The sequence below is a fragment of the Mycobacterium sp. RTGN5 genome, assembly GCF_033804465.1.
In the GTDB taxonomy this organism is placed as follows: Bacteria; Actinomycetota; Actinomycetes; order Mycobacteriales; family Mycobacteriaceae; genus Mycobacterium.
The window spans coordinates 228,007-285,677 of sequence record NZ_JAPZLA010000006.1 but is presented as its reverse complement, the minus strand read 5'-3'; the positions used below and the strand labels follow the sequence as shown (position 1 = coordinate 285,677).

The following is a 57,671-nucleotide window of genomic DNA, read 5'->3' as shown; positions in this document are numbered from 1 at the left end:
GTGGTCAACCGCTACAAGACCCGCGACGCGCGCTGGTTGCAATTGGTGTTCCTGCAACCCGACAAGTTTTGGGCCGGGTTCTGCCACCGCATCGGGCTGCCCGAGCTTGCGACCGATGAGCGGTTCGTCCCGTCGGCCAACCTCCTCGCCAACTGTGCCGAGGGCATCGACATCCTGAACAAGCGATTCGGCGAGGAAGACCTGCAGCACTGGCAAAAAGCCCTCGCCGATGAACCCGGTGTGTGGGCGAGCTACGCCACCTCGAGGGAAACCCTCAACGACCCGCAGGTCGAACCCAACGGCTACGTCGTCACCAATGTCGACGATCGCGGCAACGAATACCGCACCGTGGCAGCACCGGTGCAATTCAACGAGACTCCGCCTTCGCCGGCCCGTTCACCCGAACACGGCCAGCACACCGAGGAGATTCTGATGGAGCTCGGCATCGACTGGGACGACATCGAAAAGGCCAAAGAGGCCGGGGCGATCCTATGACCACCGTAATCTCAACGTCGAAAAGCGCAGCGCTGTAGGAGGATATGTTGACAACATCGAAGGTGGTCTTTGACCCGTTCTCGGATGACTTCTTCAACTCGCCCTATGCCACCTACCAGCGGCTGCGCGATGAAGCGCCGGTGTATTACAACGAGCAGTACGATTTCTACGCACTGACCCGCCATGCCGATGTGTCGGTGGCCATGAAGGATCACGTCACGTATTCGTCGGCGCGCGGTATCGACCTGCAGATGGTGCAATCCGATGATCCGGTACCGCCGCTGATGATCATGATGGATCCGCCCGACCACCGGCGGATGCGCAGCCTGGTCAACAAGGTGTTCACCCCGAGGGCCACCGAACGGCAACGCCAGACCGTCATCACCCAGATCGACCGGTTCCTCGATGCCGCCGACCCGGATAATTTCGATGTGGTGCAAGACTTCTCAGCGCTGTTCCCGGTGGAGGTGATCACCGCGATGCTGGGTGTCCCCGTCGAGCGGCGGCAGAAAGTCCGCCTGTTGTTGGACAAGCAGCTCGCACGGGAATATGGGAAAGTCGAGATGCCGGAAGAGGGCATCGCCGCTGGCATCGAGACCGGCATGATGTATTACGAGATCATTCAGGAACACCGCGCCAACCCGCAGGACGACATGATCACCGACCTGATCAACGTCGAGCTCGAACGTGATGGCGAGATGACCAAACTCGACGACATCGAGATCACCGGCTTCGCTTCGCTGCTCGGTGGCGCCGGTGCCGAGACGGTCACCAAGCTGGTGGGCAACGCCATTGTGACGTTCGACGATCACCCCGACCAATGGGAGATGATGCGCAATGACCGCAGCCTGATCCCCGGTGCGGTCGAGGAGTTGCTGCGGTGGGAGGCGCCGGCGCAATACCTGGTGCGGTACAGCACCCGCGACATCGAATTGCACGAAACCACCATTCCCGCCAACAACCCGGTGCTGCTGTGCCTGGGCTCGGCCAACCGTGACGAACGGGCGTTCACCAACGCCGGCACCTTTGACATCACCCGGGGCCGCGCCGAAGCCCAGAACTTCGGATTCGGCTATGGCGTGCACAGTTGTCTTGGCGCCGCCCTGGCCCGCATGGAGAGCGCGATCGCGCTGGACAAACTGCTGGACTTCATGCCGCGCTTCGAAGTTCACCGCGACCGTCTCAAGCGAGTGGCCATGACCAATGTCGTCGGCTGGCACCATGCCCCGGTGCGGGTGCTGCGCTAGACAGTCGCCGAATCAGCCAATCTGCTGCAGCGAGAACGGCATCCGAATGGCTAGCCATTGATTCTTCCCGCAGGCGCCGCTGGGGCCGACCGTCTTGTCTTCGCCGGCGAAGATCGGTGACTGGCCGGAGTAGTCCTGCATGCCGGCGGCGTTGACTCGCCAGAACCGGATTTTCTGGTGGCCGGCAACCGAGGTGCCATCGGCACACGTCTCCCAGTCGGGAAGATCGCGGTCGACGATCCAGGTGTCGTTCTGCTTGCGCAGCGGCGCTGTCCAGCCCAGGTCGCTGCTGACTTGTCCGGTGCATTCGTCGCCCTGGGTGCACGTTGAGCTGATCGTCCACGTGCTGCGGACGGTGGCCTCGTCATGATAGGAATCGTTGGTCTGGGCCCAGTCGCCGTTGGAGATCGCGATGAACCGGCCGTTGAGCGGTGCGCTGGACTGGACGTCGGCGGAAGCCAGGCCCTGGCCCATTGCCACGGCGACGGTCACCGCGATCGCCGCCGCACGGCCTATCACTGGGGCCCGCGAACGAGGTCGGCCCACGTCTTCGGCGCGGTATTCACCGCGTCCGCCGACCGGTAGAGGTGGCCGTCGGGAGCCATGTAGGCACCGGTATGGCTGTCGTAGTGGGCGATCGCCACCGACGGGGTGATGGTGGCGGAGTCATGGAAGGCACTTGGCGCGGCCGACGGTGCCGGGTCCGGGGCAGGCGCGGCCAGCGGCGGAGTGCCCTGCAGCGGTCCAAAGATGTTGTCATCGGGGTTGACTCGGGTATCGGGCGGGACGCCCTGTGCGATCAGATTCGGGTCGAGCGGATAGGGACCGACCACGTGTTGGCGCATCGCCAGCGGCTCGTAGGGCTTGTCGCTGTCGCAGATCTGCACGGTGGGTGCGCGTTTACCGGGATGGCCCATGCACGGGTAGTTGCGCGCGCCGCGAACGGCCAGGGGCGAATCCTGGGGCAACTTGCAGTACAGACCATCCGGGGTGTCGATCGTGGTGAGATCGGCGGGGGAACGCCATTGCGCGGGCGGCAGGAAGCCCACCGTGCAGGCCGGCGGATCCGCGATCGAGATGCCGAAATCACCCAGGGGAAGCCCGCTGGCGTTATTGCTCGGAGTGATGGATAGGTAGTTGGCCGCCGTCGGCGGGAGCAGGACCAGCAGCTGTTCGATGGACGCGTGGTAGGTGACGGCGACCTGCCCGACCGTCGTGAGGCTGGCCAGCAGCACCGGAAGGGTCGGCTTGACGTCGGCGAGCAGCCGGGACACCTCATCGGCGAATCCAGGGCCGGTATCAAGCACGGTGCGAATCTGCGGATCATTCTGCGCCAGTTGGCCTGTGAGGCCCGCGATGCTGTGCGCCCAGGTCCGGATGGCATCGACGCTGTCGGTCTGGGAGCGCAGCAGCGGAGCGCTGTCGTCGACCAGCGTGCGGTTGCGGTCGGCGATACCGCTGAGGTCATGGGTCAACGTGGTGCCTGAGTCGATCAGCGATCCGAAATCGTATCCGGCACCATTGAACGCCTTGAAGGATTCGTCGAGCAGATCCTGCATTCGTTCTTTGGGAATGCTGGTCACCAGGTTGCTGAGCTGATCGAGCATCGGACCGACTTGTTGTGGGACAGAACTTTTGCTCATCGGGATCACCGATCCGTCGGACAGGTAGGGTGCCCCCAGGGTGTTCGGCTGCAGGTCGACGAACTGTTCGCCGACCGCGGAGATGCTGCGCACGCGTGCGACCATATCAACGGGCACCCGGGGCGAATCATCCAGTGAGAGTGTGGCTTCGACGCGCCGTCCGTCGACAACTTTGACCTCGGTGACCTTGCCGATCTGAACACCGCGGTAGGTGACGTTGCTGAACCGATAGAGTCCGCCGCTCGCGGGCAGTTGCAGGGTCACGGTGAGCCGGCCCACCCCCAGCAGCGTTGCGGCCTGCAGGTACTTGACGCCGATCACGGTCAGCCCGACGACCGAGGCAATCGTGAAGATGATCAGCTGTATGCGGACGAAACGGGTGAGCATCTAGTGACCGCCTTCGTCGGTCGGTGCGATCGCGGACGGTGTCGCCGATGGCACCGGGCTCGGCGGCTGAGGTGCCTGCGGAGGCGCGTCCGGCGGCAGCACACCGACACCGAGTGGGTTGTAGGTGTAGTTCAAATACATGGGATCACCGGGTGCCGCGACGACTTGCGCATTGGCATCGCCCCAACGGGTGCCGAGGAACAGGGAGCGCTTCAGCCGGGGAATGGTGAGGTCGATGATGGTGAACAGGTTCATGTAGTCACCCTTGACTCCCCGGTCGATGAGGTCCTGTCCGAAGGGGAAGACGGTCGCGAACGCCAGCGCCCGGTCCAGGCCGGGGCCGACATCGGCGAGGGCGGCGATGGTGGGCCCGAGGTTGGTCAGGTTCCGCACCAGGTCGGCCTGCGTGTCGTTGACGAGAGTGGTTGTCGTGTCGCTGAACCCGCGCAGCTTGTCCAATGCATCGGTGATGCGGGGGCGCTCGCGGATGAGTACGTCGAGTGCCGGCGGAATCTTCTCCAACGCAGTGTCGATGTCGCCGACTTGACCGGCCAGGGTACCCGAGAGCCGGTCCAGCCCGTCGATGGTGGCGATGATGTTGTCTCGCTGCCGCGCCAGGGCGCCGATGAAGTCGTTCAGGCGGGACAACAGATCTCGAATCTGAGGTTCTCGGCCCGACAGTGCGGCATTGAAGTTGTGGATGATGTCACCGATTTGGCCGAGACCGCCCGCGTTGACCACAGCTGACAACGCCGACAGCGTCTGTTCGGTCGACGGATAGGTCGAGGACTGGTTCAACGTCAGGGTGCTGCCGGGCTGCAGGTGTCCCTGCGGCGCCTGACCCGCCGGCGGGTCGAGCGCCAGGTGCATCGATCCCAGCAGGCTGGTTTGACCGACGCGTGCTACCGCGTTGGCGGGCACCGCGACCCCGGGGCGCAGTGAAATCTCGACATTGGCATGCCAATTCGTGAAGATCATCTTCCCGACGCTGCCGACCACGACATCGTTGATCATCACCGGAGAATTGGATTCCAGCGTCCCTACGTTGGCGATTTCGACGTGATAGACCTCGGCGCCGCGGCCTTGCCCGACGGTACCGGGCAGCGGCAGCGAGTTCAGTCCGTGAAAGCCGCAGCCGCTGGTGACCAGCGCGGCGGTGGCGACGGCGACGAAGCGGCGTACCGGCCCGAATCCGGTCATGGTGTCGCTCCCTCGGCCGGCAGCAACATGGCTGGCAGGTTGGCCGGTCCGGGGCCGGGTGGCACTCCCTGCGGGACCGGCGCTCCCGGGAACAACGCCGGGGATGGTGCGGCCGGAAGGTGATTGGGCGCAGACGAGCCGGGGCCGACGGCCGGCGGTTGCCCCAGGCCCGGCGGCGCGGGCACGTCTCCATCGAGCCCGGTGTACGCCGACACCGCTGGTGGCTCTTCGGCGGGTCCGGGCTGCGGTCCGCTGCCGCCCGGGGCCAGCTTGGGGTCGGTGTAGATGAGCTTGTCTGGATCGGTTGACTTCATCAGATACGGATTCACCGGGAACGGGAGGTAGTCGAAGTTCAACAGGCGCAGCGCCGGACCGAGGTATTGCGAGCAGGCCTTGGCGGTCTCGGGTGCGGTGGTGTTCTGGACCGCACCGATCTGGGAGCAGATGAACTGGACCGGATTGGAGAAGTTGTTGAACACGAAGGCGCCGATCGGTGCGCCGTTGTCGGGGCCATAGATGTTGTACTGGTTGGCGAACGCATTGGGCGCGACGTGCAGAACGTTCTCCAGATCGATCTTGTGGTCGGCCAGATTCTGCGTGACGGCGGCCAGGCGGCGGATCTGCTCGGAGGTTTTGTCCCTGGTGTCGGCGATGAAGCTCTGGACATCGCCGACTGCCGCCGACAAATACGTCAGGGCTGCATCGAGGTCGCTGCGGCTGTTGTCGAGCACGCTGGTCAGCGTGGCCAGCCGGTCTTCGAACTGCACGATCTGGGTGTTGCTGTCATGCAGTGCGGTCACGAAGACCTGCAAATTGGTGATGATGTCGACGATGTTCCCACTGCCGCTTGCCAATACCCGCGCGATGGTCGACAGCTGGCCCAGGGTCGTGCGCAGCTTGTCGCCATTGCCATCGAGGGCACTGGCCGCGGAGTCGATGAACCGTGCCACCGAGGTGGTATCGGTTCCAGCCTTGGGGCCCAGGTCAGTCGCCAGGCGCATCAACTGTGCCTTGACCTCATCCCATTCGATGGGGACTGCCGTGCGATCACGCGGGATGACCGCTCCGTCGGTCATCGTCGGCCCGGTGGTGGTGTAGGCCGGCGTCAACTGCACGTAGCGCGCGGCAATCAGGTTCTGCGCGACGACAACCGCTTTGGCGTCGGCGGGGACGGCGACGCCGCGATCGACCTGCAGGGTCATCTTCGCTTGCGGACCCTCTGGGTCGATTGCGGTGATGGTGCCGACCTTCACCCCCGATACCCGCACGTCGTCACCGGGATAGATGGCGGTCGCACTGGCGAAATACGCGGTGATCGTTGTGGGCCCGAAGAAGGTGTTCCTTACGACGAGGGTTGCCCCGGCGGCAATCAACAACGCGAGTACGGCGACCAGGCCACGAACCAGCCACGTCGAGCGCATCATCGGCTGCCTCCAGGAATCCCGTTGTACGGGAACGGGAGTTCGGCGCGCGGCCCGGCATTGTCCGGCGGTTGGCCGGCGTCGATACCGCGCCGGAACCCGAGTGCGTAGTCCATGAACGGTTGGAGCATCTGAGCCGGGATCAGGTTAGGAATGAACGCGGTGTAGTAGAAGCCGCTGGACACGGTTTCACCCTGAGTGAGTTCGTATTTCGCCAGGCCCGGAAGCGCTTTGGCGATATTGTCGCTGTTCTTCTCGAGCATCGCGGTGACCGTGTTGAGCTTGTCCAGGGTGGGTGCCAGCTTGGATTTGTTGTCGGCGACCAGTCCGGACAGTTGTTTCGAAACGGCGGCGACGCTTTCGAGAAGACTGACCAAGGTCTGGCGCCGCTCGTCGAGGACACCGACCAGGTCGTTGGCATTGAGGATGAGGGTGTTGACGCGCTCGCTGCGCTGCGACAGCACGCCAGTCAAATCAGCTGCGTGCGTGAGCAGTTCGCCCAGAGTGTCGTTGCGCTCGTTGAGCGCTTGCGACAGCCGGGTCAACCCGTCGAAAGTCGGACCGACCTGCGGTGCGATCGCATCGATGGTGCTCGACAGGGTGTCGAGTGACTGGTTGAGGCTCTGTGTGTTGGTGCCCGCGGTCCTGGACGCGAGATCGCTCACCGCCTCGGTCAGCGAGTAGGGAGTAGACGTGCGGGCAACGGGGATGACGGTGTTGGGCCGCATGAGACCCGAACCGGCCGACTCCAGTGTGACAACCCGCTGACCCAGTAGGCTCCCGGTTCGGATGTGGGCGGTGGTCTGAGAGCCCAGTCGGTACTGGCCGTCGACGGTCACGGTCACCAGCGCCAGGCCCTGATGCAACGAAATATCGGATACCGAACCGATTTTGATGCCCGATCGGGTCACGTCGTTGCCGACCGCCAGTCCGCCGGCGTCGGCGAACAATGCCTGAAAGCGCACCGAGGTGGCCCAGGTGGTCAGCGTCTGGGAGTTGAGACCCGCGATGATGATCAGCACGACCAGGACCACGCCGATGAAGCCCGCCCGGATGATGTGAGGCCCGCGGTATTTCAGCATCATGATTCAGCGCACCTCCCGCCTTCCTGCTTGATCCACGGGAACACCGCGGTACGGCCCTGCAGATCCGTCACGCGCACCGCGATTCCGCAGAGGTAGTAGTTGATCCAGCTGCCGTAGGACCCGAGCCGCGACAGCTTTCGGTAGTTCTCCGGCGCCCGTTGCAGCGCCACGTCGACTAAGTCCTTGCGTTCGTCGAGCAGCGGAGCAACCCGGTGCAACTGGTCCACCATCGCCGCCAACGGTGGCCGGGCAGTGGTCAGCAGATCGGTGATCGACGCGGTGCCGGTACTCAGTGAGTCGATCGCCGATCCGATCGGGTCACGCTGCTGGGACAGCTCGGTGGTCAGGCGCTCGAGCCGGTCGAGGGCGCCCCCGAACCGATCGCCGTCCTTGGTCATCGTGGCCATCACCGTGTTGAGGTTGGTGATCAGCCGGTCGATGGTGGCGCCGTTGTCGGCGAGGCCGTTGGAAAACGACGATGTGTTGGACAGCAGTGACGCAAGGGTGTCGCCTTGTCCCTGCAAGACCTGCAGCAGTGACGCGGTCAACGCGTTGACGTCTTGCGGGTTGAGTCCCTGGATCACGGGTTTCAGCCCGCCGAGCAGGAGATCCAGATCGAGAGCCGGCGTGGTGTGATCGAGCGAGATCTGGGCGCCTGGCGGCAGGATCCGGCCCGATCCGGTGCCCTGGGTCAGATCGAGGTAGCGATCTCCGACCAGGTTCAGGTAGCGAACCGCGGCACGCGATCCCGCGGTGAGCGCGACGGTCGGGTGCGCGTCGAATGCGACCGCGACGTTGCCGTCGGGCTGCAGCGACACCTCACGTACCGTGCCGACCTGGATGCCGGCGGCCCGGACGGTGTCACCGGCCTTGAGCCTGGATGCGTCGGTGAACAAGGCGCTGTACGGGGTGGCCGCCCCGGTCCGGTACTGACCGAAGATAAAGAACAGCGATGCGGTGAGCAGCGCCATGATCGTCACGTAGATGCCGAATTTGACTCCTGCGCCCCGGGACGGGTTCATCCGGGCTGGCCGATCTGCGCGCTGTTGCGTGGTGGCCCATCCAGCGGGCCGAAGAGCAGCTGCTTGAGACCGTCGGAGTTCAACAGAATTCCCTGATTGCCGTACTGGGCGGGGTTCGCGCCGGTGTCGGAGACGACAAATGGGGGCGTGGCGCCGAACGGCACGTTCGGGAGGTCCGTGCATTGGGGCCCCCCGGTGGCCCCGACTTTCGGGAGGTTGGCCGGGTAGTGATAGCGCTCCCGGCCGAGCAGCAGACCGACCGAGTCCACGGCACCGGGTTCGGACAGCGGGGCATTGGTCGAGAGCTTCAACATTCCGGCCAGGGCGCAGTTCAACGCCGGGCTGTATTGGTTGGTCAGGTCGGTCGTCGGCGCCAGCAGATGCAACACCTTCGCCAGGGGCTGTTCGTTGGCGCCGAGGACGTCATTGCCGATGTCGGCTAATCCGATGGTGCTCGCCAACAATGCATCGAGGTTGCGTTGCTCATCGACGAGTGTCTGGCTGATTCGGGTGGAGTTGCGGGCGACGTCGAGCAGGTCCGGTGCGGCATCGGCATAGGAATCGACAACGGCAGGAGCGGTCGCAAGCTCATGTTCCAACGTCGGGAGGCTCGGGTCGAGCTTGGTCAGGATCGTGTCGAGATCCACCAGGCTTTGGCCGATCTTGTTTCCGCGGTCGTTGAACGCCGACGCGATCGCACCGAGAGTTTGGTTGAGCTTGGTCGGATCGATATGGGCGAGCACCGATGTCAGTTGTTGGAATACGGTGTTGATCTCGACGGTCACGTGGTCGCCGGTGAGCACTTGGCCGGGTTTCAGGCTGGTGGGGGAGGGGTCTTGTGGCGGAAGCAACTGGACGAACTTGGCCCCGAACACTGTCGTGGAGGCGATACTGGCCACGATGTTGGATGGAATCTGTTGTAGCTGAACTGGATCCATCTCAAGATGGAGAGCAGCCTGCCCGTTTGGCAAGGTCTCGATGGATTTGACGTTGCCGACCTGAACACCCAACAATTCGACCTTCGCGTCGGGGTTCATCACCAGCCCGGCCCGCGGCGACATGACAGTCAGTGGAACGGTTTTGGTGAAGTCTCCGCGGAACATTGCGGCGGCGCCGGCCACGATGGCCGCGATCACGAGGACGGTAATCAGTCCGGCTAGGGGTGGGCCAAAGAGGCGCCGCGTCGATGATGGCCCGATGATCACCACGGGTCGTTCTCATCGCCGCTAGCCCAGCCGGTACAGCATCCCATCCATAACTCCTTGTTTTTATAAAGATAGTAAAGTGCCATCTTTTGGTCAAGGGAATCGTCAAACTGGGGTGGACGATTTCGGGCGCATGGAAATATCAGCGAATCATCAAAGATGCTGACGCAACAAAACTTTCAGCTCCTCGATTGAGCTGTCTAAAACGCGGCATCGGCCGCTGATGCGCGCCCGGTGCCACCGGTGATCGAGGCGTGTTCTAGCGCCTGCGGGTCTTCTTTGCCCCGCCAGTGTCGGCCAAGACAGCTTCCGCTCGGCTGATCAGAGCCTCGAGCGTGAACTCGAATTCCAGGGTTTCGATCGAATGCCCCTGGTATTCCAGTTCATACAGGACTGGATGCTCGGTCGTGACGCCGGTGGCGCGCCGTCCGGGCTGCCGGCGTTGCACAGCATTGAGATGCTCGATCATCGATGTGCCGCGACTGAACGCCGACAGCGCCAGATACACGCTCAGCGCGTCATCGGGTTTGAAGCCGGCCTCGACCAGGGTGCCCACTGCCGCCTCGAGATTGTCCACCGAGGTGTGAGTGGCCTCCGGGCTCAGTTCGCCGGTGCGCATCAGGATGAGCTCACACAGCACCGGTCTCTCCTGGAACACGCGGCGGATTCCCCGAAAGTGGTTGCGGAGGCCGTCCTGCCAGGTTCCCCCGTCGATGAACGGGCTGCTGAAGTGATACTGGAGAATCGCGCGCTCGGTCATCGCGTCGAGCAGTTGTTCCTTCTTGCGGAAGTGCCAGTAGATGCTGGTGACGGGAGCATCCATGTGCTTGGCAAGCAGCGGCATGCTCAGCCCTGCGATCGAGACTTCTTCGGCTAGCTCGAAAGCGCCGGTGACGATGTCATCGAGGGCCAGTGAGCCGCGCGGGCGCCGTTTCGGCTTGACCGTGCGGGATTTCGCCGCGACAGGTTCTGGCATGGTCGCTCCCTGGGTCATCGCGGTAGCACTCACCGAATCCTCACCGTTCTCGCTGCAGTGTAATCGACGGTAAGCACCGAGCCGTACCTCCTGGATCGTTGGTTAATCAGAATGCGACATCGCCATTTTCAACAGGTCGGTCGCCTTCGTGGCATGCGAACCGTCATCGTCGGCGCGGCGCTGCGCACGAATCGTCACGTCGTGGCCTTCGACCTGTTTGCGGAGTGCGCCGACGGTGCAGTTCTGCCTGCCGCCCAGGACGGTGAAGGGGTCGAAATTGAAGTGCCGCATGGCATTCAGGTGAGTCACCTGATCGATCTCGGCATCGGACAACCCTGCCAGCGACTGCGTAAGGATCTCCGGTGACTCCGGCCAGTTGGAGTCGGAGTGCGGATAGTCGCATTCCCACATGACCTTGTCCATGGCGAGGTGCTCGCGGCTGGCGAGTCCGAACTTGTCGTCGATGAAACAGGTCAGGACGTGCTCGTTGAAGACCTCGCTTGGCAACTTGTCACCGAAATCCTGCCCGGTCCACGCGTGATGGCGGTCGTAGTTGTAGTCGATGCGCTCGAGGAAGTAGGGGATCCAGCCGATGCCGCCCTCGGAGAGCGCGACCTTCAGATCGGGGTAGTTGCGGAGCATGTTCGACCACACCAGATCCGCTGCGGCCTGCACGATATTCATCGGTTGCAGGGTGATCATGACGTCCATCGGTGCGTCGGGTGAGGTGATCGTCAGCTGCGAGGAGGAGCCGATGTGCATACAGACCACGACGGCTTCGTCACTGCACGCCTCCCAGACGGGGTTCCAGTGCGGATCGTGAATCGAGGGCCAACCCAGCTTGGAGGGATTCTCACTGAATGTCAGTGCGTGGCACCCTTTTTTGGCGACCCGCCGGATTTCGGTGGCCATGACCTCCGGATCCCAGATCGCAGGCAGGGCGCAGGGGATGAAGCGGCCAGGATTGCTGCCGCACCACTCGTCGATGTGCCAGTCGTTATAGGCCTGGACCATCGCCAACGCGACATCCTTGTCCGCGGTTCTGGCGAACAGCTGGCCGCAGAACTGGGGGAAGGACGGGAAACAGAGCGAGCCGAGAACGCCGTTGGCGCTCATATCCTTGACCCGTTCGGTGTGGTCGTAGGTGCCCTTCCGTAACTGGGAGAACGACGTCGGCTCGATGCCGTACTCCTCTTTGGGCCGGCCGGCGACGGCGTTGAGCGCGACGTTGGCGACGGTCTCACCGTTGTACTCCCAGGCATCCGTGCCATCGGCGCGGGTGATGAATTTCGGTGCCAGGTCGGCGTACTTGGCCGGCAGCCGTCCGTCGAACAGGTTCGGCGGCTCCACCACATGGTCGTCAACACTCACGAGCACCAAGTCGTTCACATCCATTAGCGACACCTTCGCTTTGCTATCGTTACGGTAATCACAACGATAGCAGTTACCGCAGTGATGGAGAAGTAGATGAGATTTCTGGGATCGGGTGGGCGCCCTGCCGCGGGACGCCGCCCGTGACAACCTCGATGCTGGCGATTACCGAGGAACACCACGACCTGGCTGACGCGGCCATCGGTGCGTTGAAGCGGGCCAAGAGCCGGGAACGCGCTCGCTCGGCGCAGGACGGGTCCAGCGCCGAGCACTCCGATGGAATCTTGCGCATCGCAGCTGAATTGGGTTGGACCGGATTGGCCGTCGCCGAGGAATATGGTGGCTCCGGGTTCGGCCTGCCCGAGCTCGCGATCGTTCTCGAAGCGTTCGGACGCGAAATCAGCCCGGGGCCGTTCCTGCCCACGGTCGTCGCAGGCACGGTCATCGACCGGATCGGCGGCGCCGAACTGCGATCGGTCGTGCTGCCCGGCCTGGCCGACGGCAGCAGCATCGGCGCTCTTGGCCTCGGGGGTGACGTGACGGTGAGCCCCGACCTGCGGGTCACCGGTACGAGCCCCGCGGTGCTGGGCGCACCCGACGCCGATGTTGTGCTCCTGATCAGCGGGGAGGCGGTTGTCATCGTCGACGCCCACGCCGACGGCGTCGAGATCACCAACCTGCCCGGGTTGGACCGCACCCGATCGGTGGGCGCGGTCGTCCTTCGCGAGGTGGCGCTGACCCCAGACCGGGTGCTACCAGGTGCTGCCCGTGCCGCCCGCACGCTCTGGCGGATCCTGTCGGCAGCCGAGTCCGTCGGCGCCAGTTGGGCCTGTGTCGAGATGGCCCGCGAATACGTCACCGCGCGCGAACAGTTCGGCCGGGTGATCGGCAGCTTCCAGGCGGTCAAACACCACCTGGCCAACATGCTGATCGCCACTGAGCAAGCCACCGCGGCGACTTGGGATGCGGCTCGCGTCACGGAGCTCGACAGCGGCTGGTTCGCTGCCGCGGTGGCGTCGGCGCAATCCGCTCGTGCCCAGGTCTTCACCGCCCAGTGCAACATCCAGCTGCACGGCGGTATCGGCTACACCTGGGAACACGATGCACACCTGTACTTGCGCCGGGCCCGGACGCTGGCCGCGCTGAGCACCGACGGCGCCGATCCCTGGTGTGACGTCGTCCGGGCCCACAGGTCGGGCATGGCTCGCGGTGCGACGTTCGAATTACCCGCCGAGGCCGATACCTACCGGCAGTCGGCCCGCGAGGCCGTCGCGAAGCTGCAGGAGATGCCCGAGCCGCAGCGCCGCGACTTCCTGGTCGATTCGGGTTACCTTGTGCCACATTGGCGTGCGCCATGGGGGCGTGAGGCCGGCACCATTGAGCAGCTGGTGATCGAAGAAGAGTTCACCGGTGTCGATATGCCCACGCTGGGTATCACCGGCTGGGTAATGCTGACCATCAGTGAGGCCGGCACCGAGGAGCAGCGCAGCCGCTGGGTGGAGCCGGTATTGCGCGGCAAGGCCATGTGGTGCCAGTTGTTCTCCGAGCCAGGGGCCGGCTCCGACGCCGCAGCCGTGCGGACCGCGGCCCGCCGTGTCGACGGTGGCTGGCGGATCACCGGCCAGAAGGTGTGGACGACCCTGGCGGAGAAATGCCAATGGGGGCTTGCCACCGTCCGTACCGACCCCGATGCCCCCAAGCATGCGGGTGTCACGATGATGGCCATCGACATGTCCAGCCCTGGTGTCACGGTGCGCCCGCTGCGCGAAATGACCGGCGAAGCACTCTTCAACGAAGTGTTCTTCGACGAGGTGTTGGTTCCCGACGCGGATGTCGTCGGGGAGATCGGCCGGGGTTGGGCCGTCGCCCGGGCGACCCTTGGCAACGAGCGGGTCTCCATCGCCGGCGGCGATGGACTGCCCGGTGTCGACGCCGACGAACTGATCACGCTGCTGGACAACGCATCCCCTGACACGGCTGCGGCGATGACCCGTAGGGCCGGCGAGGTGATCGCCGAATCGCACACCATCACCCTGCTCAACCGACGGCGCGCAAGTCGCGCCATCCTCGGTGCCGCGCCGGGCCCGGAGGCCAACGTCGCCAAGTTGCTCACCGCTGAAAGTGCACAGCATCAAACCGAATTGGGCATGGACCTGGCGGGAACGGCCGGCGTGGCGGGTGTTGTCCCTGAGTTGACCCACGATTATCTCTATGCCCGCTGCCTGACCATCGCCGGCGGCACCTCGGAGATCATGCGCAACACCATCGCCGAACGCCTGCTCGGTTTGCCGCGAGATCCGCTGATGGGATAGGCAATGGATGCAATATTGCTATTATCCGCAGATAGAAGGTGGCGCCCCCAGGTGTCACCCGTTGCCCTCCTGGGAGTCCCGACGCATGACCGATAAGCCCCAGATCACCGCTGCCGCGTTGGTCAAGGCGCGCGCCGACGACGACAACGTCGCGCTGATCTCCGGTGATCAGACCTGGACGTGGCGTGAAGTGGTCGTCGAGGCAGCAGTCCGCGCGGAATGGATGCGCGGCACCCTTCATCGCGGACGCCCACCCCACATCGGCGTCCTGCTGCCCAATGTGCCTGAATACGTTTTCCAGATCCTCGGTGCGGCATTGGCCGGCGCCTGCATCGTCGGTCTCAACGCCACCCGCCGCGGTGCCGAGCTCGTCCGCGATATCGACCACACCGCTTGCCAATTCGTCATCGCCGACCCGACCTACGCCGACCTTGTCGACGAGAGCGTGCTGGTCGCCGATGCGCCGTGGGCTGCTTACACCGATGCGGGGCTGCCCGACGATGAGCCGTCATCGTCGACCTTGCTGTTCTTGCTGTTCACCTCGGGATCCACCTCGGCGCCGAAGGCTGCGAAATGCAGCCAGAGCCGGCTCGCCGGTGTGGCGGCCAATCTGGGGTTTGGTGCCGAGGCCGTGCTGTACTGCCCGATGCCGCTGTCGCACGGTAATGCGTTGAGCGCCACGCTTTTCCCCGCACTGGCCAGCGGCTGCAGCCTGGTACTGCGCGACAGATTCTCGGCCAGCTGCTGGTTGGACGACGTCCGCCGCAACGGGGTGACGTTCACCAGCACCGTCGGCCGAGCACTCGGATACATCCTGGCCACCCCGCCGACCCCCTACGACCGCGACCACAAACTGCGGGTGGTCCTCGCCCCGGAAGCGTCGCCTCGGGACTGTGATGCTTTCCGCGAGCGCTTCGGTGTCCGAGTCCTCAGCGGTTACGGGTCCAGTGAAGGCGGCATTTCGCTGATGCCCGCAGCCAAGCCGGGTTCACTGGGCACTGCGCCGAAAGGGGCCGATATCGCCGTCGTCCACGAGGACGGCAAGGATTGTGCTGTCGCCGAATTCGACGCAAACGGCGCGCTGACCAACGCTGCCGAGGCCATCGGCGAACTGGTACGCCGAGACGCGGCCGGCTCCTTTGAGGGCTACTGGGACAACGAGGAAGCGCAGTCGGATCGACTACGCGGCGGCTGGTTCTGGTCCGGTGACCTTGCCTACCGTGACGGCGACGGAGTCTTCTGGTTCGCCGGCCGGGTGGGGGACTGGATCCGGGTCGACTCGGAGAACTTCGCCGCCGGGCCTGTGGAGCGCATCGTCGGCCGCTACGAGCACGCCGCCGCCGCGGCGGTCTTCGGGGTACCCGACCCGGCCGGCGGTGACCAGGTGATGGCCGTCCTGGAGACCGCGCCCGGCCACGCGTTCGATCCGGGGGACTTCGCCGAATTCCTTGGCACACAGGCTGATCTGGGAACGAAGTGGGCACCGCGTTTCGTCCGCGTGACACCGGCGATACCCGTCGTCGGCCACGGCAAGGTGGACAAGAAGCCGTTGCGGCGGGATGCCTGGCTCTGCGACGACCCCATCTGGTGGCGGCCGGATCGGTTGCTGATCTATGTCCCGTTCACTACTCACGACCGTGACGGCTGGCGCGAACAGTTCGTCACCCACGGCAGGATTCAGGCCTATCCGCAATCGGGCGCTGCGGCGCCCGAGCGACTGTAGACAATACGAAGGGAAACTCGGTGCCGGTTCATTATCAGCTCGCCACGCGCCCGGGTGCGGAGCACGTCGCACTCATCACGCTCGACCGTCCAGAAGCCAAGAACGCCTGCGACCTCGAGCACTTCCATCAGCTTTCGCAAGCCTGGAAGCGCTTCGACAGTGAAGACGACGCCTGGGTGGCGATCTTCACCGGCGTCGGGCGCTCCTACATGTCCGGTGCCGATCTCAAGACCTATGTGCCCGAAATCACGGCGCTGGCAAAAGAACTCAAAGAAGGTACCGCCACGTCGGTCAAAGGCTATGCGCTGTCCGACGGCACCGATGCCGTGCTGCGGGGGAGCAAGATCTACAAACCGATCATCGCGGCGATCAACGGGCCGTGCGTGGCCGGCGGCATGGAGATGCTCGGCGGCGTCGATATCCGGATCGCCAGTGAACACGCCACCTTCGGTGTGCTCGAACCGGCCCGAGGGCTGTTCGCCGGCGGCGGCACCACGGTTCGGTTGCCGCGCCAGATTCCGTTCGCCCAGGCCATGGAATTTCTGCTGTGCGCCGATAGCATCGACGCGCAGCGGGCGTTCCAGATGGGGCTGCTCAATGCCGTCGTCTCCGAAGATGAACTGCTGGACAAGGCGTTCGAGTACGCAGCGCGGATCGTCAAGAACGCGCCGCTGGCCATCAGGGCCACGAAACGCAGTGTGATGGAAGGCCTGAAGATGGACCTCCGCGAGGCCTACCGCAACGAGAGCGCGATATCCCGGGAAGTGTTCGCCACCGAGGATGCCAAAGAGGGTCCGCGCGCGTTCGCCGAGAAGCGACCGCCGCGGTGGACCGGTCAGTAGGGCATCCGCCGCGATGGGCAATTCTCGCCAGCTCTGTGTGATCGGGGCAGCGCAGCATACGGTTCGCGACGCCGAAGCACCTGAGCCACTTGTGAGTTGGGCACAGCGGGCGCACGAGGCCGCTGCGGTGGCCGGCATGCCCGACATCCTCACGCACATCGAGTCGTTGCAAGTCGTGTACTGCCAAAGCTGGCCTTACGACGATCCGGTCGGGCGTCTGGCGTCATCGATCGGCGCCGATCCCCGCCACCGCGTGTACTCGGGTATCGGCGGGACCACGCCCCAGGAGTTGGTCAATCGGACCGCGGAAGCGATGCTGCGCGGCGACCTGGACCTGGCCCTGATCTGTAGTGCCGAAGCGTTGGCGACGGTCCGCCAGGCCAAGAAGCGGGGCATACGACTGCCCTGGCAGTATCGCCAGTCCACGCCGTTCCCGTGGGAGCCACCGCACGCCTCGGAGGCCAACCACTCGGTTTTCCAAGCCTGGGAGACGTTTCCGCTCTGGGACACCGCGCGCCGGGCACGTCGCGGCGCCTCGCTGGCCGATGATGCCGTCGAGGCCGCCGAGGTGATGGCGGCCATGACCCGCGTCGCAGCGGTCAATCCGCACGCGTGGCGTCCGGACATCCTCAGCGCGGCAGCCGTCGGCACGGTCACCGACGCCAACCGATATGTCGGGTGGCCGTACACCAAACATGAAGTCGCCGTGATGGATGTCGACATGTCGGCCGCCCTGCTACTGGCGACGCGGGCCAAGGCCGATTCGCTTGGCATCCCGGAGGATCAACGGCTCTATCTGTCCGGGTGGGCCTATGCCGAAGATCCGGCCACCGTCGCCGAACGTGATGATCTGTCGAAGTCCGCGGCCATGGCGGTCACCGGTCGCCAAGCCCTCGCCTCCGCGAGGCTCACGCTCCCGGATATCACCGCGTTCGATCTCTACTCATGCTTCCCGTCGTCGGTACGGCTCGGCTGTGACGCTCTCGGGTTGGCACTCGACGACGAGCGTGGCACGACGATCACCGGTGGACTGCCCTATGCGGGTGGTCCCGCCAGCGGCTACGTCACCCATGCCATCGCGAGCGCCTATGACGAGCTTGCCGCCGCGGATGGACACGCGCTGATCACCGGGGTCGGCATGCATCTGGCCAAACATGTTGCGGCGGTGTGGTCCTCGGCGCCCCTCGGGGAACCCGAGATGGCAGACCTGGCTGCACTGCAGGCGGCCGTCGATGCCGATCAGCCCCGGCACCCGGTTCTGGCCGGCTGGGCAGGGCCGGCGACGGTCTTGGCCTACACCGTCGCGCACGGTCGAGATGGCTCCGCTGAACAGGGCTTGGTGGTGCTGGACACTCCGGACGGGCGCGCGTTGGCTCGCGTCAAGGATCCCGAACTGCTCGCCGATGCCGAATCGCGGGAACTGGTCGGTCAATCCGTTGTGGTCACGACCGACGGCACCTGCAACGAAGCCCGCTGGTAAGAGACCTCAAGCCGCGTCGGTCGGATGCGGATCGCGGAACATGCCGACCAGCGCGTTGTTGAACGCCATCGCGGCGGCGATCTCGAGTTCAATTGCGGCCAGCGGCTTGGTGAGCTGCGCCTCGAATCGTTCCAGCATCGCGTCCTCGACATTCTCGAACTGCTCCGCGGCCTCTAGTGCGTCGTGGATGAGGCAGACCAACAGATACAACGGATCACTCGAGATCGCGTGCGGCTCGAGCTCCATCCGCCGATAGCGGTCGAGCAGAGCATTGGTGTCGACGAAGTCTGGATCGGGGATGACAACGCGATGGGTCAGCAGCCAGTCGAACATGACCTCGTTGGTGGTTCGGATCGACGACAGCAGATCGGCCGCGACCGCCCGCAGGCCGGACTCCACCAGCACCGGCAATTCGACGAGGCGCCGCACGCGTGCCCCGTGAAGCACATAGTCCGCCAGCAGCCACCGCAGGTCGTCGAGCCGGACGAACACGTCGTCGGCCATATCGCCCTCATGCCTGCCGAGGCTGTCGGACTGGTCGAAATACCCTGCAAAGGCGCCTAACTCGGCGATCTCCCGATGGACCGTCGGCAGCCAATCCTCCCCGGCGGGCAGGGGGGAGCACGGGGCGGCCGGTGTCGAGCGCACCGCCTCGACGGTGTCGCAGGCCAGACCGGTAGTGCGATGGTCCTGACAGTCTCGCCGGGCCGCGCGCTTCCGGCGGCGCACGCTATCCACCGTCCAGGCGACAGCCCCCGTGACGATCAGATGGCGAGCCGCGCCGATCAGAAGGTGCTTCGGGGTGGGTGTCGCCATGAGTAGCATGTTACATGGAACCCGGTTCATGTAAACCCGGATTTTGGGCTAGCTGGCAGCCGACTTCGGCGCCCGGCGCCGTCGGGGATCCAGTCCCGCGGCCAGCCGCAGCTCGGCGAGGAACTGCTCGGGCGTGCCGCCCTGGATCAGGTAATGGCAGATGGCGATATGCACGATCGCCGACGCCGCGGTGTCGGCATTGTCGCCGGTCAACACCTGGCGGATGCGCTTCTCGATGACCGGCAGGGTCAGTCGCATCTGCACCAGGATGTGCTCGGGCTCCAGGTCGACGATATGCCGTGCGGAGTGCGAGTTCTGGAAGTCGACGACGAATTGCAACGCGGCGTCGAGGCGGTCCTCGCCGTGCAGGCCTGCGATGGCACGGGCCATGCCTGCGTCGAAATTGTCCTGTTCGTACTGGCTGAACGCCTCCAGCAGGCCTTCGCGAGAACCGAAGTGCCGGTACAAGGTGGGGCGTGAGACCTTGGCTTCGGCGGCGACATCGGCGAGCAGGAGATTGCGGCGGCCGCTGCGGGACAGCACGACGTACGTGGCGTCCAGTATTCGGCGCCGGGTCGACGGCTCAGCCTCTGCGGCCACGGGAACACGACTCCTATCGCTTTACATCAATCGCACATAATGTCACACTAGCCGCGCTGTTGTCGCACATTGTGCCGGTAGTGTCCGGTACCCATTATCGCCCGCCGACTCCGCCGCGGAGCGTCCGAACAGCGGAGAGAACCATGCCCCTGCTCCACCACGCCGGATTGTGCGTGCGGGATATCGAACTATCGCTGCGCTTCTACCGCGACGGCCTCGGGTTGGAAGTGATATCGGACCAGGTGCTCAACGCCGATCTGCATTCACTGCTGGGTGTGCACACCGAAGAAGTGCGCTTTATCTTCCTGGGCGACCCGGCTTCGCCCGAAGCGGGCATTGTCGAACTACTCGACCTCGGCAGCAGTCGCATCACAGCCAGCGGGCCCGGCCCGGCAGGACCGGCCAGGGGGTTGTTCCTGCTATCGATGCGGGCCGATGTGCCCGCGGTGCTGAGCCGGCTCGAGGAACTGCGACTCGGTGGGACACCACGCACGATGGCGGTGCCCCGCGGCGGAATTGCGGCCACGGTCGTCGATCCCGATGGGGTGATGGTCGAGCTGATGCCACACCTGACGGCGCGCGCCAAATCCCAAAGTGACAGCTAGCCGCCGCGGGCCTCGACCATGGCCGAACGGTTCACCTTGGTGGCGGCCGTGCGCGGGATCTCCTCGACGAACTCGACGGTCTTGGGCACCTTATAGCCGGCGAGCTTGCCCTTCGCGAACAGGATCACCTCGTGTTCGGTGGGTGGCGCGCTGATCTCGGTGGCCTGAACGACGGCGTGCACGCGGCGGCCCCACTGTGCGTCCGAGATACCGATCACCACGACGTCGGCGATCTCCGGGTGTTCGATGAGCGCCGATTCCACCTCAGCCGGAAACACATTCGCGCCGCCGGTGACGATCATGTCGGTGCGGCGATCGGCGATGAAGAGATAACCGTCGGCGTCGAGATAGCCGATATCGCCCGCGGTGGCGAAGCCGTCTGGAGTTCTCGGTAGCTGCTTGGCGCCGCCGATGTACCGATACTGATCGTTCATCGGTGCCCGCAAATAGATTTCGCCGAACTCTCCGGGTGCCGCCGGCTGGCCGTCCTCGCCAAGGACCCGGATCTCGGTGTCGCGGAAACCGCGGCCGACGCTGCCAGGGTGTTCGAGCCATTCGTCTCCGCGCAGCGCCGTCAGACCGAGGTTCTCGGTCATGCCATAGGCCATCAGCACCCGCTGCGGGCTGAGCAGCTCGAACCACCGCCGCAACAGATGTGGCGGCATCACCGCGGCGCCCTGGAGCATCCATTCGATGCTGGACAGGTCTCGGCTCGCGACGTCGGGCACATCGGCGATACGCGAGAGCATCGTCGGGGTCGCGGTGAACGTGGTAATACGATGCCGCTCAATGGTATCCAGCGCCACCTGCGCGTCGAATTTCTCCAGTATCACCAACACATCGCCACCGAGCAGATAGCTCATCGTGACGAACCCGTTGGTGTGATACATCGGCGCGGGAACCAGAATCGTCTGCGGCTGGGTCACTGGCGTCCACTGCGCCATGAACGGCACACTGTGCGCCGGGGTCCACAACGCAGGCGAGGTGTTGAGGATGACCTTTGGCAGGCCCGTCGAGCCCGAACTGCAAATGCCGCTGACAGCGGGGGACACCGCATCGGGCAGCGGGCTGTCATCTTGGCCGGCGGCACGCCCGGCCCAGCTGTCGAGGTTGTCCTCGGTGATGATCACGGCGGGATCGATGACATCGAGGAGACGCTGCTGTTCCCAGCCGGGCAGGTCCCACCGCATCGGTACCGGTGTGGCGCCCAGCTTCCACGTCGCCAGCGTCGCAACAACCAGCTCAACGGAATTCGGCACCGACAGCGCGACCATCGCCCCCTCGGCCACGGGAGCACTCTGCAGTGCACGGGCCCACTGATTGGCGTATCGCTCCAGCTCCGACCAGCTGACTACTGTGTCCGAGCCGTCCTTGCCGACCACGATCAATGCTGGCCCATCGGGGTCCGCGTCGGCACGGATGCTCAGCTGACGGCCGAACGGGATCCCATCGGCGACGGGCTGCTGCGGGGACTCAGACATAAGGGGAGTATCCAATCGGGGAGCCGAGGCGGGCGTCGAAATCACGAGAACAGTGTTTCCACGTGTCCGGCGCCGACCTCTGGAGTGAGTCGAAGTGCCAGCGCTTCAACGCTTTCAGGAAGCCGCAGCGCCGGTTGAAGATGGCGGTCGATGACGCTGATGTCCGACTCGTCGCAAAAGCCCAGCGCGCCCAACAGTTGATGGCTGGTGCGCATCAATTGGATGCCTGCCTCGGCGGCCTTGATCTTCAGCATCAGCGCGTCGGTCCACCCGATCACATCGGTTTCGGCAGTCCACCGGGAAAGGCTGAATTTGGCCAGTTCTTCCAGGCCGCGAAGGGTGACACTGGCGTCGGCGACCGTGAATCTGACGAACTGGAACTCCGAGAGTGTCTTCCCGAATTGGGTGCGCGCCTTGACGTGATCGCAGGTGATCTCGAGCGCGCGCTCCAGGGCACCCAGAATGCGCCACGACTGCAGGATCAGGTGCAATGCGAGGTCGGCGCGGGTCACTGTGCTGACCGGCGACAGATCGGCGGCTTTCACGAGAAACGGGCCGAGTTTTGCCCTTTGGCGAGGGCCCAGCGTGGCGGTATAGGCAATTCCGTCAAGATCGGCGAGCAGCCATGGGCCCGCCAGGTCACCGTGATCGACGCGCGGGGTCCGGGGGTCGACCAGACTCAGCCGCGCACCGCCGACTGCCATCAGGTCTTCCACCACCGGGTAGGGCAGCAGCGCCGCACCCGCGGCCCGGGCCACCACCGCACCGGCCAGGCGATCCTCCGGATCGTTGCGCACGTCGAGCTCGGCGACACCGATCTCGGCCAGCGCCGCGGCCGCCAGCTCGCGCAGTGACCCGTCCCGCTCGGCAGGCAGCGATGACTCCTGCGGGCCGCCGAGCATCTCGAAGCGGTGCTGAGCTACCTGGCCGAATTCCCGAATGTGTTCGGGCAGTGACGTTTCCATCATCGGCCTCCCAGCAGTTCGCGTGCGACCAGCATTCGTTGCACCTCAATGGTTCCCGACGCGACCGTCGCCGCCTGTGCGTAGCGCCAGTGGTCGTCGATCGCCCCATCGAGCACCGCATCGGGTGTGGCGTCCATCGCTGCCGCACCCAACGCGTCGAAGAGCAGTTCGGCGACCTTCTGGTCGCACGTGGTGGCCGCGATCCGGGCCGAGCTCGCGGCGGCCGGGGCACCTGGGTCGTCGAGCAGCGACACCGCGCGGTAGGCGAGCAGCTTGGCCACCCGCAGGTCGACGAGTGCCCGCGCCCACCGGCTCCGGATCGACTCCGGGAGTTCCGCCCATTGTGGCCCGAGCTCGGCGCGTAAGCGCTCCAGCAGCGATTCGCACCGCGCATAGCGGGCGATGCCAACGCGTTCGAAGGCCAGCGCCTCGCGGATGACCTGCCAACCGCCGCCGACCTCGCCGAGCACATCGGCGTCACTGGCCCGGACGTTGTCGAAGAACACCTCGTTGAGGTGATGGGGTCCCAGCATCGACCTGATCGGCCGTGCGGTGACCCCGGCCCGGTCCATCGGGATCAGGAACAGGGTGTGCCGCCCCGAGGATCCCTCGGCCGGCTCGGTGCGGGTGGCGAGTACGCACCAGCGCGCCATCAGCGCGTACGACGTCCAGATCTTCTGGCCGTTGATCACCCACCCGTCACCGTCGCGCACCGCACGCGTGCGCAGCGACGCCAAATCGGTGCCCGCCTCGGGTTCGGAGAAGCCCTGACACCAGATCACTTCACCGGCCGAGATGGCCGCCAGGTGGGTGGCCTTCTGCTCGGGGGTGCCGTAGCGCATGATCGCCGGGCCCACCCAGTTGACCCCCATGTACTGCGCGCCCCGCGGCTCATGAGCGGCCCACATCTCTTCTCGCACGACAGTCTGCTGCCATACCGAACCACCGCCGCCGCCAAACTCTTTGGGCCAGGCCAAGGTCAGCAGACCCTCCTTGGCCAGGAGTCGGCAGAACGCCTCCGTGGTGGCCAGATCCTGCGGGTCGTCGGTGAACGCACCGTGGAACTTCTCCGGCAAGTGGGTCTTCATCAGGTCGCGCAGCCGCTGCCGCAGGGCGGCCGCGTCATCTCCCAACGCATAGTCCACGTCTCATCCTTTCGGGAGGCCGAGCAGTCGCTCGCCGATGATGTTGCGCTGAACCTCGGACGTGCCGCCATAGATTCCCGCCGCCAGGGCATCGTGGCGTTCGAACTCCAGGTCCGCGTCCGTGACTGCGGCACTTCCACGCGCCGCCGCACTGATCTCCCAGGTGCGCTGCAACGTCGTCGAACCCAGCAGCTTGAGGATGTCGCCCTCCGGGCTGGGCCTACCGGCCTGGTCGTTGTCCATGGCCCGATATCCGCTGGCGCGCAGCGCTTCCGCATCGGCCATCAGTGTTCCGACCGGTCCGTACAGGTCATCGCACGACCCCGACTGGGTGGCCCGGATCGAGTCAAGGCCGCGCTGGATCTCGACCCAGTTCATCACCCAGATCATTTGGCGCTCATGGCCAAGCGAGGAAATGGCCACACCCCAGCCGCCGTTCTCGGGGCCCAATAACTCCGTGGCCGGGATCTCGACGTTCTCGAGGAAGACCTCGCAGAAGGTCTCGTCGGATCGCGATGCCATCCGGATCGGATTGATCGTGACTCCCGGTGCACGCAGATCCAACACGAAGCACGAGATGCCCTTGTGTTTGGGTGCCTGCGGATCGGTCCGCGCATAGAGCAGACACCAGCGCGACTCATGGGCCTGCGTGGTCCAGATCTTGTGGCCATTGACCACGAAGACGTCGCCGTTGCGGACGGCGCGGGTGCGCAGGCCTGCGAAATCCGATCCCGCTTCGGGCTCCGACATGCCCAGCGCCCACCACTCGTCGCCGGCCAGGCACGGCGCCAGCAAGCGGTCCACCTGTTCGGGTGTGCCGAAGGCCCGGATGCTGGCTGCCGCGACATTGGGTCCGGCGATATTGGGCAATTTGGGTGCCGATCGCAGCGCGCCCTCCAACCGGATCTCCAGTGCCTCCGCGGAGGTCAGTCCGCGCCCACCCTGCCCGTGCGGCCAGGTCGGCTGGATCCAGCCGGCGTCGAAACTCGCCCGTTGGTAGGTGCGCCGCAGGCTCATGTCCCACCGATAGGTGGAGTAATTCTGGTAGTAGTCGGCAGGCAGCACCGAGGTGAGCCAGCCGGCGAACTCGTCCCGCAGCGCAACCTGATTCATCGGCCCGCTCCTGCCATGAATCGGCGCCCCACGAGGTGATAGAGGCTTGAGGAATCCCCGAGCTGTGCGGCGCCGACCCAGGCTCGGCGCAGATACAGGTGGATGTCGTGTTCCCAGGTCTGACCCAGTGCGCCGAGCACCTGCACGGCCGTCCGGGTACAGGCAAGGGCCGCATCACCGGCGGCGGCCTTCGCCAGTGCGCAGCTGCGCCACTGTTCAGCCGCGCTGACAGAGGAATCGTCGACTCGCGCCGCGGCCAGATACGACAGACTGCGGGCTCGTTCGACGCTGACGTGGTTGTCGGCCAATGCGTGTTTGATCGCCTGGAACGCACCGATCGGCCGATCGAACTGGTAGCGATTCTTGGCGTGCTCGACGGCGATGTCCAACGCCGCCTGGCCCACCCCGACAAGCTCGGCGGCGATCGCCAAAAGTGCAGGACCCAAGGCGGTTTCGACCTCGACGGGTACCGTCAGCCCGGCGGGGGCATCGATCGTAACGGTGGCAAGCGGGCGTGCCGGGTCGGCCGAGTCAACCCCATCGATCACGACCCCGGAATCGGCCGTCGCTACGACGGCCATCGCGGTGTCCTCCCCATCGGCGCACAGCACGACCAACAGTTCGGCATTGACCGCGTCGGGGACAGCGGTGGTCACGCCGCGCACTCGCCCTCCGGACAGTGTCGTCGTCACGCCGGGCAGCCGCTCGGTGCCTGATTGCGCCGCCAGGGTTGCCACCGTGCCGCCGGCGATGGCAGTCAGCAGCTCGTCGGCGGCCGCGCCGCCGGCTCGGGCCACGCCGGCGGCCATCCCCACGCTGCTCAGAAACGGTATGGGCGCCAGGGCCGACCCAAGGGCTTCGAGGGTGAGTACCAGATCCAGGGTCGTCAGTCCCAGATCGTCGTTGCCCTCGTCGTAACCTCGCCGGGCCAACCATGTCCAGCCAAGGTCGACGACATTGCGCCACAACGGTTGCCACGCCGGTTTATCGTCGTAGACCCGCCGATCCAGCGTCAGCGGACAGTCGGCAGCCAGCACCTCACGCACACCGTCGCGCAGGCTCAATTGATCCGCTGAAGGCCCGATCTGCATCCATCTCCCTTTTTTTATTAAAATAGTAAAGTAGATGATGCGACGTCAAACTCACCCGGCAGGATGTGGTGTGGGCGGGCGAGTGGTTAGTTACTGACCGCGCGGCGATGAGCCTCCGGCGGCACCACCGGGGGGCGCGCGGAGGGCCCGCGGGTGATGGCGTTGAGCCGGATCTCGGGCAGGTCGACCGAGGGTGCCACGGTGTCCAGCCACGCCACGGCGTCCGCGACATCGGTTGCGGTGATCGCGTACATCTCGAACGGAACATCTTCCAGCATCTCGGTTTCCACCGGGCCGGGCGTGACGATGTTGACCACGATGCCGTCGCGATCGACCTCGAGGGCCAGCGCACGGGCGAACGCGTTCATTCCGGCTTTCGATGCTGAATACGCGGTCCGCCCGGGCATCGGCTCGTGGGCGGCGGACGACGACAGAAAGATGAACCGGGAACCCGGTTGCATCAGCGGCAGGGCCGCCTGGGTCACGACGAAGCAGGAGTCGAGGTTGGCCGAGATGATGGTGCGCCACTGCTCGAACGTCTGCTTGCGCGCGTAGGTGCCACCCAGCACCCCGGCAGCGTGCACAACCAGATCGACCCGCTCGCAGTCACGCAGCGCCATCGCGAAGCTGAAGGGATCCGAGGCGTCTCCCACCGCCCACCGGGCGCCGATCTCGTCTGCGGCCGCCTGCAGCGGCCCCTCCCGGCGCGCGGTCAGCAGCACGTCGTACCCGCATTCGACCAGGCGGCGGCCGACTACCTTGCCGATACCGCCACTGCCACCGGTGACAATCGCATTGCGCACGCGCCAGCCTTCCTGTCGATTACTACGAACGCCAGCGCGCCAACGCCTGTGGCGGCGAGGCGGTGATGACCCGGGTACTGGCGTCATCGGACAACACGAACGTCTGTGCGTCGGCCAGGTGGCGGGTGGCGACCCGCCGGGCCCGCTCGGCATCGCCGGATTCGATGGCCTCCGTCAATGCGGTGTGGGCCTTGAGCGCTGCTTTGCGCTGCGCCGGCGACGGATATTCGCCAGAGGCCGAGGCCTTTTCGGCCCAACGCTGTTCATGGCTGCTCCACAACGCCTCAAGGCTACCGACCACCGCGGTGACGGTGGCGTTGCCGCAGCCGCGCACAACGGCGTCGTGGAACTGTCGGCCCAGATCGGTGAACAACGGTCCGTCGTCGATGTGCTCGGCCATCTCGGTGTTGATCCGGCGCAATTCGGGCACGATGGTTCGGGCCCGGTCGGCGCGCTGGGCAGCCAGCGCGGCGCACGAAGGCTCGAGGTCGCGCAACGCATCGCCCAGGTCGCGAAGCTGCACCTGATTGCTCTGGAGCACCAGCCCCAGCATGTAGGCCGCGCTGTTCTTGGTTGGCGCGTGCACCACCGCACCGCCCTGATTGCCGCGGCGCACTGAGACCAGGCCCTCGGTCTCCAGGATGCGCAGTGCTTCACGCAGTGAGACCAGGCTGACATTGAAGTGCTCGACCAGCACGGCTTGTGGTGGAAGCAGGTCCCCGTCGGCGAGCTCGCCATCCACGATCTGACGGCGCAACTCATCGGCCACCGTCTCCGCAATACGCGGTGACGTCAACCGGCGCCTTGTCTCACGCCCTGCAGAGACGTTCTTCATGCCTGACCACCAGCGGCGTTATGGGAGCTCGGTGGTCGCCGCGGGCCACGTCGCTTTGGATGGGGATCTGGCAATCTTACTAAATTAACAGCATTGGTCGCGGCGGGCGCACCGAGGCGAGCCAATCGCGCTGTGTCAGTGGCCAATCGGAAGTCGATGTCGACCACTGGCTTGCCGGTCAAAGCGATCCCCTTCCGCGTTACATCTTAGCCCTCAAGTGTCTTTCTTTACTATGATAGTATGATAGACATCTGGCCGGTGTTCTGAAAGGGTGGTGCGATGCCGGAGCCGCAGCGGTTCCCCTTTTCGAACTACCCCAAAGGGTGGTTCCAAGTGGCCTATGGCCGCGACGTCGCCGCCGGTGCGATCGTCTCGCTGCACTACTTCGGGCAGCAACTTATCTGCTACCGCGGCGAATCGGGCACTGTGCACGTCCTCAACGCATACTGTCCCCACCTCGGCGCCGATATCGCGGTCGGCGGCCAGGTCCGCGAGGACTGCGTGGTCTGTCCCTTCCACGGCTGGCGGTTCACAGGCGATGGGTCCAACGTCGAGATTCCATATGCGAAGGGCCCCAACCGAATCGCCAAGCTGACCGCGTGGCCGACGGTCGAGCGCGCCGGGATGATCTTCGTCTGGCACAGCGAAGACGGTGGCGAACCCGAATGGGAACTGCCCAAGATCCCCGAAGCTGACGACGCCGCGTTCGAGTTCTACGCTCCGGAGGACGCGCGCTGGATTTTTCGGTCACACCCCCAGGAAGTCTTCGAGAACACCGTCGACATCGCGCATTTCGCGACCGTGCACGGGTCTCGGCATTCGGCAATCTCGATGTCGAACACGAGGGTGCGAATTTCCGCGCGGTGGCGGAGGTCAACTTCGAGACGCCCCGAGGGCCAGTCAACGGAGCGGTGGATTCCGAGTTGTTCGGGATGGGCATTGATGTGGTGCGCCACCGGGGCCTCGGTCAGTCCTGCACGGTGCTCACCGTCACCCCAATCGATGGGGAACTCGTTGACGCCCGCTACACATTCTTCGTATCACTCGATCCACAGACGGGCGAAAAGACCCGCCTCGGAATGGGCTTCGCCCGCGACTTCTGTAAGCAGATCGAGCAGGATATTCCGATCTGGGAGGCCAAGATCTATCGAGACAAGCCGGCGCTGGCCCGTGGGGAGCGCGCCATCACCGAGTTCCGGAACTGGGCCGAGCGGTCGTACTCGAGCACCGAGGCGGTGAGCTCGTGAAAGTTCCTTCTTACGAACGGATCTTCATCGGTGGCTCATGGCAGGAGCCGTCAAGCGATGAGCGGATCGAGGTGATCTCGCCGTTCACCGAACAACCCATCGCGCATGTGCCCGCAAGTTCGAGCGCCGATGTCGACCGCGCCGTTCTGGCCGCGCGCGATGCCTTCGACAACGGTCCATGGCCACGGCTGGCGGTGGCTGAACGAATCGACGTCGTCGAACGCCTGGCGGCGATCTACGCCGAGCACGTCGATGAGATGGCCGACCTGATCACCGCGCAGATGGGCTCGCCGGCGAGCTTCAGCAGGCTGGGGCAGGCTGCCGGCGCGGCGACGATGATGCGCCTGGCGGCGCAGACTGCCCGCAGCTTCCCGTGGAACGAACGGCGCCAAGGCACGTTGGGTGAGGTCCATGTTCGCCGCGTCCCAGTCGGTGTCGTCGGCATCATCATCCCGTGGAATGTTCCGCAAAATCTGCTGATGCCCAAGCTGATTCCGGCGTTGATAGCGGGCTGCCCGGTGATCATCAAGCCGGCGCCGGAGACACCGCTGGACAGCCTCTGGGTCGCCGAGATGGTCGAACGACTGGGTCTGCCCAGTGGGGTGGTGTCCGTCATTCCCGGTGGGCGGGAGGCCGGCGACGAGCTGGTGCGCCATCCCGGCGTCGACAAGATCGCCTTCACCGGCAGCTCGGCGACCGGCCGGCACATCGCATCGGTGTGCGGTGAGGAACTCAAGCGGTACAGCCTTGAATTGGGCGGCAAATCGGCGGCGATCGTGCTCGACGACGCCCGAATCGACAAGACCGTGGCCGGCCTCAAGATGGCCAGCCTGATGAACAACGGCCAAGCGTGCGTGGCCCAGACGCGAATCCTGGTCAGCGAACGCCGACACGACGAACTCGTCGACGCGCTCGGCGACATGATGTCATCGCTGGTCATCGGCGACCCGGCCGATCCCGCCACCGACATCGGCCCACTCGTCTCGCAGCGGCAACAGCACCGGGTGCAGTCCTACATCCGCGCCGGCATAGACGACGGCGCAAAGTTGGTTGTCGGCGGCGATGATTCACCGCGTGAGCGCGGCTGGTTTGTCCGTCCGAGCCTGTTCGTCGACGCCACCAACGATATGACCATCGCGCGTGAAGAGATCTTCGGCCCGGTGCTGACGGTGATCAAATACCGTGACGAAGACGACGCCGTACGCATCGCGAACGACAGCGATTACGGACTGGCCGGATCGGTCTGGACCAAAGACGTTGCCCACGGGTTGGAACTGTCCGGGCGGATCCGGACCGGCACCTACGGCATCAACATGTACATGCTCGACATCGCCAGTCCCTTCGGGGGTTTCAAACAGTCTGGGATCGGTCGCGAGTTCGGTGAGGAAGGCCTGGCCGAATACACCGAACTGCAGACCGTCGTGAGCGCAGGCAAGCTGCCTGCCCTTGCACCGGGCAGCGCGCCCCCGCAGCAGTAGGCATGACCCTCTGTACCGCCGCGACACTCACGACACGGCCGGACTTCCGGCCCAGCCCAAAAGGACGCCAGATGGCAATAGCGCTCGCCCCGGAGATCTCGACGTGGCCTGATAAAGATCCGCAGCTCATCGGGAGCAGCTGTGGCGAGTGTCAGGCGGTGACCTTTCCGTCCCAGGCTCGCTGCCCACAATGCAGCGCCGGCAACATGTCTGACGTTCTACTGCCGCGCCGCGGCACGGTCGTGGCGTGGACGACCCAGGGATTTCCGCCCGGCCCGCCCTACGCCGGGCCGACCGGTGCCGACTTCACTCCCTTCGGCGTCGGTCTGGTGCAACTCGGCGATGTCGTGCGTGTCGAAGGCCGACTGACCGAAAGCGATCCTGCGAGGCTGGCCTTCGGGATGGCGGTCGAGCTGACGATGGTGCCGTTGGCGACGAACGAAAACGGCGACGAGATCATCACTTTTGCATTTCGACCGGTAGTAACGGAGGCACAACCATGACGGGCATTGACACCGCGGTCGCGATCATCGGGGTCGGTCTGCATCCCTTCGGCCGCTTCGACAAGTCCGCCATGCAGATGGGCGCCGAAGCCATTCAGCTTGCACTCGACGACGCAGGCGTGCAGTGGAAAGACATCCAGTTCGGCTTCGGTGGCAGCCACGAGATCTCCAACCCCGACGCGGTGACCCGCCTGGTCGGGCTGACCGGCATCACCTTCACCAACGTGTTCAACGCCTGCGCCACCTCGGCGAGCGCGATTCAACAGACCGCCGACACGATCCGGCTGGGTAAATACGACATCGGTATCGCCCTCGGCATGGACAAGCATCCCCGCGGGGCGTTCACCGACGAGCCGGCCACTCTCGGCCTGCCGCGCTGGTATGGCGAGAACGGGCAGTTCGTCACCACGAAATTCTTTGGCATGAAAGCGAACAGATACCTCCACGACCACAACATCTCGCAGGCCACGCTCGCCAAGGTGGCCGCCAAGAACCTCCGCAACGGGATGCTGAATCCGAATGCCTTCCGGCGTCAGACGCTCTCCGAAGAGGAGATCCTCAACTCACCGGTCCTCAACTACCCGCTGACCAAGTACATGTTCTGCGCGCCCGACGAGGGGGCGGCGGCCGTCATCATGTGTCGCGCGGACATCGCGCACAAGTTCACCGACACCCCGGTGTTCGTCCGTGCCAGCGAGATTCGCACCCGTCGGTACGGCGCCTACGAGGTACATGCCACGTCGGCGGCCGTCGACGAGGACCGCTCGCCGACGGTCTATGCGGCCAGGGCGGCGTACGAGGCCGCCGGTATCGGGCCGGAAGATGTGGACATCGCTCAATTACAGGACACCGACGCCGGGGCCGAGGTCATCCATATGGCCGAGACCGGTCTGTGCGCGGACGGCGAGCAGGAGAAATTACTTGCCGACGGCGCCACGGAGATCGGTGGCTCACTGCCGGTCAACACCGACGGTGGTCTGATCGCCAACGGTGAGCCGATCGGCGCTTCGGGGTTGCGCCAGGTTCATGAATTGGTCCGACAACTGCGCGGTCAGGCCGGTGAGCGCCAGGTCCCGAACAATCCGCGGGTGGGCATCGCCCAGGTCTACGGCGCGCCTGGCACAGCCTCGGCGACAATCCTGTCGCGGTAGTCGAGGCGGAGTGATCCGAAGGATGCCATCAGCGGGTTTGGCGATAAGGACGGCGCTGGAAACGGCCCAGCGAGACGCGGCTGGAAGCTTGCGTAGTTATCGTCTGTTCAGACCCTCGGAAGCGGAATCGACTGCAGATCAACGTTTTCCTCGAGTTGCAGATTCCAGCTGTTGAATGCCATCGCGAGACATGTGTAGGTGCCAACGACGAAGGGGATCTCAACTAGCTGCTTCTCATTGAAGTGCTGTGCAAGCCGTCGCCAGGTATCGTCCGATATTCGATAGGCGTCGAGCATCTCGTCGGTTGCGGTGACGAGGTCTTGTTCGCGTGCCGTCCAGGTTTTGGAGGACGTGCCATCGACGATCGCGCGGATGTCATCGTCGGTGATCTCGTATTCAGATGCGAGCCGTACGTGGTGCACCCATTCGTAGCGCGCGCCGGTCCGCCATGCGACACGTAGCAGCATCAATTCTCGGTTGCGGTGTCCAATCGCCGGCTTCCTCAGCAGTACGTTTCCGAAGATGGTGAACGGTCCTGCGAGCCCTGGGTGATGGAGCATGGTCGCCAGGACATTCGGGGCCTGGCCCGACACTCGCATCTGATCGATGACACCCGCGGGAAAAGCCTGCCGCAGTGCGTCCAGCGCTTCGCCGTCCCACTCGTCGACGTGCAAGGGTTTCAAGCGGGCCGGTTGCGTCATCCGCCGAATGTACGTCCCGAACTCGATGGTTGTACAGTCGTACAGCACAGGAGTACCGTGCTCGCCATGACGCTCACTCCCGAATCATTGGGTACCGCAGCCGGACGCGGCAGGTTGATTGGCCGGCGCATCGTTGTCGTCGGTGCGGGGACCCGAGCATCGGATGACGCTGACGCACCGATGGGGAACGGCCGTGCCATCGCTGTCCTGTGTGCGCGGGAGGGTGCCGACGTCGCCTGCGTCGACGTCGACGCAGAAGCCGCTCAGCGCACTGCAGGACTCTGCAAGCAAGAAGGCACGAAGGTAGTGTCCGTCGTCGCCGACGTTCGGGATGCTGCCGCGTGTGAACGCCTCGTCGGGGAAGCTGGTGAAGGACTCGGCGGACTCGACGGTGTCGTCGCCAATGTCGGGTTCGGTTCCGGGCAGGGACTTGCCGAGACGACGCCCGAACTCTGGGATGACCTGTTCGCTCTGAACGTCCGGTCCCATTTTCTGGTTGCCCGGGCGGCCATGCCTGTGCTGGCTGACGGCGGCTCGATGGTGTTCATCGGGTCGGCGGCCGGCTTGCGCGCGGGCACCCGTTTCCCCGCTTACGACGCGTCAAAGGCGGCGCTATTCGGTGTGTGCCGTCACGTGGCGCTGGAGGGTGCTCCGCGCGGGATCCGCGCCAACCATGTGATTCCCGGTCCCGTCGACACTCCTCTCGGACGATACGGAAGCGCAAACGTGAAGTCCCGCTCACAGATCCAATTCCCGTTAGGGCGGCAGGCAACGGCGTGGGACATCGCCTATGCGACCGTGTTCATGCTCAGTGGAGAGGCCAGCTACATCACCGGCGAATCCCTGGTGGTCGCTGGCGGCCTCGGTCAGATCCGCTGAACGGCAAGAACGTATGACGACTTACGACTACATCATTGCCGGTGCGGGCTCTGCAGGTTGTGTCCTGGCCAACCGGCTGTCAGCGGACGCCATGGTCAAGGTCCTCCTGCTGGAAGCTGGTGGGGGTGATAGCAATCCACTGTTCGTCGTGCCGAAGGGCTCGGGCAAGCTTTTCGAGAGCGAGAAGCACATGTGGCACTACGAGACCACACCCTTCGGTCGGAATCCCCACTCGGAGAGGTGGATGCGAGGCAAGGTCCTCGGGGGTTCGAGCTCCATCAACGGGATGATCTACAACCGCGGAGGCCGAGCCGACTGGGACAGTCTGGAACGCCTCGGCAACAAGGGCTGGGGCTGGGACGAGATGCTTCCCATCTTCCGCAAATTTGAGGACAACGAGTTCGGCGCTTCGCCTACCCGCGGCGCCGGTGGGCCCGTCCACGTCTCGGTGCCGCGAGATCCCGACCCGCTGTGCGAGGAGATGGTCGAAGCCGGTGCAGCGGTCGGCTTGTCCCGGGTGCAAGACCTCAACGAGTCGGACGGCGAACGAATAGGGTACGCGACCTCAACGATCAAGAACGGACGACGGGTCAGCGCCGCTACCGCGTTCCTGAAGCCCGTCGTGCGTCGGCCCAACCTGACCGTCCGCACCCACGCAGAAGTGCAGCGGGTGGTTTTCGAAAACGGCAGGGCTGTCGGCGTCGAGGTCTCGCATCGGGGCAGGATCGCCGTGTTGCGTGCCAACCGCGAGGTCATTCTCAGCATGGGAAGTTTGAACACGCCTAAGCTGTTGCAGCTCTCCGGGATTGGGCCCCGTGACGCCCTGACCGCGGCTGGCGTCGACGTGTACCTCGAACGGGACAATGTCGGCCGTAAACTCCGCGAACACCGTTGTGCCACCCTGAGGCTTCAGCTCAACGAAGACCTCGGGTACAACAGGCAACTGTCAAGCAGCCTGGCACAGGCGATGACCGGCATCCGGTACCTGGCAACTCGCAAAGGGCCACTTGCCGCACCTTCGTTCGACATCGTCGCCTTCGTGAAATCTCAACCGGATGCCGACCGTCCCGACGGGCAACTGATGATGGGCCCGTGGACCATTCCGCCGTACAACACTGGCGAACCGGTCGAAATCCACCGTCAGGCCGGTCTTTCCTGCCTCGGGATGGTGCTGCGCCCTACGTCGGAGGGATCACTGGAGATCACGTCCAACGACCCGGATGCGCCATTGCGGATCAACCCGAACTACTTGGACACCGATTACGACCGGGAAACGGCAGCCAACCTGCTGCGCACCATGCGGACGATCTTCGAGCAATCTCCTATCGCGCAACGCATCAGCCACGAAACGTATCCGGGCGCGCGTGTCCGCACTGATGACGAGCTCATCGCCGCCGCCTTCGACGGAGGCTACTGCGGCTACCACGCTGCCGGCAGCTGCGCGATGGGTCCCGGCGACGATGACATCGTCGACAACCAACTCAGGGTGCGAGGGGTGGACGGCCTGCGGGTCGTCGACTGTTCGGTGATGCCCGCCATGGTGGCCGGTAATCTCAACGGGCCGATAATGGCGATGACTTGGCGCGCAGCCGACTTCATCCTCAACGGCCGCTGAGGCCGTTACATCACCCCGAAGCCGGCGTCGACGGGCAACGTCATACCCGTGACGTAGCGCGCCGTCTCGCTGATGAGGTACAGCACTGCGTTGGTGACATCGACCGGCTCGACGAACGGAACGGGAAGCAGGTTGCCCGTCATCGAGCTGCCATTGAGATCGGCTTTGAAGACCCGTGCCATGTGCTCGTTGAAGATCATCGGGGTGGCGACGCCGGTGGGGTGGACCGAGTTGACGCGAATGTTGTGCTGGGCATAGGCGTTGGCGGCCGATCTCATCAGTCCGACGACACCGTGCTTGGACGCAGCGTAGGCGAAGGTGGCCGCGCTGCCATCGCCGCCCCGCCCGACCAGGCCCTGCATTGAGCTGATCAGCACCATGGAACCGCCGCCATTGCGGATCATCGATGGTGCGGTGCTGGCGATGGTGTGCCACACCCCGCGCAGGTTGGTGCCGACGATATCGTCGAATACCGCTGCGTCGAGCGGATCTTTCAAGCCGATGCCCACGACACCGGCATTGGCAATCAGGACGTCGACATCACCGAAATCTGCTATGCCTGAATCGATTCCCGCCTGTAACGCGGGTGAATCCCGGACATCGGCGGTGACTGTCTTGATCCGGCCCCCGGCGGCGCGCACCAACGTCGCCGTCTCTTCGAAGTCTTCTGGCGTCGCCAGCGGGTACGGAATGGACGCGATGCCCGCGCAGCGGTCGATGGCGATGATGTCCATACCCAGGGAAGCCAACGCGACTGCATGGCTGCGCCCCTGGCCGCGGGCGGCGCCGGTGATGACGGCGACCTTGTTGGTGGGCGAGCTCATGTCAGGCGATGACCGCAGGCATGCTGTCCCAGCCGCGCACGGTTGAGGTCCGCGACCGACGCGCGTCTGCCATGTTGATCTCCCATTCGGGCCATCGTTTGAGGACCTCTTCGAGTGCCACGCGACCCTCCAGTCGAGCCAGGGGAGAGCCCACGCAGAAGTGCGCTCCGCGCCCGAATGTCAAATGACCACCAGGCTTTCGGTGGATGTTGAACCTATCCGGTTCTTCGAAGTGCCGTTCGTCGCGATTGGCGGAGGCGAGCATGAGTAGCAGGGGCTTGCCCGATGGAATGACCTGACCCTGGAAGGTCACGTCGTCGGTGGTGACATAGCGCGCCACGTGCGGACCGGGCGGTTCGTAGCGCAGCAGTTCCTCGATCGCCGTCGGAATCAGCGTGTGGTCCTCGGCTAATTCCTTGCGCTGGTCTGGATGTTCGGCCAGCACCTTGCCCATCCAGCCGAACAGTCGACCCGTGGTCTCGACGCCCGCCCCGGCGACGACGGCGAGGAACACGATCAGCTCCTGCTTGGTGAGCTTGCGCGCGATCCCGTTTTCGTCGTCGAATTCGACGTTGAGGAGTTCGGTGATCAAGTCGTCGGAAGGGTGCTTCTCTCGCCATTCGACGTATTCTCCGAACATTTCGCCGGTGAAGTAACGGTCCTTCTTGATCGCCATCGGCTTGCCGGGTTCATTGCGCAACACTTGGTTGGCGTGGGCACGTACCGCGGGCTGTTCGGCGTCCGGAATTCCGGCAAGCATGCCGATCGTGCGCATGGGGAGTTCAGCGCCGAGGTCTTCCACGAAGTCGAAGTGATTGCCGCCGACGAGCGGATCAAGGCATGCCACGCAGAAGGCGCGGATCTTGTCCTCGATCGCCCGCATCTTCTTGGGTGTGAATGCTCGGGACACGATCGCACGGTGAATCGTGTGCAGCGGGGGATCCTCGTTGATGAAGATGCCGGGCGGCATCACAGGATCGGTCATCACGACCTCGAGGATGTCGCCCTTGGCTGAGCTGAGCCGAGCGGTGTCCTTGAGCGCCGCATCTACGTCGGCGTGCCGGCTGACCCCCCAGAAGTCATGCCGCTCGTTGTAATAGACCGGGCATTCGTCGCGCAGACGTCGATAGGTGGGGTAGGGGTCCAGGTCGATGTCGAAGTCCCACGGGTCGTAATACAAGTCGCTCAACATCTGCTCCTCCGCAGCGGTTCTTCCCATGCACGTGGCACGTGGCACGTGTGCTGTACGACTGTATGTCATTGCTATACGATCGTACAACGCAACTGCGCGACGTGAGGGAGCCCAATGAGCAGTCGGTTTTCACTCGATGGCCGCGTCGCCGTCATCACTGGTGGAGGTACGGGGATCGGGCGTGGTGCTGCGCTGGTCTTGGCCGAGCACGGCGCCGACGTCGTGTTGGCCGGTCGTCGACCCGATCCGCTTGAGTCGACCGCCAAGGAAGTGACGGCGATGGGCCGGCGCGCGTTGGCGGTGTCCACGGATGTGACGACAGCAGACGCGTGTAGAGGCCTTGTCGAGACGACCCTGGCGGAGTTCGGGCGGCTCGATATCCTCATCAACTGCGCTGGGGGCGCCGAAACCAAATCAATCCTTAAATGGCCGGACGACGATTTCGAGAACGTGTTGGCGCTCAACTTCAAGGCTGTCTGGCACCTGTCGAAAGCGGCGGCCAAGCCGATGATGGCCGAAGGCAAAGGCGTGATCGTCAACATCTCCTCGGGTGCAAGTCTTCTCGCTATGCCGCAAGCGGCGCCTTACGCCGCAGCCAAGGCCGCGGTGAATAACCTGACGGGGTCGATGGCGGCCGCGTGGGCCAAGAAGGGAATCCGCGTCAACGCCATCGCCGTGGGCGCTGTGCGTGCCGCGACGCTGACCGACGACGCCGCGAGGTATGGGCTCGACCCGGAAGCCATCGCCATGACCAATGGGCTGGGCCGCCTTGGTGAGCCTGACGAAATCGGTTATGGCGTTCTGTTTTTCGCGTCGGACGCATCAAGCTTCTGCTCAGGGCAGACGTTGTACATGCATGGGGCGCCCGGACCGGCGGGTGTGTGACCACATGAGCCGAACAGCAGTAGTGACCGGCGGCGGATCCGGATTGGGCCAAGCGATCAGCGCGCATCTTGCCGCCGACGGCCATCGCGTGGCGGTGATGGACGTGAACACCGAAGCTGCGGAGAAGGTCGTTGCGGCCATCCAGGCGGCGGGCGGCAACGCCCTTGCGATCGGTGTCGACATCTCGGACGAGGACGCTGTCGAGGCTGCGTTCGCGACCGTACGTGGCGCGCTCGGACCGATCGAGATACTCGTGACGAGCGCGGCGATCGCCGGCTTCACGCGGTTCGACAAGATCACTCTCGACGAATGGAACCGTTACTTGGCGGTGAACCTCACCGGAACGTTCCTTTGCATCCGAGCTGCGTTGTCGGACATGGTGACTGGCAAGTGGGGTCGCATCGTGACCATCTCATCGGCCGCCGGACAACAAGGCGCTCCGGCACAGGGGCATTACTCGGCGACGAAGGGTGGCGTCATCGCCATGACCAAGACGGTGGCGCTGGACTACGCGCGCAAAGGGATCACCGCCAATACCGTGCCGCCATTCGTCATCGATTCACCCATGCTCAGGCAGCAACAGAAGGAGGGCAAGCTGCCTGCCACCGAGGTTCTCACCCAAGCAATTCCGGCTGGCCGACTCGGCGTAGGCGAAGAAGTGGCAGCGGTGTGCTCCTTCCTGTGCTCAGAAGGTGCGGGCTACGTCAACGGGCAGGTGATCGGCGTCAACGGTGGAGCCGTCGTTTGATCCTGCTCGGGTAAAGCGGTTTTTTGCAATGACTTTCAGGAGAGAATGTGCACATTGAGAAGGATGCACCACCAGATTCGCCCGGCCTGGCCGAAGCTGTCGGTTTCGAGCGAGCCGTCGCCGTGATGATCGATCGTGTGGAAGCTGGGCGCGCGGCCCACGGCCGCCCCCTGGAGCGATGACGTGAGTGCATTGCCAGAAGATCCCGCGGGAGGAGCGCGCTATCACTTTGACCGTCACGCTGCCGACTACCGAGATGAATTCCTCGATATCACCCACGAGATGCATCAACGGTGCCCGATCGCCTGGACGGATGCTTACGACGGACATTGGGTCGCCGCGGGAAGCCAGGAAGTATTCGAGCTGGCCCGGTGTCCCCATGTGTCGAATGATCACGACGTCCACAACGAGCGTCGGGGCTACAAGGGCATTTCCATTCCACTGATGGTCGAGGCGGAGGGCTTCCGTGGCGGCATGCTGGAGATGGACGATCCCGAGCACCGGTATTACCGGACTGCGCTGAACCCCTACCTATCGCCGGCGGCGGTCAAGCGCTGGGAGCCGTTCATCGACGAGATCGTCCGGGCTTGTCTCGATGACCACATAGAATCGGGGGAGATCGACTTCGTCGATGACCTCGCCAATGTGGTGCCGGCTGTGCTGACTCTGGCCATGCTCGGTGTCCGATTAGAGAAGTGGACTCTCTACAACGAGCCCGCGCACGCTTCGGTCTATACCCCGCCCGACTCACCGGACGCCGCACGCGTTCGGGAGCTCTACATGGCGATGGGTGTCGACCTGTTCACCAACCTTGCCGAAATTCGCGAGAACCCCCGTCCCGGCATCATCGACGCCTTGGCCAGGCTGCGTATCGACGGCGAGGCGCCACCCGACATCGAACTACTCGGCATGCTGAACCTGCTGATCGGCGGGGGATTCGACACCACCACGGCATTGACCGCGCACGCGCTGGAGTGGTTGTCCAACCATCCCGATGAGCGCACCAGATTGAGCCACGAAAGAGCGGCCCTCCTCAACCCCGCCACCGAAGAGTTCCTGCGCTACTTCACCCCAGCGCCCGGCGATGCGCGCACGATTTCAGCGGACACGGACCTCAATGGCACAACACTGCGCGAGGGGCAGCGGCTCTGGCTGTCCTGGGCGATGGCGAACCGCGACCCCGCGGTGTTCGGTCAACCCGATGAGGTGATCCTTGATCGGAAAGGCAATCGCCACTTCAGTTTCGGACTCGGAGTGCACCGATGCATCGGGTCCAACGTGGCGCGCACAGTGTTCAAGGCCATGCTCACCGCGGTCTTCGACCGGATACCGGACTACCGGTGCACAGCCGACGGGACCGTGCACTACGACAGCATCGGCGTGATCCAGGGGATGCGCCACCTACCCGCGACCTTCACACCTGGCGAGCGGATCGGACCCGGTGTCGCCGAAACTGTCCACCGTCTTCAACTCATCTGCGAAGAACAGGGGTTGGCTCGCCCCATCACCGAACTGAGAGAAACGGCGAAAATCGATGTCTGACAGCAGCCTCGTCGCGGTGGTCACCGGCGCAAGTCGCGGTGCCGGTGCGGGAATCGCCCACGCCTTGGGCAGCCACGGCTGCACCGTCTACGTCACCGGCCGCACCCGGGACGCAGGAGCATCAGGTCGCAAGGGCACCATCGACGAGACCGCCGCTCGAGTGACCGACGCCGGCGGCACCGGCATTCCCGTCGCCGTCGACCACGGCGACGATGCCCAAGTCGAGGCGCTCTTTGACCAGGTGCGCCGCGACCACGGCCGAGTCGACATTCTGGTCAACAACGCCGCCGTCATTCGCGATGAAATGATGGGGCGCACCAAGTTCTGGGAAGAACCCATCAACGTGATCGACACCCTCGGCGTAGGTTTGCGCAGCAGCTACGTCGCCACGGTGTACGCGGCACCGCTGATGGTCCCCCAGGGTAAGGGGTTGGTCGCGTTTTCGTCCTCTTCGGGTGCGGTGCACTACGCCTTCGGACCCGCTTACGGCGTACCGAAAGCAGGCACCGACAAGATGGCCGCCGACATGGCCGTCGACTTCCGCGAGTTCGGCATCGCCACGGTGTCGATCTGGATGGGGTCGCTGCTCACCGACCGGGTCCGCAAGATTATCGCCAGCAATCCGGAGAAGTTCGGTCACATCCTCGACAGCGCGGAAACACCCGAGCTGACCGGCCATGTCGTCTGGGCGCTGTACAACGATCCGGATTTGATGGGGGTGAGCGGCCGAACGCTGATCGGTGCGGAGTTGGCCGCCCTGTACGGCATCGGCGACGAGGACGGCCGTCAGCCGCCGTCCTACCGGGACATGTTCGATGTACATCCGCACAGCCAGTACCCACACATGATGCGCTAGGGCGGTCGGTGGCGACTATCTAGGAGGAGCGGTGCAGCTGGACTTCGATGCGGATGTCGAGGCGTTTCGAGCCGAGTTCGTGGAATTTCTGACCGAACACCTGCCCGGTGAACGCGAAGCGGCTGCCCAACGTCCGCATTCCAGTGCTGACGTTCCCCCGTGGGCCCGTCAGTGGCAGCGCGTGCTGTTTGACAACGGATGGCTGCACCCGGGGTATCCGCCCGGCTTCGGCGGCCGCAACGCGACAATCGTGGAGCAATACGTCTACTTCCAAGAGCTGTCCCGTCGGCGCATCTATCAGACATTCAACCCGCAGGGTGTCGGGATTATCGCCGCTTCACTGATCCAACACGGCACCCGAGAACAACACCAGCGCTGGGCGATACCCATTCTGCGCGCTGAGATCGTTGCCGCGCTGGGCATGAGCGAGCCAGGTGCTGGATCGGATCTCGCGTCGCTGAGTACGCGAGCGGTTCGCGACGGCGACGATTTCGTGGTGAATGGGCAAAAGGTGTGGACCTCGGGTGCCCATGACGCCGATGTGTTGTTCACGTTGGTGCGCACCGACGCTTCGGCGCCCAAGCACAAAGGGATCAGCGTCCTTCTGATTCCCACGGACACCCCGGGTGTGACGCGACGCCCGTTCGCCTCCGCATGCGGACTTGACGACGTCGACTTCAACGAGGTGTTCATCACCGATGCGCGCGTGCCGGTCGCGAATCTGGTGGGCAACCTGAATGAGGGTTGGGCGGTTGCTAATTCGTCTCTCGGGCATGAACGCACCTTGTTGTGGCTCAGCTACGCCGATCGATTGCAGGAGTTCCTCATCGACTGGAGTCCCCGCAGTGCGCTCGATCGGGATGCGTACGCCACCTTGGTTATGGACACGTGGGCGCTACGCATGATGGGGTCCGCCGAAATGAGTCGCGCCGCACGTGGTGCTTCCGATCCATCGGCCATGTCAGTTCTGAAGCTGCTTGGTTCCGAGGCAATTCAAGCGGCAGCAGATGCTGCGCTGGCAACCGCCGGCAGCGATGGGCTGTGCGACCCGGGTCAGACCAGCTCATTCTCGCCGTACCACCTGGAGGCGTACACGAGTAGTTGGTTTACCCGTTACCTCCGTAGCTTCGGGGCGACCATCGCCGGAGGTACTTCTGAGATTCAGCGCAACATCATCGCTCAGCGATTACTTGGATTGCCGCGCGGCTGATAGTCGTCTCGGATGGACGAATTCGTGAACTGCGCTCCGGCAGAGAAAAACTGAACTCTGCCGTCCACGAATGCCGATACTGTACGATCGTACAGCGAGTGTTTGGTACGGCTTGGCTGGCTACAGGCTCCGAGACAAGGTTGCGATGTCGAAACGCATGATCTTCACGCTGCTCGTGATGGATTCCATCGGACATAACTTTCACGGCATTTGGCGTCATCCCGACGCGCGCAACCGCGAATTCAAGAACTTTGGCCTGTGGGTGGACCTGGCGATAAAGGCTGAGCATGCCAAGATCGACGCCTTCTTTTTCACCGACGTGATCGGCGTGCACGGCGAATACAACGGATCGCGCGACGTGATCTTCGAGATGGCGATGAACGTCCCGATCGCTGACTGCACCATGGTCATCCCAGCCATGGCGCACCAAACGACCGACATCGGGTTCCTCTACACCAGCTCGGTGATTCAACATCACCCGTTTGTCTTCGCCCGCGCCGCTTCCACGCTCGATCACTTGAGCAACGGCCGCATCGGGTGGAACATCGTCACCTCGGCGAACGAGCGCGCCTTCCGCAACCTCGGGCTGCCCGGCAATCTCTCTCACGAAGAACGTTATGCCTGGGCCGATGAGTACGTCGACGTCGCCTACAAGCTCTGGGAAGGGTCTTGGGACGTCGATGCCATCGTCAACGACGCGGCAGCAGATCGCTACGCCGATCCGGCGAAGGTGCATGACATCAACCACCAGGGCAAGCGGTACAGCGTCGAGGGCTTCAACCTGATGGAACCGTCCCCTCAACGAACACCCGTCCTGGCCCAAGCCGGAGGTTCCCCCGCAGGCCTCGAATTCGCCAGCTGCCATGCCGAACTCATGTTCCTGTCGGCCATGTCGTTGGAAACCATTGCCCAACAGATCGATACAGTTCAAGGATTGGCCCGGCAACGGGGCAGGAGCGACGGCGACATCCTGTTCCTGCAAGGCATGATGTTCGTCACCGGATCGACCGATGAAGAGGCCTACCGTAAATGGGGCGAACTGGAGGAGTTTCGCAGTCAAGAGGCGCAGACGGCGTACTTCTCCAGTCTGAGTGGCATGGATCTGGGGCGCTACGATCCGGCGACACCACTTGAGGACATCATCGACGAGATCCCCGGAATCCGTGGTGCCTTCCTGTCGATGATCAATGCCTGGCCGGCCGGAGCGAAACCGACCGTCAAGGACTTCCTGACGTCACTGTCCCTTCCGCAGATGGTCGTTGGTTCACCCGAAACCATCGCGGACCGGTTGCTCGAGTACCAGGCGGCCGGGGTCGACGGGGTGCAGATCATGAATGCGTTGATGCCGCAAAGCTATGAGGAGTTTTTCGAACACGTCGTGCCCGTTCTGCAGGCGAGGGGATTGATGCAAACCGAATACCTGCCCGGCACACTCCGGGAGAAGCTATTTGGCGGCGGCCCCAACATAAGTGAGCGCCATCCTGCGTACGGATACCGCGGGATGTACGCAGGGCAATGAGCGCTTAGCGACCCGTCGTGGGTTTGCGGCCGGGGGATTTGCGCTTCCGGTTCGAGGCTGCCGGTGGCTCAACCGAATCGATGTATCGCTCAAAAGCTTCGGTCACTTCGGCATGTGCCGACTTCACACCAATGCCCTCTTCGAGGTTGAGGAACTTCGGTAGTCCCGACATCAAGAGCTGCAGAGCTGGCAGGGACAAGTCGCCGATCGGTTTCGCGTTCTTGCCGAACTTCGCGACGAGTGCGTCCAGTTGAAGTTTGCGAACGTTCTCGGTCACCGCGGCGATCTCGGCGCGGATCGATTTTCGGTGATTGCCCAGGGCCATGAACTCGGTGATCATCGCGCCGGTCGCCTCGTCCCAGCTGTACTCCCACACCGCCCGGAGAGGATCTTCGGTCCGGCGCTCCATAAGGTCAGTGAGGTGCGCAAGGCCGCGCTCGGAGTATCGGCGGATGGCGGCGATGAAAATGTCGTCCAGGGTGGGGAAGTAGTACTGAACCAAGCTGGGTGTCACGCCCGCCTTCGCTGCTAGCACCCGATACGTGACGCTCGCATACCCTTCCTGCAGCATGAGGTTCTCGACGCAATCGAGCAGCACATCTCGAGTCTTGGACGTTTCGGCGCCAACGCGCCGCGACGATGTCGCCATGTCTCCTCGCTCCGTCGGTTAGTCGTATTCTGACACTCGACCCATGCTGTACGATCGTACAGTGTCGCTGGGCGTCGACTTTGCGACTCTCAACGCGACAACATGCGCTGACATCCCACACACGAGGAGTGGCATGACTGACACCAATGCCGAAACCGAAACCCTCCGACGAGACGTGCGTTATCTCATGGACCGCACTGAGATCCTCGACTGCATCTCGCGACACGCGCGCGGCTGCGACCGGCACGACATCGACTTGATCACCTCGGCCTACCATGCTGACGGCGTAGACGAACACGGTCACGCGGTCAATGCCGGCCCGCAGTACGCGGAGTGGGCCAACGCGACGCATGCCGAAACGTCGCGCGTGCACACTCACAACATCACCACCCACTCGTGCGAAATCGATGGCGACACCGCGCACGCTGAGAGCTATGCCATCGTCGTTTTGATCGGTACCGATGGAAAAACGGCCCAATTCATCACCGGCCGCTACATCGATCGCTTGGAGCGACGGGAAGGACAGTGGCGCATCGATGTTCGACGTTCCACCGTCGAAGGCATGTTTATCGCCGACGCCCGGGTTCTGCAATCGTCGTTCTTCATCGAGAAGGGCTACCTCGTTGGTACGCGGGATCGTTCAGACCTGTCCTACGCCCGCCCGCTGTCGATTGATACGCCGGCGCCGGCTCGCTGGTAAGCGTGCAGGAATACTCCAACCGCCATTCGGTATATAGACCACCGGCCCGACCGAACCGCTACTTGCCCCCAGGGTGCGATTCGTCCAGCGTTGCCAGAACCTCGTCGGTGTGCTCGCCCAGCGTGGGTGCCGGTGCGGACCACCACGGCAGCTGGCCTCTGCTCATTCGCATCGGGAATCCCGGATAACGGTGCTCGCCGACGATGCGTTGGCTGATGCTGGTGAAGAATTCCCTGGCGACCAGTTGGGGGTCATCGAGCGGTGCCCATGGCGGTGCGACGATCGCCGCGGCCAGCCCGATTTCGCGCAATCCGGCCAGGGCCACTTCTGCTTCTCGTAGCGCGCACCACGTGGCCCGGTCTCGCGGAGGAAGGGGATCGTTGTCGGCGTCAACCGTTATCCAGCTATCGTCGCCGGTGCATTGGTAGGTTCCACGCTCTCCTTGCCGCGCTTGGACTTTGCCGCTCACCTGGTGGTCGATTATCTGATCTGCGGTGATGGCCGAGGTCACCTCGATCATCGAGACTTCGATCAGAGTCCCGGTGCCGGTAGTACGCCGACGGTCGAGCGCTGCGATGACGGCGATGGCGGCGTGCACACCCGAAAGGGGGTCGATGATTCCACCGGGTGCGATGGGTTCTTCATTGGAGTATCCCGTCACCCAGGCCAGGCCGGTTAACTGCTCCATCGTCGTGGCGAAGCCAGGCCGGTCCCGCAACGGTCCGTCGAGCCCGAACGCGGGCATCCTCAGGTAGATCGCGCGCGGATTGAGCGACTGGACGCCGTCCCAACCGAGGCCGAAGCGCTCCATGACTCGCGGAGTGAAGTTCTCGGCAACGATGTCGGCGTCGGAGATAAGGGCTTTGACCTGTCCCAGGTCTGCCGGGTCGGCGAGATCAAGACAGACGCTTCGTTTGCCGAGGTTGTTCATATGGAACATGGCGCTTTTCTCGGCGAACTCGGGATCATCGTGAGGGACGAACGACGAATAGCGCATGGAGTCTGGGCGTTTCGCGCTTTCGATCTTGATGACGGTCGCGCCCATCGCGACCAGCCAGGATGTGGCATACGGACCAGCCCAGAATTGGGTGAAGTCAACGACGCGCAATCCCGCGAGTGGTCGTGCCGGTGTCGGTGGCGAGCCGTCAGGCAGCGCAACCGTCGCTGACCCGGACCAGCCGTCGAAGTTCCTGGGGGCCACCATGGGCCGATCGGCGCTGCTACTGAAGCGAAATGGACTCCGCGGACGGAGATAGGTGCTGCCGGGTTGCAACGTGAAGATCGAACGCGCCCGGGCGTGCTCAAGCTGCAGCAAGCTTGATGCCGGGCCGACGTGTGCCACCGGCACCCTGGCGGTCTCGAATGCGGCCACCGCCTCGTCAACGGTCTGCCCGGCAAGGTAGTGATCCACAACGGCAAGGACTTCGGTGCGACGCTTGATCCGAACGATCGGAATACTCAGGGCCTGATCGGCTTTGAGGTCCGGCCGACCAATCACGTCGAGTAGCGCAAACCACTGCTGCGGCGAGAAGGTGCTCAACCCGATGAATTCGCCGTCGGCGCATCGATGGATCGATGGCACCATGACGAATCGGCGAGCGCGCTTGGCTCCGCCCGGAAAGGTCGCCGATAAGGTCGGGGCCGAGAGCAGGGTGAGTTGCATGGATTCCAGCACTGAGACGTCGACGATCTCCGATGCGCCGGGTCCGCGCCGGTACCAGGCCGTCACGGCGCCCAGGGCGGCATACGCACCGCAGGTCCACTCACCGAGCCGACCACCAACGCGCAATGGCGGTTTCCACTTGTGCCCGTGGCCGGCCATCGATCCCGAGCGGGCCTGCAACACTTCCTCGGGAAGATCGAGCGCAGAGTCTGGCCCGCCTCCACCGAGCGGCGAGATCACAACGGTGACGGGACAGTTGCGCGGGAGAATTCGGCCGGCGAGCGCGTCGTCGACGACGATGTGCGCGCCCACAATCAGATCATCCAACTTCGCTTCATCATCGACCAGCGCAATGCTCTGCGACGTTCGAAGGTAGTCGTTCAGCTCACTCGATCCTGCGACGGGGCCACCGCCGAGGGCGCCGCGGAACGCCACGGTGTCAGCACCCAGATCGGTGAGCAACTTCGTGCAATACGCACCGGCAAGCGACGACGACAAATCAACGACACGAACGGAATCGAGCGGCAGGGCGCCCCCGCCAGGATCCGTCACCGGCTCGCGGCAAGTTTCATCGCCTTCTTGGCGATGATGTTCTTCTGGATCTCGGTCGCCCCTGCGCCGATCGACGTATAGCGCTGCCACGCGTAATTGCGGACCCAGCTGCCGTTGTCGATCGCGCCTGACGCATTCGGGCCCAACAAGCCTGCGGGGCCGAGCACGTCGATCGCCAGTTCGGCCAGGGACTGCGAGATGCTCGACCACTGCAGTTTGGCCAGCGGCACCTCGGGCCAGTTAGGTTGGCCCTTCACGATTTTGGTGAGTGCCCGGTAGTTCAACAGCCGGGTGAGCTCGATCTCGGCGTGCAGCCGACCGATCCGGTGACGCAGCGCCGGGTCACTCAACGCGTCGGGGTTGTGACTGCGGGCAAGGCTGATGAGAGCCTTGAGGTCACCCGCCATGGTCACGGAAAGTCCTGCCGTACCGACTCGTTCGTGGCCCAATGTGCTCATCGCCACCGACCAGCCTTGGCCCTCTTCGCCAAGTCGGTAGGACTGCGGGATACGCACGTCGGTGAAGTACACGTCGTTGAGCATCGTGTCGTTGGTCATGTCGCGGATGGCGGAGCAGTGGATGCCCGGGGTTTTCAGATTGAGGATGAACGCGGTGATCCCCTCGTGCTTGGCTCCCCGCTTGATGGCGGTCGGATCGGTCCGTAGCAGGAAGAGCCCCCAGGTGGCCAGGTGGGCCGAAGAGATCCAGGTCTTCTGACCGTTGATGACGTAGCCATCGCCGTTGGCGATCGCGGTTGTAGCGATGTTGGCCAAGTCCGAGCCGGCGTCGGGCTCACTGAATCCCTGACACCAGTGATCGCCGGCGGTGAGGATCGACGGCAGCCAAAGTTGCTGCTGCTCTTCGGTTCCCCACTGCAGGATCATCGGACCGATCTGCCAGATCCCATTGGGGTTGTAGAGGCCGGGCGCCCGGACGCGAGCCATCTCTTCGGCATAGATGGCGTTCTGCACGGGCGTCGCTTCACGCCCGTTCCACGCGCGTGGCCAGTTGATGGCGGCCCACCGGCCCTCGTTGAGCCTGCGCTGCCAATCGCGGCGCCGCTCCTGGCTCCGATTGAAGTCGCTCGTGACTGAGACGCCATCGTCGCGGTTCCACTGCTCGAGAAAGGGTGGCAGTTGACTGCCGAGCCACCCGCGAAGCTCATCCCGAAACGCTTCATCCTCCTCGGTGAAACTGAAATCCATACTTTCACCATATACTGAAAGCGATACTTTCAGTAAGGTGCATCCATGGACTTCACGTTTTCAGAAGATCAGGACGACATGCGGGCGTCCGTCCGGTCAGTGCTGGCCGATGCAGTGGCGAAGGGAACGGTCCGGGCCGCCATCGACGGCGACCTCGTTGCACAGCAAAAACTTTGGGCGCGAATTGTCGAACTGGGCTGGCATGCTCTGCTGATACCGGGTGAAGCCGACGGCCTCGGTCTTGGCCTGGTGGACGCAGTGGTCGTACTCGAAGAGATGGGCCGCTGCACGCTGCCCGGACCATTTCTGGCGTCCGCGGTCGTGGCTACTAGCGCGCTGGTCGAGTTGGGTGAGTCGGACCTGCTGAGCAGCCTGATTTCGGGTGAGCGGCGGGCGACCGTCGCCCTCGAGGAGAGCGGCGCGGGCGACCCCGTGCGGCACGTCAGATCAACGGCGACCCGAAGCGGATCCGGTTGGGCACTGACGGGAAGTAAGCCGGTCGTGCTCGATCCCGCTGCCGACCACGTGATTGTCGCAGCCCAGACTCGCGAGGGCCTGGCGAGTTTCTTGCTGGACGGGCCGATCGGGGACGCGGTGCCGACGCTGGACCCGTCACGGCAAGCCGCGTCGCTCCACCTCGATGGGCGCCGAGCCGTGCGGATCGGTCCGGTCGGTGATCACTCACAACTATGGGACCGCGTGGTCGACATCGCCGCGGTCGCGTTGTCCGCCGAGTTGGTGGGGGTCTGCGAGGCAGCGCTCGCCATGGCAATTGCCTACGCCAACCAACGCGTGCAGTTCGATGTCGCGATTTCATCGCACCAAGTTATTCAACACAAATTCGTCGACATGCTCCACCAACTCGAACTGGGTCGCGTCGGTGTGCACCGAGCGGCGTGGGCGGCCGACGTCAGGGATTCCTCGTTCCCGGAGAGCGCCGCAATTGCCAAGGCGGCCATGGGCAGGGCAGCCGTCTATGTCACCGCCGAGAATATCCAGATCCACGGTGCCGCGGGATTTACCTGGGATTCCGATGCCCACTTGCTGTTCAAGCGTGCGAAACAAAACGATGTCCTCTACGGAAGCCGCAGCTGGCATGATCGGCGCGTCGCCGACCTGGTCCTGCACTCGTGACGACGTCGACGCGCACGCGCCGCGGGCCCTCGCCGCCGCCCGCCGACGCCGAGCGCGGTGCACTGCTGGACGCCGGCCTGGCCCTGCTGACCGAGCAAGGAGCGACAAGCCTGACCCTCGCCGGCATCCTGGACCAGGCGGGGCTCGGAACGCGCGCTTTCTACCGGCACTTCGGTTCGAAAGACGAGTTCGTCCTTGCGGTCTGGCTCCGCGAGACCGAGGAGGCAGTCCGGCGTCTTCGGGGGAAGACTGATCGCGCGGCCAGCGGCCATGCGGGAGTGATGGCATGGATCGACGACCGGCTCGGCGCAGCGTTCGCCTCCCCACGTAGCGCGGCCTTCGAAGCGCTGTGGCGGTATGGCTTCTGGCTGCGCAGCGCCTACCCGACGCAGTTCGAAGCGGTGGCCAGTCCGCAAGTGATGGTGCTCGCCGAAGCCATCGATCGCGGCCTGCGCGACGGTTCGATCACTAACGCGGACCCCGACCTTGATGCCAGTACCATCCACGCCGCTTTCTGGATGCTGGCGGCCCGCCACATCAACGGCGGCCAGATGACTCGCCGACGCGCACGCGTGCACCTCGTTCGCATTGTCACAGGGCTGTTTTCGGAAGTCGTATAGGGAGACGGACACCTGCCCACATCGCTTCCACATCAACCGATCCGGAGGACTACATGCGTTATGCCCTGACACACCCGATGACCGGTCACCCCTACGATGCCGAAATCGCCGCGGGATCGGGGGTCACCGCCATCGCGGTGGCCGCGGAGACAGCGGGATTCAGCGGACTGGGATTCACCGATCACCCGGCACCCACCCAGCGATGGCTCGACTCGGGCGGCCACGACGCGCTGGACCCGTTCGTGGCGATGTCATTCGCGGCGGCCAGTACATCCACGGTGCGTTTGATTCCCAACATCGTCGTGCTGCCGTACCGCAATCCGTTCCTCGTGGCGAAGGCCAGCGCGACGCTGGATCTGCTGTCGGGGGGCCGGTTCACCCTCGCAGTGGGCGCGGGCTATCTCAAGCGTGAATTCGCAGCGCTCGGAGTTGATTACGACGAACGTGGCATGCTCTTCGACGAAAGTCTGGAGGTCATCCGGGCGATCTGGACGGGTGACGACGTCTCCTACGAAGGGCGGCATTTCGCGGCGCGCGGCATCACCGCCCATCCACGGCCGCCGAGCACGCCGCACCCGCCCATCTGGATTGGGGGCAACAGCGGGCGCGCACGTCAGCGGGTGGCAGCGATCGGTCAAGGATGGTGCCCGTTTCCCGCGACTCCCGGGTTGGCGCAGACCACGGGCACTGCTTCCCTGGATAACGTCGAAGGGCTGGCCGAGGCAATCGGCGATCTGCGGCGCCGATTCGACGAGTGTGGGCGTGACTGGGCCGACGTCGATGTCGCATTCACCAATCTCCGTGGCGGGAGTCCGGGTGACGAAGATTTCAACGCGGACGACTATCTCAGCGGCATCGCACAACTTGCCGCCGTCGGCGTCACCTGGGTGCAGGTGCCGGTGCCCGGCGACTCCCTTTCCCATGCACTCGAAGCCATCGAGCGCTTCGGTCAGCAAGTCGTCAACGTGGGTTAGCAGCGATAGATCCGCTCGGCGTTGCCGGCGAATATCTTTCCGCGAGCGTCGATGTCGAGGCGGGCGGTGACGGCGGAATAGGTCGAATACAGCTCGTCGAAGGTGCCGCGCATGCCGTCCACGGGGAAGTTACTCGCGAACATGCAGCGGTCGGCGCCGAACGCCTCGATCGCGTATTCGAGCCACGGGGCCAACACCTCGGTGGTCATCGAACCAAGGGGCACAGCCAAGCCGGAGAGCTTGCACAGCACGTTGTCGCCGAGGCTACCGAGGGCGTTGATCCCCTCGGTCCAGAGCGCACGCTCCTGCTCTGACCCGTTGCGCGGCCAACCTGCATGTTCAATGACGACCACGAGGGAGTCGTTGGATTCCAGTCGCCTTGCCGTCGACAGCAGCAGATCGGGATGCACCATCACCTCGACCAAAAGGTCCCGCTCCTCGAGCGCGCGAAGGACCTCGATCGGGGGAAGCGGACCCTCGGCAGCCCCCATCGGGCGGACACCCCGAAACCGTGGTGCGGTCAGCTGCTTGTCAAGAGCGGCAATCGTTTCCGCCACCGACTCGGTGGGTGGCAGTCCGCCGACGATCGCATCGGGGTGGCCCTCGATGTGCGCCCGTCGGTCCAACTCGATGGTTTCGTCGATCGAGTTCCAGCCGGTGGCGGCAGCGACGTTGATGATTTTCTCGACGTTCCAGCCCGCGGACTCCGCGAAGTACGTCGCCGCATCGAACTTACGCGACATGGTGGAAACATCGCCCATGTTCAACTCACGCTTGCCAGAGAGATAGGGATACCAATCTGTTCGGGCCGGATCCCACAGGTGCACATGGGCATCGACGATGCGTTGCGGCTTCGGTATGGGCTCGGTCATCGTGGCTGCACCACTTCCCGGAGTGTCTCATCGAACCAGCGGGGCACCCTGGGGCCGCTGAAACTAATGCTGCCGATCGGGCGTGGGTGGCTGCGCAGTCCGAACCATCCTGCGCCAGAGACCAATTCGGCACCCGCGAGAGGACCGGCCGCGTCACTGCACACCAGGTGGGCAACGAGTTCAGCGGGAATGTCGCCGGATTCCGCGCTCACCGCGAACGGCGTGACGAGATCGCCGGTGGCCTGCCGGCCGGACCTTGAGAGCTGAGCCGATGCCTGAGCGCGGCTGCGGCCTCCGCCGGTGGTGCCATCGCTGATGGTCACCAGCCGGATTGGTCGGCTGCTGCTGATCGACACGTCGGCCACCGCGCGCGACCACTGGGCAGCGGCGTGGATGTCCGCGACGATCCCGACGTGCTCGTCAAGGACACGCGTCCACCCAGGCGACGCGCCTGCGGTGACGGGCCCACCCGCGGCGACAATCACCACGGCGTCGAGCGCATCAAGGTCAGCCAGCGCGGCAGGGGAATCGATCTGATGAGTCGTCACGCCACGTGCGTGTAAAGCACGTGATATGGCTGCCGCCACTTCGGGCTGGCCGGCGGCGACTGCGCACGACTGAGCATGGGGGGCAGGAAGATCCGCGTTCGGTGATGGGTCAAAGGCGGACCCCAGCCGGGCGTTGCTACCACCACCGCTGACCTGATTCGCCTCCGCTGGCGCGAGCGCAACGGTGGTCGCGACCTCCAGCAGCCGGCCCAGTGCGGCCACCTCGTCGCCCTGCACCACCTCGATCAGCCGAGGCTCGTCAATCACCGCTACTTCGGAGCCACCGAGGAACAGCACTCGCCCGTGGCACGAAGTGAACGTTTCGCTGACGAGATGTGCGCCGATCGGACCGAGGTCATCGGCTTCGGGCATGCCGCCCAGTGATAGCCCGCCCGTCGACGGGGTATCTCCTTGTCCCGTGCGAGCCAACGCGGCGGCCACCATGCGGGTGGCCGCGATCGGCGAGATGGCATTGACCACAACACCATCGGGGGCATGGCGGCCCAACTGCCAGGTCAGTGACGCCACGGCGCGCTTGGCGCAGCTGTAGGCACCGGAGTCGGCCGCGCGCCAACCTGACCCGGAGGTGACTCCGAGGATGTGACCACGCCCCGCCGCCGCCATGATCGGCAGCGCGGCGGTGAGGACGTTGCGGTAGCCGTCGAGATGTACCGACAACACGTCGAGCCAGTCCTTGTCGCTGCCGGTGGCGAAGCCAGTGGGACGACTGATGCCAGCCACATTGACCACGGCGTCCAGCCCACCGAATTCGTCGGCCAACTCGCCGAATAATCGGACGATGGCCGATTCATCGGTCACGGACACGGCCGAGGACCGCGCGGCTCCGCCTGCGGCAACGATGCGGTCGGCCGTAGTTTGTTGGGGCTGCGGTAGTCTCTGCGCGCCGTCGACGGAGACCAGCGGGTCGACTGTGACCACGAAAGCACCTGTACGCGAAACTGATTCAGCGATCGCGGCACCGATTCCGCCGCCGCCACCGGTTACGACGACGACCCGTTGCCGATCGGTCATGTCAGGTCCAGGCCGTCGAGTTCACCCGATGCGAGCCATCCCTGTAGCAACTCCCGGTATGCGAAGAAGTCGCCGAATCCTCGTCCGAAGTTGGTATCACGGGCGCGCAGGCCACCGGGATCGCCCTCGTTGTTGAGGCGCGATGGAGTACACGCGGACATGACGGCGCTGGGATCGACGAAGGTCTCCACGATCTGCTTGATCCAATCGGCCTCCGCGGCGGCGCTTACGTCGAAACTCCGTACGCCCCGTTCCTCAACCAACGTCACCAAGCCCGCGAGGAACTCGGCCCCCAGTTCGGCGAGTTGGGTGTAGTTGACCGTCACGACCGATTGTTGGCCGGGGGCCGGCATGACAAACATGTTCGGGAAACCCCGACTTGTCACACCGAAAAGGGTTGCGGCCCCGTCGGCCCATTTCTCGGCGAGTGAGATGCCATCCCTTCCGATGACGTTGTGGCCGACGCGGCGGGGCAGCGGGGTGACCTCCGCCTCGAAACCGGTGGCATACACGATGCCGTCCACCTCGTACTGCTGTCCGCCGACAACGGGACCCAGTTCGGTGACCCGATCGATGCCCGCGGGGCAATCAATGAGCGTGACGTTATCGCGGTTGTAGGCGTCGAAGTACTCGTCGTGGAAGCAGGGCCGCTTGCAGAGGTAGCGGTAGTACGGCTTGAGTGCGGCAGCCACATCGGGCTTGTTGACCAGCTGATCGATCCGCTCCCGATGCTGCTCCATGATTCCGAAGTCGAGCTCCTCCGCCGTTCGCATGAACTCCTCTGTGCTCATGCCTTTGCGTCGTGGCGGATTCTGGACCGCGGCGTAGTGATGAGTCCAGCCATCGTCGGTGAGATCCACATCGACCGCCCGGCCCAACATGATCGATTGGAAGTTGTCCATCCGCGCCTTCTGCCAGCCCGGCTGCAGTCCCTCGGCGAACGCGTCATCGGTAGGTCCGTTGCCCCGAACCCCGATCGCGGATGGGGTGCGCTGGAAGACATAGACGTGCTTGGCGGCCTCGGCGAGTGGCGGCAGGCACTGTAGGCCGCTCGCTCCCGTGCCGATCAACGCCACGACCTTGTCGCCGAGCCCGGTCAGCGGCTCACCGGGGCCGCCGCCGGTGAAGTCATAATCCCATCGCGCCGTATGGAATGCCGGGCCCGTGAACTCGTCCATTCCTGGGATGGCGGGCAACTTCATGAGGTTGAGGATGCCCACCGCCAGCACGTAAAAGCGGCACGTCAACACATCACCCCGGTCCGTGTGGACCGCCCAGCGACCTGCGCTTTCGTCCCAGATCGTCTGGGTGACACCGGTATGGAACAAGGCGTCGGACTCGAGATCGAAGCGGTCGGCGATCGACTGAAGGTGCCGGCGTATCTCCTCGCCGTAGGCGTAGCGCCGGCTGGGGATGTAGCCGAGCTCCTCCAGCATCGGGAGGTACTGGTACGACTCCACATCGCACATCACCCCCGGATAGCGATTCCAGTACCAGGTTCCGCCGAAACCGCCGGCCTGGTCGACAATCGTGATGCGTCGTACGCCCGCCTTGCGCAGATGAGCGCCCGCCAGGAGTCCAGCTATGCCGCCGCCGACGATCACTACATCGGGATCATCGGTGATGCCCTCGCGCTCGGTATAGGGCGTGAACGGGTCAACCCGATAGCCGGCGACGTACTGGTCATGGTTCAGATCACGGATGGCGGTACGACCCGCGACGAGACGCTTGTCGCGCTCCGCACGGTACTTCTCGTGCACGACTTGAGGGTCGAAGGCCATGGGTCTCCCTACTTGAACGGTATGCCCTACACATGTTACGAAACATATGCCCAATGTAAAGCTATCTGCACGAACATCGAACGCCGTCGGTGTCTGCCAGATCGGTCTTACACGGACACGCGAGTAACTCGTTCGCTCACGGGATCAGCGATAGCTCTTGTCGATATCGCTGTGCAAGATCCGCAGACGTGCCGTCCGCACCGGCCGACGGACGATGATCGCACCGATTCGGGGGTTTACACGCAATGGAACCTGTGTAGCATCTTCGGCCGTGGCGGGGGATGGGGCGAGTCGCCCGATCGCGACCCCCAGGCTGTTCTCACCGACGTGTGGGGCGAGTGCCGCTCGATGGAGGTTTACCCGCTGACGATCTGCGCGCCTGAGGTGTCGACATCGCTCACGTCAGGTCCATGAGTTGGTCGGACAACTGCGAGGTCAGGGCGGTGAGGGTCAGGTTCCGGCCCACCCGCGAGTGCGCATCGCCCAGGTTGACGGCGCGCCTGGCACAGGCTCGGCGACAATCCTGTCGCGGTAGCGTATGTTGTTCCCAACAAGTGACCTGGGTCACTGCTCCTGCCGTGCCGGCCGGATCTCACGTCGGCGACTCTGCAAATCTGATAGCTAATCTAACATTAGAACTCTAAGGTCGGTCTCAGGTGCTTATGGGAGATCGGAGCTACGGTGATCGAGTTGGGCAAAGTTGCATACGTCGTCTTCTTTGTAGTAGCGGCACTGTGGCTCTGCCTGACAGCCGAAAGTGAATAGCACCGAGAGCGAGTGGCTGCACCGATGAGCGATCCCATGATGACTTCGGTCGATTTGATCCGCTATGCGATCAAGGACCAGGTACGTGAACTTGGTGGCGACGCCGACATGATCGATCAGATCGCGATGTCGGCCGCGTACGCCGTATTCATTGGCATGGCCGCCGACACTGTTCGGCCCAGGTAGTACCCGAGTTCGCTAAGGGTCTTCCCGGGCGACTGCACGACAAGTCATCAGAGATTTCTGGCCTCCCGCCGATGTGTGCGGGGGGCCATTTCTCGCTGTCGTCCACGCCTGTATGTCACAACTGACTCCGCGTCAGTGTGTGGGGAAGCGGTCGGATCCCTCGCCGTTGGCCGGGATCAGCGGAAGGACCACCGCCGACGGATGCGCGGCGTCGTGCAGGATCGTCTGCGTTGCTGGCAGTGTCGTGGTGCTCTGCCCGAACGGTTCACCGGTATTCGGGTTGGGCGCGAACTGCGGGTAGTCGCTGCTGGAGATCTCGAGCCGGATCCGATCGCCGGCGCGGAATAGGTAACTCGTCGGCCAGATCGCGATGTGGTACTCGTAGGGCTGATTCGGAATGCCCGGCCGCGGCTCGGTCAACGAATCGCGAAATGCCGTCCGCAGGATGCCGTTGTTCAGGTTCATCGCCTCGCCATCCGGCTTGACCACGATCAGCTTCGCGGTGAAGTCGGTGTCGATGGCCGACGATGAAGCCCAGAGGTCGACGGTCGTGGGTCCGGTCACCTCGGTGTCTGCCGGAAGCGGATCGCTGCTGTAGACGAGCACATCGGAACGCTGCTCGATCGGGGTCTGGTCGTAGGGTCCCTGCGGGCCCGACTGTGCGCCGCAACAGGAATGCCCGCCCGCGCTGGGGGCAGGATCGGTCGGGTCGTAGACGTAGCGGTCCGGTGCCTGATCCGCGGCGGGCGTCGCCGTGCTCAGAGTGCCGCTGCGCGA

53 protein-coding genes and 2 pseudogenes (2 of these 55 only partly in view) are annotated in these 57,671 nt (G+C 64.3%); 26 read left to right on the top strand and 29 right to left on the bottom strand.

All coding sequences use genetic code 11. From position 1 onward, the window contains the following. Positions 1–495: the end of a CaiB/BaiF CoA-transferase family protein gene (locus tag SLQ31_RS25370; protein ID WP_319436894.1), read on the top strand. It extends 726 nt beyond the left edge of the window; 495 of the gene's 1,221 nt are visible here — the last part of the coding sequence; its start codon lies beyond the left edge, outside the window; its stop codon occupies positions 493–495. 47 nt (positions 496–542) lie between these two features. Next, entirely contained in the window at positions 543–1,742 is a 1,200-nt protein-coding gene (locus SLQ31_RS25365; protein WP_319436893.1) for a cytochrome P450, read from the top strand. Positions 1,743–1,754: 12 nt separating this feature from the next. Here SLQ31_RS25365 and SLQ31_RS25360 read toward each other — a convergent pair whose 3' ends face one another. The 9 genes from SLQ31_RS25360 to SLQ31_RS25320 all read right to left on the bottom strand — a co-directional run bounded on the left by SLQ31_RS25360 (position 1,755) and on the right by SLQ31_RS25320 (position 12,076). Next, the gene (locus SLQ31_RS25360; protein ID WP_319436892.1) at positions 1,755–2,261 is read right to left on the bottom strand and encodes a hypothetical protein; all 507 of its coding nucleotides are present in this window, start codon (positions 2,259–2,261) and stop codon (positions 1,755–1,757) included. Continuing rightward, positions 2,258–3,772, bottom strand: coding sequence for an MlaD family protein (locus tag SLQ31_RS25355; protein WP_319436891.1), 1,515 nt, complete (start codon positions 3,770–3,772; stop codon positions 2,258–2,260). Before SLQ31_RS25355 ends, SLQ31_RS25360 begins: the two co-directional genes overlap by 4 nt. Next, on the bottom strand, positions 3,773–4,972 hold the full coding sequence (locus tag SLQ31_RS25350; protein WP_319436890.1) for an MCE family protein: 1,200 nt from the start codon (positions 4,970–4,972) through the stop codon (positions 3,773–3,775). Next, positions 4,969–6,396, bottom strand: a complete 1,428-nt coding sequence (locus SLQ31_RS25345) for an MCE family protein (RefSeq protein ID WP_413642973.1) — start codon at positions 6,394–6,396, stop codon at positions 4,969–4,971. Before SLQ31_RS25345 ends, SLQ31_RS25350 begins: the two co-directional genes overlap by 4 nt. After that, positions 6,393–7,475 (bottom strand): MCE family protein, encoded by a 1,083-nt coding sequence (locus SLQ31_RS25340; RefSeq protein ID WP_319436957.1) that lies wholly within the window; start codon positions 7,473–7,475, stop codon positions 6,393–6,395. Before SLQ31_RS25340 ends, SLQ31_RS25345 begins: the two co-directional genes overlap by 4 nt. After that, positions 7,475–8,500, bottom strand: coding sequence for an MCE family protein (locus tag SLQ31_RS25335; RefSeq protein ID WP_319436888.1), 1,026 nt, complete (start codon positions 8,498–8,500; stop codon positions 7,475–7,477). Before SLQ31_RS25335 ends, SLQ31_RS25340 begins: the two co-directional genes overlap by 1 nt. Beyond that, complete coding sequence (locus tag SLQ31_RS25330; RefSeq protein WP_319436887.1) at positions 8,497–9,708, bottom strand: MCE family protein; 1,212 nt, start codon at positions 9,706–9,708, stop codon at positions 8,497–8,499. Before SLQ31_RS25330 ends, SLQ31_RS25335 begins: the two co-directional genes overlap by 4 nt. 256 nt (positions 9,709–9,964) lie before the next feature. Continuing rightward, positions 9,965–10,681, bottom strand: a complete 717-nt coding sequence (locus SLQ31_RS25325; protein ID WP_319436886.1) for a TetR family transcriptional regulator — start codon at positions 10,679–10,681, stop codon at positions 9,965–9,967. A gap of 102 nt (positions 10,682–10,783) precedes the next feature. After that, positions 10,784–12,076: an amidohydrolase family protein gene (locus SLQ31_RS25320; protein ID WP_319436885.1), complete on the bottom strand. Its 1,293-nt coding sequence runs from the start codon at positions 12,074–12,076 to the stop codon at positions 10,784–10,786. A gap of 119 nt (positions 12,077–12,195) precedes the next feature. Here SLQ31_RS25320 and SLQ31_RS25315 point away from each other — a divergent pair, with 119 nt between their 5' ends. From SLQ31_RS25315 to SLQ31_RS25300, 4 genes are all read left to right on the top strand, one after another. After that, positions 12,196–14,364: an acyl-CoA dehydrogenase gene (locus SLQ31_RS25315; RefSeq protein ID WP_319436884.1), complete on the top strand. Its 2,169-nt coding sequence runs from the start codon at positions 12,196–12,198 to the stop codon at positions 14,362–14,364. 85 nt (positions 14,365–14,449) lie between these two features. Further along, positions 14,450–16,087, top strand: coding sequence for an AMP-binding protein (locus SLQ31_RS25310; RefSeq protein WP_319436883.1), 1,638 nt, complete (start codon positions 14,450–14,452; stop codon positions 16,085–16,087). A gap of 20 nt (positions 16,088–16,107) precedes the next feature. Beyond that, positions 16,108–16,929, top strand: a complete 822-nt coding sequence (locus SLQ31_RS25305) for an enoyl-CoA hydratase-related protein (protein ID WP_319436882.1) — start codon at positions 16,108–16,110, stop codon at positions 16,927–16,929. Between the two features lie 91 nt (positions 16,930–17,020). After that, positions 17,021–18,409, top strand: coding sequence for an acetyl-CoA synthetase (locus tag SLQ31_RS25300; RefSeq protein ID WP_319436881.1), 1,389 nt, complete (start codon positions 17,021–17,023; stop codon positions 18,407–18,409). 6 nt (positions 18,410–18,415) lie between these two features. Here the strand turns inward: SLQ31_RS25300 and SLQ31_RS25295 are convergent, their stop codons facing one another. Both SLQ31_RS25295 and SLQ31_RS25290 read right to left on the bottom strand, forming a co-directional pair. Further along, positions 18,416–19,225, bottom strand: a complete 810-nt coding sequence (locus SLQ31_RS25295; protein ID WP_319436880.1) for a hypothetical protein — start codon at positions 19,223–19,225, stop codon at positions 18,416–18,418. 48 nt (positions 19,226–19,273) lie between these two features. Next, a complete protein-coding gene (locus tag SLQ31_RS25290; RefSeq protein WP_319436879.1) occupies positions 19,274–19,825 on the bottom strand; it encodes a helix-turn-helix domain-containing protein in 552 nt (183 codons plus the stop codon). 143 nt (positions 19,826–19,968) lie between these two features. Here SLQ31_RS25290 and SLQ31_RS25285 point away from each other — a divergent pair, with 143 nt between their 5' ends. After that, complete coding sequence (locus tag SLQ31_RS25285; protein WP_319436878.1) at positions 19,969–20,430, top strand: VOC family protein; 462 nt, start codon at positions 19,969–19,971, stop codon at positions 20,428–20,430. Here SLQ31_RS25285 and SLQ31_RS25280 read toward each other — a convergent pair. The 7 genes from SLQ31_RS25280 to SLQ31_RS25250 form a co-directional block, all read right to left on the bottom strand. After that, positions 20,427–21,911 (bottom strand): class I adenylate-forming enzyme family protein, encoded by a 1,485-nt coding sequence (locus SLQ31_RS25280; protein WP_319436877.1) that lies wholly within the window; start codon positions 21,909–21,911, stop codon positions 20,427–20,429. The two genes, SLQ31_RS25285 and SLQ31_RS25280, sit on opposite strands and share 4 nt — an antisense overlap. 41 nt (positions 21,912–21,952) lie before the next feature. After that, entirely contained in the window at positions 21,953–22,876 is a 924-nt protein-coding gene (locus SLQ31_RS25275) for an acyl-CoA dehydrogenase family protein (protein ID WP_319436876.1), read from the bottom strand. Next, the gene (locus SLQ31_RS25270) at positions 22,876–24,021 is read right to left on the bottom strand and encodes an acyl-CoA dehydrogenase family protein (RefSeq protein WP_319436875.1); all 1,146 of its coding nucleotides are present in this window, start codon (positions 24,019–24,021) and stop codon (positions 22,876–22,878) included. Before SLQ31_RS25270 ends, SLQ31_RS25275 begins: the two co-directional genes overlap by 1 nt. Before the next feature lie 3 nt (positions 24,022–24,024). Next, positions 24,025–25,134 carry an acyl-CoA dehydrogenase family protein gene (locus tag SLQ31_RS25265; protein ID WP_319436874.1) on the bottom strand — a complete coding sequence of 370 codons (1,110 nt, stop codon included), beginning with the start codon at positions 25,132–25,134 and terminating at the stop codon, positions 24,025–24,027. Beyond that, the gene (locus tag SLQ31_RS25260) at positions 25,131–26,225 is read right to left on the bottom strand and encodes an acyl-CoA dehydrogenase family protein (protein ID WP_319436873.1); all 1,095 of its coding nucleotides are present in this window, start codon (positions 26,223–26,225) and stop codon (positions 25,131–25,133) included. Before SLQ31_RS25260 ends, SLQ31_RS25265 begins: the two co-directional genes overlap by 4 nt. A gap of 86 nt (positions 26,226–26,311) precedes the next feature. Beyond that, entirely contained in the window at positions 26,312–27,028 is a 717-nt protein-coding gene (locus SLQ31_RS25255; protein ID WP_319436872.1) for an SDR family oxidoreductase, read from the bottom strand. A 22-nt stretch (positions 27,029–27,050) separates the two neighbouring features. Continuing rightward, a complete protein-coding gene (locus tag SLQ31_RS25250; RefSeq protein ID WP_319436871.1) occupies positions 27,051–27,863 on the bottom strand; it encodes a FadR/GntR family transcriptional regulator in 813 nt (270 codons plus the stop codon). 279 nt (positions 27,864–28,142) lie between these two features. Between SLQ31_RS25250 and SLQ31_RS25245 the strand changes: the two are divergent. From SLQ31_RS25245 to SLQ31_RS25225, 5 genes and pseudogenes are all read left to right on the top strand, one after another. Then, a pseudogene (locus SLQ31_RS25245) lies at positions 28,143–28,703 on the top strand (Rieske 2Fe-2S domain-containing protein); the annotation flags it as partial. Positions 28,704–28,726: 23 nt separating this feature from the next. Beyond that, complete coding sequence (locus SLQ31_RS25240) at positions 28,727–29,110, top strand: hypothetical protein (RefSeq protein ID WP_319436870.1); 384 nt, start codon at positions 28,727–28,729, stop codon at positions 29,108–29,110. Continuing rightward, a complete protein-coding gene (locus SLQ31_RS25235) occupies positions 29,107–30,588 on the top strand; it encodes an aldehyde dehydrogenase (RefSeq protein WP_319436869.1) in 1,482 nt (493 codons plus the stop codon). The genes SLQ31_RS25240 and SLQ31_RS25235 overlap by 4 nt, the downstream gene beginning before the upstream one ends. 71 nt (positions 30,589–30,659) lie before the next feature. Next, positions 30,660–31,091, top strand: coding sequence for a Zn-ribbon domain-containing OB-fold protein (locus SLQ31_RS25230; protein ID WP_319436868.1), 432 nt, complete (start codon positions 30,660–30,662; stop codon positions 31,089–31,091). 5 nt (positions 31,092–31,096) lie between these two features. Further along, positions 31,097–32,242: a thiolase family protein gene (locus SLQ31_RS25225; protein ID WP_319436956.1), complete on the top strand. Its 1,146-nt coding sequence runs from the start codon at positions 31,097–31,099 to the stop codon at positions 32,240–32,242. 107 nt (positions 32,243–32,349) lie between these two features. Here SLQ31_RS25225 and SLQ31_RS25220 read toward each other — a convergent pair whose 3' ends face one another. Then, a complete protein-coding gene (locus SLQ31_RS25220) occupies positions 32,350–32,943 on the bottom strand; it encodes a carboxymuconolactone decarboxylase family protein (protein WP_319436867.1) in 594 nt (197 codons plus the stop codon). A gap of 66 nt (positions 32,944–33,009) precedes the next feature. Between SLQ31_RS25220 and SLQ31_RS25215 the strand changes: the two genes are divergently transcribed. Further along, entirely contained in the window at positions 33,010–33,822 is an 813-nt protein-coding gene (locus SLQ31_RS25215; protein WP_319436866.1) for an SDR family oxidoreductase, read from the top strand. 13 nt (positions 33,823–33,835) lie between these two features. After that, entirely contained in the window at positions 33,836–35,437 is a 1,602-nt protein-coding gene (locus SLQ31_RS25210; RefSeq protein ID WP_319436865.1) for a GMC family oxidoreductase, read from the top strand. A gap of 5 nt (positions 35,438–35,442) precedes the next feature. Here SLQ31_RS25210 and SLQ31_RS25205 read toward each other — a convergent pair whose 3' ends face one another. Next, on the bottom strand, positions 35,443–36,261 hold the full coding sequence (locus SLQ31_RS25205) for a mycofactocin-coupled SDR family oxidoreductase (RefSeq protein WP_319436864.1): 819 nt from the start codon (positions 36,259–36,261) through the stop codon (positions 35,443–35,445). Between the two features lies 1 nt (position 36,262). Continuing rightward, the gene (locus tag SLQ31_RS25200) at positions 36,263–37,450 is read right to left on the bottom strand and encodes a cytochrome P450 (protein ID WP_319436863.1); all 1,188 of its coding nucleotides are present in this window, start codon (positions 37,448–37,450) and stop codon (positions 36,263–36,265) included. A gap of 117 nt (positions 37,451–37,567) precedes the next feature. Here SLQ31_RS25200 and SLQ31_RS25195 point away from each other — a divergent pair, with 117 nt between their 5' ends. Together SLQ31_RS25195 and SLQ31_RS25190 are read left to right on the top strand one after the other, a co-directional pair. Next, the gene (locus SLQ31_RS25195; RefSeq protein WP_319436862.1) at positions 37,568–38,338 is read left to right on the top strand and encodes an SDR family oxidoreductase; all 771 of its coding nucleotides are present in this window, start codon (positions 37,568–37,570) and stop codon (positions 38,336–38,338) included. A gap of 4 nt (positions 38,339–38,342) precedes the next feature. After that, positions 38,343–39,086, top strand: a complete 744-nt coding sequence (locus SLQ31_RS25190; RefSeq protein WP_319436861.1) for an SDR family NAD(P)-dependent oxidoreductase — start codon at positions 38,343–38,345, stop codon at positions 39,084–39,086. Between the two features lie 35 nt (positions 39,087–39,121). On the opposite strand, the gene SLQ31_RS25185 is transcribed toward SLQ31_RS25190, so the two are convergent. Further along, the gene (locus tag SLQ31_RS25185) at positions 39,122–39,247 is read right to left on the bottom strand and encodes a hypothetical protein (protein ID WP_319436860.1); all 126 of its coding nucleotides are present in this window, start codon (positions 39,245–39,247) and stop codon (positions 39,122–39,124) included. Between the two features lie 22 nt (positions 39,248–39,269). Between SLQ31_RS25185 and SLQ31_RS25180 the strand changes: the two genes are divergently transcribed. The 4 genes from SLQ31_RS25180 (at position 39,270) to SLQ31_RS25165 (ending at position 44,213) form a co-directional block, all read left to right on the top strand. Beyond that, the gene (locus SLQ31_RS25180) at positions 39,270–40,628 is read left to right on the top strand and encodes a cytochrome P450 (protein ID WP_413642962.1); all 1,359 of its coding nucleotides are present in this window, start codon (positions 39,270–39,272) and stop codon (positions 40,626–40,628) included. Continuing rightward, entirely contained in the window at positions 40,621–41,484 is an 864-nt protein-coding gene (locus tag SLQ31_RS25175) for an SDR family NAD(P)-dependent oxidoreductase (protein ID WP_319436859.1), read from the top strand. Before SLQ31_RS25180 ends, SLQ31_RS25175 begins: the two co-directional genes overlap by 8 nt. A gap of 31 nt (positions 41,485–41,515) precedes the next feature. After that, positions 41,516–42,694, top strand: coding sequence for an acyl-CoA dehydrogenase family protein (locus SLQ31_RS25170; protein WP_319436858.1), 1,179 nt, complete (start codon positions 41,516–41,518; stop codon positions 42,692–42,694). 145 nt (positions 42,695–42,839) lie between these two features. Beyond that, positions 42,840–44,213 carry an LLM class flavin-dependent oxidoreductase gene (locus SLQ31_RS25165; protein ID WP_319436857.1) on the top strand — a complete coding sequence of 458 codons (1,374 nt, stop codon included), beginning with the start codon at positions 42,840–42,842 and terminating at the stop codon, positions 44,211–44,213. A gap of 4 nt (positions 44,214–44,217) precedes the next feature. Here the strand turns inward: SLQ31_RS25165 and SLQ31_RS25160 are convergent, their stop codons facing one another. Next, entirely contained in the window at positions 44,218–44,862 is a 645-nt protein-coding gene (locus SLQ31_RS25160; RefSeq protein ID WP_319436856.1) for a TetR/AcrR family transcriptional regulator, read from the bottom strand. 133 nt (positions 44,863–44,995) lie between these two features. On the opposite strand from SLQ31_RS25160, the gene SLQ31_RS25155 reads away from it, so the two are divergent. Further along, positions 44,996–45,562, top strand: coding sequence for a nuclear transport factor 2 family protein (locus SLQ31_RS25155; protein WP_319436855.1), 567 nt, complete (start codon positions 44,996–44,998; stop codon positions 45,560–45,562). Between the two features lie 58 nt (positions 45,563–45,620). On the opposite strand, the gene SLQ31_RS25150 is transcribed toward SLQ31_RS25155, so the two are convergent. Both SLQ31_RS25150 and SLQ31_RS25145 read right to left on the bottom strand, forming a co-directional pair. Continuing rightward, positions 45,621–47,777, bottom strand: a complete 2,157-nt coding sequence (locus SLQ31_RS25150) for a CaiB/BaiF CoA-transferase family protein (RefSeq protein ID WP_319436854.1) — start codon at positions 47,775–47,777, stop codon at positions 45,621–45,623. Continuing rightward, positions 47,774–48,982, bottom strand: a complete 1,209-nt coding sequence (locus SLQ31_RS25145) for an acyl-CoA dehydrogenase family protein (protein ID WP_319436853.1) — start codon at positions 48,980–48,982, stop codon at positions 47,774–47,776. The genes SLQ31_RS25150 and SLQ31_RS25145 overlap by 4 nt, the downstream gene beginning before the upstream one ends. Positions 48,983–49,027: 45 nt before the next feature. Here SLQ31_RS25145 and SLQ31_RS25140 point away from each other — a divergent pair, with 45 nt between their 5' ends. The 3 genes from SLQ31_RS25140 to SLQ31_RS25130 are packed head-to-tail and all read left to right on the top strand — an operon-like array spanning position 49,028 to position 51,710. Continuing rightward, a complete protein-coding gene (locus SLQ31_RS25140; RefSeq protein WP_319436852.1) occupies positions 49,028–50,116 on the top strand; it encodes an acyl-CoA dehydrogenase family protein in 1,089 nt (362 codons plus the stop codon). After that, positions 50,113–50,736, top strand: coding sequence for a TetR/AcrR family transcriptional regulator (locus tag SLQ31_RS25135; RefSeq protein ID WP_319436851.1), 624 nt, complete (start codon positions 50,113–50,115; stop codon positions 50,734–50,736). The genes SLQ31_RS25140 and SLQ31_RS25135 overlap by 4 nt, the downstream gene beginning before the upstream one ends. A 53-nt stretch (positions 50,737–50,789) precedes the next feature. Then, positions 50,790–51,710, top strand: a complete 921-nt coding sequence (locus tag SLQ31_RS25130; RefSeq protein ID WP_319436850.1) for an LLM class F420-dependent oxidoreductase — start codon at positions 50,790–50,792, stop codon at positions 51,708–51,710. Here the strand turns inward: SLQ31_RS25130 and SLQ31_RS25125 are convergent. The 3 genes from SLQ31_RS25125 to SLQ31_RS25115 are packed head-to-tail and all read right to left on the bottom strand — an operon-like array spanning position 51,707 to position 55,943. After that, complete coding sequence (locus tag SLQ31_RS25125; RefSeq protein ID WP_319436849.1) at positions 51,707–52,582, bottom strand: amidohydrolase family protein; 876 nt, start codon at positions 52,580–52,582, stop codon at positions 51,707–51,709. The genes SLQ31_RS25130 and SLQ31_RS25125 overlap by 4 nt on opposite strands. Next, positions 52,579–54,162 carry an SDR family oxidoreductase gene (locus SLQ31_RS25120; RefSeq protein WP_319436848.1) on the bottom strand — a complete coding sequence of 528 codons (1,584 nt, stop codon included), beginning with the start codon at positions 54,160–54,162 and terminating at the stop codon, positions 52,579–52,581. The genes SLQ31_RS25125 and SLQ31_RS25120 overlap by 4 nt, the downstream gene beginning before the upstream one ends. Continuing rightward, positions 54,159–55,943, bottom strand: a complete 1,785-nt coding sequence (locus tag SLQ31_RS25115; protein ID WP_319436847.1) for an NAD(P)/FAD-dependent oxidoreductase — start codon at positions 55,941–55,943, stop codon at positions 54,159–54,161. The genes SLQ31_RS25120 and SLQ31_RS25115 overlap by 4 nt, the downstream gene beginning before the upstream one ends. 400 nt (positions 55,944–56,343) lie before the next feature. On the opposite strand from SLQ31_RS25115, the pseudogene SLQ31_RS25110 reads away from it, so the two are divergent. Continuing rightward, positions 56,344–56,478: pseudogene (locus tag SLQ31_RS25110) on the top strand (thiolase family protein); the annotation flags it as partial. A 242-nt stretch (positions 56,479–56,720) separates the two neighbouring features. Further along, entirely contained in the window at positions 56,721–56,894 is a 174-nt protein-coding gene (locus tag SLQ31_RS25105; RefSeq protein ID WP_319436846.1) for a hypothetical protein, read from the top strand. Positions 56,895–57,026: 132 nt separating this feature from the next. On the opposite strand, the gene SLQ31_RS25100 is transcribed toward SLQ31_RS25105, so the two are convergent. Then, positions 57,027–57,671 carry the 3' portion of a CocE/NonD family hydrolase gene (locus SLQ31_RS25100; RefSeq protein WP_319436954.1) on the bottom strand. Its footprint extends 1,095 nt past the window's final position, so the window shows 645 of its 1,740 coding nt (coding positions 1,096–1,740); the start codon falls outside the window, past its right edge — the gene reads right to left on this strand; its stop codon occupies positions 57,027–57,029.

What these genes read in the sequence shown, in the direction of transcription:
- SLQ31_RS25220 (WP_319436867.1), bottom strand. Translation starts at nt 32,943, where the DNA reads ATGACGCAACCGGCCCGCTTGAAACCCTTGCACGTCGACGAGTGGGAC.
- SLQ31_RS25265 (WP_319436874.1), bottom strand. Translation starts at nt 25,134, where the DNA reads ATGAATCAGGTTGCGCTGCGGGACGAGTTCGCCGGCTGGCTCACCTCG.
- SLQ31_RS25355 (WP_319436891.1), bottom strand. Translation starts at nt 3,772, where the DNA reads ATGCTCACCCGTTTCGTCCGCATACAGCTGATCATCTTCACGATTGCC.
- SLQ31_RS25115 (WP_319436847.1), bottom strand. Translation starts at nt 55,943, where the DNA reads ATGGCCTTCGACCCTCAAGTCGTGCACGAGAAGTACCGTGCGGAGCGC.
- SLQ31_RS25190 (WP_319436861.1), top strand. Translation starts at nt 38,343, where the DNA reads ATGAGCCGAACAGCAGTAGTGACCGGCGGCGGATCCGGATTGGGCCAA.
- SLQ31_RS25210 (WP_319436865.1), top strand. Translation starts at nt 33,836, where the DNA reads ATGACGACTTACGACTACATCATTGCCGGTGCGGGCTCTGCAGGTTGT.
- SLQ31_RS25215 (WP_319436866.1), top strand. Translation starts at nt 33,010, where the DNA reads ATGACGCTCACTCCCGAATCATTGGGTACCGCAGCCGGACGCGGCAGG.
- SLQ31_RS25195 (WP_319436862.1), top strand. Translation starts at nt 37,568, where the DNA reads ATGAGCAGTCGGTTTTCACTCGATGGCCGCGTCGCCGTCATCACTGGT.
- SLQ31_RS25260 (WP_319436873.1), bottom strand. Translation starts at nt 26,225, where the DNA reads ATGCAGATCGGGCCTTCAGCGGATCAATTGAGCCTGCGCGACGGTGTG.
- SLQ31_RS25140 (WP_319436852.1), top strand. Translation starts at nt 49,028, where the DNA reads ATGGACTTCACGTTTTCAGAAGATCAGGACGACATGCGGGCGTCCGTC.
- SLQ31_RS25205 (WP_319436864.1), bottom strand. Translation starts at nt 36,261, where the DNA reads ATGAGCTCGCCCACCAACAAGGTCGCCGTCATCACCGGCGCCGCCCGC.
- SLQ31_RS25250 (WP_319436871.1), bottom strand. Translation starts at nt 27,863, where the DNA reads ATGAAGAACGTCTCTGCAGGGCGTGAGACAAGGCGCCGGTTGACGTCA.
- SLQ31_RS25335 (WP_319436888.1), bottom strand. Translation starts at nt 8,500, where the DNA reads ATGAACCCGTCCCGGGGCGCAGGAGTCAAATTCGGCATCTACGTGACG.
- SLQ31_RS25310 (WP_319436883.1), top strand. Translation starts at nt 14,450, where the DNA reads ATGACCGATAAGCCCCAGATCACCGCTGCCGCGTTGGTCAAGGCGCGC.
- SLQ31_RS25130 (WP_319436850.1), top strand. Translation starts at nt 50,790, where the DNA reads ATGCGTTATGCCCTGACACACCCGATGACCGGTCACCCCTACGATGCC.
- SLQ31_RS25155 (WP_319436855.1), top strand. Translation starts at nt 44,996, where the DNA reads ATGACTGACACCAATGCCGAAACCGAAACCCTCCGACGAGACGTGCGT.
- SLQ31_RS25165 (WP_319436857.1), top strand. Translation starts at nt 42,840, where the DNA reads ATGTCGAAACGCATGATCTTCACGCTGCTCGTGATGGATTCCATCGGA.
- SLQ31_RS25125 (WP_319436849.1), bottom strand. Translation starts at nt 52,582, where the DNA reads ATGACCGAGCCCATACCGAAGCCGCAACGCATCGTCGATGCCCATGTG.
- SLQ31_RS25345 (WP_413642973.1), bottom strand. Translation starts at nt 6,396, where the DNA reads ATGATGCGCTCGACGTGGCTGGTTCGTGGCCTGGTCGCCGTACTCGCG.
- SLQ31_RS25340 (WP_319436957.1), bottom strand. Translation starts at nt 7,475, where the DNA reads ATGCTGAAATACCGCGGGCCTCACATCATCCGGGCGGGCTTCATCGGC.
- SLQ31_RS25160 (WP_319436856.1), bottom strand. Translation starts at nt 44,862, where the DNA reads ATGGCGACATCGTCGCGGCGCGTTGGCGCCGAAACGTCCAAGACTCGA.
- SLQ31_RS25280 (WP_319436877.1), bottom strand. Translation starts at nt 21,911, where the DNA reads ATGTCTGAGTCCCCGCAGCAGCCCGTCGCCGATGGGATCCCGTTCGGC.
- SLQ31_RS25120 (WP_319436848.1), bottom strand. Translation starts at nt 54,162, where the DNA reads ATGACCGATCGGCAACGGGTCGTCGTCGTAACCGGTGGCGGCGGCGGA.
- SLQ31_RS25350 (WP_319436890.1), bottom strand. Translation starts at nt 4,972, where the DNA reads ATGACCGGATTCGGGCCGGTACGCCGCTTCGTCGCCGTCGCCACCGCC.
- SLQ31_RS25320 (WP_319436885.1), bottom strand. Translation starts at nt 12,076, where the DNA reads ATGGATGTGAACGACTTGGTGCTCGTGAGTGTTGACGACCATGTGGTG.
- SLQ31_RS25230 (WP_319436868.1), top strand. Translation starts at nt 30,660, where the DNA reads ATGGCAATAGCGCTCGCCCCGGAGATCTCGACGTGGCCTGATAAAGAT.
- SLQ31_RS25285 (WP_319436878.1), top strand. Translation starts at nt 19,969, where the DNA reads ATGCCCCTGCTCCACCACGCCGGATTGTGCGTGCGGGATATCGAACTA.
- SLQ31_RS25145 (WP_319436853.1), bottom strand. Translation starts at nt 48,982, where the DNA reads ATGGATTTCAGTTTCACCGAGGAGGATGAAGCGTTTCGGGATGAGCTT.
- SLQ31_RS25175 (WP_319436859.1), top strand. Translation starts at nt 40,621, where the DNA reads ATGTCTGACAGCAGCCTCGTCGCGGTGGTCACCGGCGCAAGTCGCGGT.
- SLQ31_RS25295 (WP_319436880.1), bottom strand. Translation starts at nt 19,225, where the DNA reads ATGGCGACACCCACCCCGAAGCACCTTCTGATCGGCGCGGCTCGCCAT.
- SLQ31_RS25275 (WP_319436876.1), bottom strand. Translation starts at nt 22,876, where the DNA reads ATGGAAACGTCACTGCCCGAACACATTCGGGAATTCGGCCAGGTAGCT.
- SLQ31_RS25325 (WP_319436886.1), bottom strand. Translation starts at nt 10,681, where the DNA reads ATGCCAGAACCTGTCGCGGCGAAATCCCGCACGGTCAAGCCGAAACGG.